The organism is Aequitasia blattaphilus, from assembly GCF_024721305.1.
GTDB classification, from domain to species: Bacteria; Bacillota; Clostridia; order Lachnospirales; family Lachnospiraceae; genus Aequitasia; species Aequitasia blattaphila.
Genome location: NZ_JAMXOD010000014.1, coordinates 1 through 57,671 on the forward strand (window position 1 = coordinate 1; position 57,671 = coordinate 57,671).

Annotated in this window: 56 protein-coding genes, 3 tRNA genes and 1 riboswitch (1 of these 60 running past the window's edge); of the genes, 49 read left to right on the forward strand and 10 right to left on the reverse strand. The window is 38.5% G+C overall.

Translation table 11 applies throughout. The annotated features are described in order from the left end of the window. Positions 1-78: 78 nt before the first annotated feature. The 8 genes from NHH15_RS10160 (at position 79) to NHH15_RS10190 (ending at position 8,946) form a co-directional block, all read left to right on the forward strand. A tRNA-Leu gene (locus tag NHH15_RS10160) sits at positions 79-164 on the forward strand. Positions 165-615: 451 nt separating this feature from the next. Continuing rightward, entirely contained in the window at positions 616-735 is a 120-nt protein-coding gene (locus NHH15_RS15875) for a M57 family metalloprotease (RefSeq protein ID WP_416386579.1), read from the forward strand. Positions 736-894: 159 nt separating this feature from the next. Next, positions 895-1,605 carry a YczE/YyaS/YitT family protein gene (locus NHH15_RS10165; protein WP_262066562.1) on the forward strand — a complete coding sequence of 237 codons (711 nt, stop codon included), beginning with the start codon at positions 895-897 and terminating at the stop codon, positions 1,603-1,605. Positions 1,606-1,691: 86 nt separating this feature from the next. Then, complete coding sequence (locus NHH15_RS10170; RefSeq protein WP_262066563.1) at positions 1,692-2,318, forward strand: sugar O-acetyltransferase; 627 nt, start codon at positions 1,692-1,694, stop codon at positions 2,316-2,318. Between the two features lie 89 nt (positions 2,319-2,407). Then, entirely contained in the window at positions 2,408-4,885 is a 2,478-nt protein-coding gene (locus NHH15_RS10175) for an ATP-binding protein (protein ID WP_262066564.1), read from the forward strand. Further along, positions 4,885-6,225 carry an esterase/lipase family protein gene (locus NHH15_RS10180; protein ID WP_262066565.1) on the forward strand — a complete coding sequence of 447 codons (1,341 nt, stop codon included), beginning with the start codon at positions 4,885-4,887 and terminating at the stop codon, positions 6,223-6,225. Before NHH15_RS10175 ends, NHH15_RS10180 begins: the two co-directional genes overlap by 1 nt. A 29-nt stretch (positions 6,226-6,254) precedes the next feature. Beyond that, positions 6,255-8,039 carry an ABC-F family ATP-binding cassette domain-containing protein gene (locus NHH15_RS10185; RefSeq protein ID WP_262066566.1) on the forward strand — a complete coding sequence of 595 codons (1,785 nt, stop codon included), beginning with the start codon at positions 6,255-6,257 and terminating at the stop codon, positions 8,037-8,039. A gap of 22 nt (positions 8,040-8,061) precedes the next feature. Further along, positions 8,062-8,946 (forward strand): DMT family transporter, encoded by an 885-nt coding sequence (locus NHH15_RS10190; protein WP_262066567.1) that lies wholly within the window; start codon positions 8,062-8,064, stop codon positions 8,944-8,946. A gap of 2 nt (positions 8,947-8,948) precedes the next feature. Here NHH15_RS10190 and NHH15_RS10195 read toward each other — a convergent pair whose 3' ends face one another. Then, complete coding sequence (locus NHH15_RS10195; protein ID WP_262066568.1) at positions 8,949-10,241, reverse strand: LCP family protein; 1,293 nt, start codon at positions 10,239-10,241, stop codon at positions 8,949-8,951. A 169-nt stretch (positions 10,242-10,410) separates the two neighbouring features. Here NHH15_RS10195 and NHH15_RS10200 point away from each other — a divergent pair, with 169 nt between their 5' ends. The 15 genes from NHH15_RS10200 (at position 10,411) to NHH15_RS10270 (ending at position 29,797) form a co-directional block, all read left to right on the forward strand. Beyond that, a complete protein-coding gene (locus NHH15_RS10200; RefSeq protein WP_262066569.1) occupies positions 10,411-13,299 on the forward strand; it encodes a glycoside hydrolase family 3 N-terminal domain-containing protein in 2,889 nt (962 codons plus the stop codon). Continuing rightward, positions 13,274-15,694 (forward strand): glycoside hydrolase family 3 C-terminal domain-containing protein, encoded by a 2,421-nt coding sequence (locus tag NHH15_RS10205; RefSeq protein ID WP_262066570.1) that lies wholly within the window; start codon positions 13,274-13,276, stop codon positions 15,692-15,694. The genes NHH15_RS10200 and NHH15_RS10205 overlap by 26 nt, the downstream gene beginning before the upstream one ends. A gap of 13 nt (positions 15,695-15,707) precedes the next feature. Then, the gene (locus NHH15_RS10210; RefSeq protein ID WP_262066571.1) at positions 15,708-16,292 is read left to right on the forward strand and encodes a hypothetical protein; all 585 of its coding nucleotides are present in this window, start codon (positions 15,708-15,710) and stop codon (positions 16,290-16,292) included. A gap of 88 nt (positions 16,293-16,380) precedes the next feature. Next, the gene (locus tag NHH15_RS10215; RefSeq protein ID WP_262066572.1) at positions 16,381-17,094 is read left to right on the forward strand and encodes a LytR/AlgR family response regulator transcription factor; all 714 of its coding nucleotides are present in this window, start codon (positions 16,381-16,383) and stop codon (positions 17,092-17,094) included. Next, positions 17,094-18,410, forward strand: a complete 1,317-nt coding sequence (locus tag NHH15_RS10220) for a sensor histidine kinase (RefSeq protein WP_262066573.1) — start codon at positions 17,094-17,096, stop codon at positions 18,408-18,410. Before NHH15_RS10215 ends, NHH15_RS10220 begins: the two co-directional genes overlap by 1 nt. Positions 18,411-18,560: 150 nt before the next feature. Further along, positions 18,561-19,247, forward strand: a complete 687-nt coding sequence (locus NHH15_RS10225) for a FadR/GntR family transcriptional regulator (RefSeq protein WP_262066574.1) — start codon at positions 18,561-18,563, stop codon at positions 19,245-19,247. Between the two features lie 166 nt (positions 19,248-19,413). Beyond that, the gene (locus tag NHH15_RS10230; RefSeq protein WP_262066575.1) at positions 19,414-20,661 is read left to right on the forward strand and encodes an enolase C-terminal domain-like protein; all 1,248 of its coding nucleotides are present in this window, start codon (positions 19,414-19,416) and stop codon (positions 20,659-20,661) included. Positions 20,662-20,674: 13 nt separating this feature from the next. Then, positions 20,675-21,676: a TRAP transporter substrate-binding protein gene (locus tag NHH15_RS10235; RefSeq protein ID WP_262066576.1), complete on the forward strand. Its 1,002-nt coding sequence runs from the start codon at positions 20,675-20,677 to the stop codon at positions 21,674-21,676. A 15-nt stretch (positions 21,677-21,691) separates the two neighbouring features. Then, positions 21,692-22,195, forward strand: a complete 504-nt coding sequence (locus tag NHH15_RS10240; protein WP_262066577.1) for a TRAP transporter small permease — start codon at positions 21,692-21,694, stop codon at positions 22,193-22,195. Further along, complete coding sequence (locus NHH15_RS10245) at positions 22,195-23,478, forward strand: TRAP transporter large permease (RefSeq protein ID WP_262066578.1); 1,284 nt, start codon at positions 22,195-22,197, stop codon at positions 23,476-23,478. Before NHH15_RS10240 ends, NHH15_RS10245 begins: the two co-directional genes overlap by 1 nt. Positions 23,479-23,505: 27 nt before the next feature. After that, the gene (locus NHH15_RS10250) at positions 23,506-24,546 is read left to right on the forward strand and encodes an alcohol dehydrogenase catalytic domain-containing protein (protein WP_262066579.1); all 1,041 of its coding nucleotides are present in this window, start codon (positions 23,506-23,508) and stop codon (positions 24,544-24,546) included. A gap of 21 nt (positions 24,547-24,567) precedes the next feature. Further along, the gene (locus NHH15_RS10255) at positions 24,568-25,329 is read left to right on the forward strand and encodes an SDR family oxidoreductase (RefSeq protein ID WP_262066580.1); all 762 of its coding nucleotides are present in this window, start codon (positions 24,568-24,570) and stop codon (positions 25,327-25,329) included. Positions 25,330-25,407: 78 nt separating this feature from the next. Then, positions 25,408-25,580, forward strand: a riboswitch (Lysine riboswitch). Positions 25,581-25,678: 98 nt separating this feature from the next. After that, entirely contained in the window at positions 25,679-26,563 is an 885-nt protein-coding gene (dapA, locus tag NHH15_RS10260) for a 4-hydroxy-tetrahydrodipicolinate synthase (RefSeq protein WP_262066581.1), read from the forward strand. 204 nt (positions 26,564-26,767) lie between these two features. Next, positions 26,768-28,294: a histidine kinase N-terminal 7TM domain-containing diguanylate cyclase gene (locus tag NHH15_RS10265; RefSeq protein WP_262066582.1), complete on the forward strand. Its 1,527-nt coding sequence runs from the start codon at positions 26,768-26,770 to the stop codon at positions 28,292-28,294. Positions 28,295-28,297: 3 nt separating this feature from the next. Then, a complete protein-coding gene (locus tag NHH15_RS10270) occupies positions 28,298-29,797 on the forward strand; it encodes a histidine kinase N-terminal 7TM domain-containing diguanylate cyclase (protein ID WP_262066583.1) in 1,500 nt (499 codons plus the stop codon). A 24-nt stretch (positions 29,798-29,821) separates the two neighbouring features. Here NHH15_RS10270 and NHH15_RS10275 read toward each other — a convergent pair. Both NHH15_RS10275 and NHH15_RS10280 read right to left on the reverse strand, forming a co-directional pair. Then, a tRNA-Arg gene (locus NHH15_RS10275) sits at positions 29,822-29,895 on the reverse strand. A gap of 65 nt (positions 29,896-29,960) precedes the next feature. Then, positions 29,961-30,779, reverse strand: a complete 819-nt coding sequence (locus NHH15_RS10280) for a sigma-70 family RNA polymerase sigma factor (RefSeq protein WP_262066584.1) — start codon at positions 30,777-30,779, stop codon at positions 29,961-29,963. A 139-nt stretch (positions 30,780-30,918) separates the two neighbouring features. Between NHH15_RS10280 and NHH15_RS10285 the strand changes: the two genes are divergently transcribed. The 5 genes from NHH15_RS10285 (at position 30,919) to NHH15_RS10305 (ending at position 35,758) form a co-directional block, all read left to right on the forward strand. Then, on the forward strand, positions 30,919-31,770 hold the full coding sequence (locus NHH15_RS10285; RefSeq protein WP_262066585.1) for a pyridoxamine kinase: 852 nt from the start codon (positions 30,919-30,921) through the stop codon (positions 31,768-31,770). 11 nt (positions 31,771-31,781) lie between these two features. Continuing rightward, complete coding sequence (gene glpK, locus NHH15_RS10290; protein WP_262066586.1) at positions 31,782-33,266, forward strand: glycerol kinase GlpK; 1,485 nt, start codon at positions 31,782-31,784, stop codon at positions 33,264-33,266. A gap of 31 nt (positions 33,267-33,297) precedes the next feature. After that, positions 33,298-34,560: a 6-phosphofructokinase gene (locus tag NHH15_RS10295; protein WP_262066587.1), complete on the forward strand. Its 1,263-nt coding sequence runs from the start codon at positions 33,298-33,300 to the stop codon at positions 34,558-34,560. 159 nt (positions 34,561-34,719) lie between these two features. Beyond that, entirely contained in the window at positions 34,720-35,310 is a 591-nt protein-coding gene (locus tag NHH15_RS10300) for a hypothetical protein (protein ID WP_262066588.1), read from the forward strand. A 355-nt stretch (positions 35,311-35,665) separates the two neighbouring features. Beyond that, positions 35,666-35,758: a putative holin-like toxin gene (locus NHH15_RS10305; RefSeq protein WP_262066589.1), complete on the forward strand. Its 93-nt coding sequence runs from the start codon at positions 35,666-35,668 to the stop codon at positions 35,756-35,758. Positions 35,759-36,052: 294 nt separating this feature from the next. On the opposite strand, the gene NHH15_RS10310 is transcribed toward NHH15_RS10305, so the two are convergent. Next, positions 36,053-37,264, reverse strand: coding sequence for a 6-phosphofructokinase (locus tag NHH15_RS10310; protein ID WP_262066643.1), 1,212 nt, complete (start codon positions 37,262-37,264; stop codon positions 36,053-36,055). 147 nt (positions 37,265-37,411) lie between these two features. Between NHH15_RS10310 and NHH15_RS10315 the strand changes: the two genes are divergently transcribed. Both NHH15_RS10315 and trxA read left to right on the forward strand, forming a co-directional pair. Next, on the forward strand, positions 37,412-38,428 hold the full coding sequence (locus NHH15_RS10315) for a glycosyltransferase family 2 protein (protein ID WP_262066590.1): 1,017 nt from the start codon (positions 37,412-37,414) through the stop codon (positions 38,426-38,428). Positions 38,429-38,507: 79 nt separating this feature from the next. Then, entirely contained in the window at positions 38,508-38,816 is a 309-nt protein-coding gene (gene trxA, locus NHH15_RS10320) for a thioredoxin (protein WP_262066591.1), read from the forward strand. Between the two features lie 10 nt (positions 38,817-38,826). Here the strand turns inward: trxA and NHH15_RS10325 are convergent, their stop codons facing one another. The 4 genes from NHH15_RS10325 to NHH15_RS10340 form a co-directional block, all read right to left on the reverse strand. Further along, complete coding sequence (locus NHH15_RS10325) at positions 38,827-39,513, reverse strand: Crp/Fnr family transcriptional regulator (protein ID WP_262066592.1); 687 nt, start codon at positions 39,511-39,513, stop codon at positions 38,827-38,829. Between the two features lie 29 nt (positions 39,514-39,542). After that, a complete protein-coding gene (locus NHH15_RS10330; RefSeq protein ID WP_262066593.1) occupies positions 39,543-40,202 on the reverse strand; it encodes a conjugal transfer protein TraX in 660 nt (219 codons plus the stop codon). A 58-nt stretch (positions 40,203-40,260) separates the two neighbouring features. Beyond that, positions 40,261-42,672: a thiol-activated cytolysin family protein gene (locus tag NHH15_RS10335; protein WP_262066594.1), complete on the reverse strand. Its 2,412-nt coding sequence runs from the start codon at positions 42,670-42,672 to the stop codon at positions 40,261-40,263. Between the two features lie 150 nt (positions 42,673-42,822). Then, positions 42,823-43,041: a helix-turn-helix transcriptional regulator gene (locus NHH15_RS10340; RefSeq protein WP_262066595.1), complete on the reverse strand. Its 219-nt coding sequence runs from the start codon at positions 43,039-43,041 to the stop codon at positions 42,823-42,825. Positions 43,042-43,231: 190 nt separating this feature from the next. Here NHH15_RS10340 and NHH15_RS10345 point away from each other — a divergent pair, with 190 nt between their 5' ends. The 3 genes from NHH15_RS10345 to NHH15_RS10355 are packed head-to-tail and all read left to right on the forward strand — an operon-like array spanning position 43,232 to position 44,485. After that, a complete protein-coding gene (locus NHH15_RS10345; RefSeq protein ID WP_262066596.1) occupies positions 43,232-43,648 on the forward strand; it encodes a hypothetical protein in 417 nt (138 codons plus the stop codon). Continuing rightward, positions 43,635-44,087, forward strand: a complete 453-nt coding sequence (locus NHH15_RS10350) for a LytTR family DNA-binding domain-containing protein (protein ID WP_262066597.1) — start codon at positions 43,635-43,637, stop codon at positions 44,085-44,087. The genes NHH15_RS10345 and NHH15_RS10350 overlap by 14 nt, the downstream gene beginning before the upstream one ends. A 2-nt stretch (positions 44,088-44,089) precedes the next feature. Next, positions 44,090-44,485 carry a hypothetical protein gene (locus NHH15_RS10355; RefSeq protein WP_262066598.1) on the forward strand — a complete coding sequence of 132 codons (396 nt, stop codon included), beginning with the start codon at positions 44,090-44,092 and terminating at the stop codon, positions 44,483-44,485. A 77-nt stretch (positions 44,486-44,562) separates the two neighbouring features. Here NHH15_RS10355 and NHH15_RS10360 read toward each other — a convergent pair. Beyond that, positions 44,563-44,637, reverse strand: a tRNA-Pro gene (locus NHH15_RS10360). 97 nt (positions 44,638-44,734) lie between these two features. Between NHH15_RS10360 and dapB the strand changes: the two genes are divergently transcribed. The 15 genes from dapB to NHH15_RS10435 all read left to right on the forward strand — a co-directional run bounded on the left by dapB (position 44,735) and on the right by NHH15_RS10435 (position 56,330). After that, complete coding sequence (gene dapB / locus NHH15_RS10365; protein WP_262066599.1) at positions 44,735-45,481, forward strand: 4-hydroxy-tetrahydrodipicolinate reductase; 747 nt, start codon at positions 44,735-44,737, stop codon at positions 45,479-45,481. Between the two features lie 66 nt (positions 45,482-45,547). After that, positions 45,548-46,330 carry a glutamate racemase gene (gene murI, locus NHH15_RS10370; RefSeq protein ID WP_262066600.1) on the forward strand — a complete coding sequence of 261 codons (783 nt, stop codon included), beginning with the start codon at positions 45,548-45,550 and terminating at the stop codon, positions 46,328-46,330. Next, positions 46,327-47,601, forward strand: coding sequence for a bifunctional folylpolyglutamate synthase/dihydrofolate synthase (locus NHH15_RS10375; RefSeq protein ID WP_262066601.1), 1,275 nt, complete (start codon positions 46,327-46,329; stop codon positions 47,599-47,601). The genes murI and NHH15_RS10375 overlap by 4 nt, the downstream gene beginning before the upstream one ends. A gap of 13 nt (positions 47,602-47,614) precedes the next feature. Further along, a complete protein-coding gene (gene folE, locus NHH15_RS10380; RefSeq protein ID WP_262066602.1) occupies positions 47,615-48,178 on the forward strand; it encodes a GTP cyclohydrolase I FolE in 564 nt (187 codons plus the stop codon). Next, a complete protein-coding gene (locus NHH15_RS10385; RefSeq protein ID WP_262066603.1) occupies positions 48,171-48,668 on the forward strand; it encodes an HD domain-containing protein in 498 nt (165 codons plus the stop codon). Before folE ends, NHH15_RS10385 begins: the two co-directional genes overlap by 8 nt. Next, positions 48,659-49,468 (forward strand): dihydropteroate synthase, encoded by an 810-nt coding sequence (gene folP / locus NHH15_RS10390; RefSeq protein WP_262066604.1) that lies wholly within the window; start codon positions 48,659-48,661, stop codon positions 49,466-49,468. The genes NHH15_RS10385 and folP overlap by 10 nt, the downstream gene beginning before the upstream one ends. Positions 49,469-49,496: 28 nt before the next feature. Then, a complete protein-coding gene (gene folK / locus NHH15_RS10395; RefSeq protein WP_262066605.1) occupies positions 49,497-50,336 on the forward strand; it encodes a 2-amino-4-hydroxy-6-hydroxymethyldihydropteridine diphosphokinase in 840 nt (279 codons plus the stop codon). A gap of 14 nt (positions 50,337-50,350) precedes the next feature. Continuing rightward, entirely contained in the window at positions 50,351-51,280 is a 930-nt protein-coding gene (gene arcC, locus NHH15_RS10400; RefSeq protein ID WP_262066606.1) for a carbamate kinase, read from the forward strand. An 18-nt stretch (positions 51,281-51,298) separates the two neighbouring features. Beyond that, the gene (locus NHH15_RS10405) at positions 51,299-51,487 is read left to right on the forward strand and encodes a ferredoxin (protein ID WP_262066607.1); all 189 of its coding nucleotides are present in this window, start codon (positions 51,299-51,301) and stop codon (positions 51,485-51,487) included. A gap of 96 nt (positions 51,488-51,583) precedes the next feature. Next, on the forward strand, positions 51,584-52,357 hold the full coding sequence (locus NHH15_RS10410) for an ABC transporter ATP-binding protein (protein WP_262066608.1): 774 nt from the start codon (positions 51,584-51,586) through the stop codon (positions 52,355-52,357). Positions 52,358-52,360: 3 nt separating this feature from the next. Further along, complete coding sequence (locus NHH15_RS10415) at positions 52,361-53,569, forward strand: ABC transporter permease (protein WP_262066609.1); 1,209 nt, start codon at positions 52,361-52,363, stop codon at positions 53,567-53,569. Positions 53,570-53,654: 85 nt separating this feature from the next. Beyond that, complete coding sequence (gene nrdR / locus NHH15_RS10420) at positions 53,655-54,107, forward strand: transcriptional regulator NrdR (RefSeq protein ID WP_262066610.1); 453 nt, start codon at positions 53,655-53,657, stop codon at positions 54,105-54,107. 98 nt (positions 54,108-54,205) lie between these two features. Continuing rightward, positions 54,206-54,808, forward strand: coding sequence for an ECF transporter S component (locus NHH15_RS10425; protein ID WP_262066611.1), 603 nt, complete (start codon positions 54,206-54,208; stop codon positions 54,806-54,808). Between the two features lie 21 nt (positions 54,809-54,829). Continuing rightward, positions 54,830-55,564 carry a tRNA pseudouridine(38-40) synthase TruA gene (truA, locus tag NHH15_RS10430; RefSeq protein ID WP_262066612.1) on the forward strand — a complete coding sequence of 245 codons (735 nt, stop codon included), beginning with the start codon at positions 54,830-54,832 and terminating at the stop codon, positions 55,562-55,564. A 13-nt stretch (positions 55,565-55,577) separates the two neighbouring features. Continuing rightward, positions 55,578-56,330 (forward strand): exodeoxyribonuclease III, encoded by a 753-nt coding sequence (locus tag NHH15_RS10435; RefSeq protein ID WP_262066613.1) that lies wholly within the window; start codon positions 55,578-55,580, stop codon positions 56,328-56,330. Here NHH15_RS10435 and NHH15_RS10440 read toward each other — a convergent pair. Beyond that, complete coding sequence (locus tag NHH15_RS10440) at positions 56,323-57,057, reverse strand: SDR family NAD(P)-dependent oxidoreductase (protein ID WP_262066614.1); 735 nt, start codon at positions 57,055-57,057, stop codon at positions 56,323-56,325. The genes NHH15_RS10435 and NHH15_RS10440 overlap by 8 nt on opposite strands. 124 nt (positions 57,058-57,181) lie before the next feature. Between NHH15_RS10440 and NHH15_RS10445 the strand changes: the two genes are divergently transcribed. Continuing rightward, positions 57,182-57,671, forward strand: the 5' portion of a protein-coding gene (locus NHH15_RS10445; protein ID WP_262066615.1) for an efflux RND transporter permease subunit. Its footprint extends 3,317 nt past the window's final position; 490 of the gene's 3,807 nt are visible here — the first part of the coding sequence; the start codon lies at positions 57,182-57,184; its stop codon lies beyond the right edge, outside the window.

Genomic DNA, 57,671 nt, shown 5'->3' on the forward strand with positions numbered 1-57,671 from the left:
AGAGCACCTGCCTTACAAGCAGGGGGTCATAGGTTCGAGCCCTATTGGTCCCATTTACAACTTTTAAAGTTGTAAAATGCCGCAGTGGCGGAACTGGCAGACGCCCAGGACTTAAAATCCTGTGGGATTAACTTCCCGTACCGGTTCGATTCCGGTCTGCGGCATTGGTTGAAAATGATGAGAAACCTTGATTTATAGGACGTCTCGTCATTTTTTTTGCAGAAAAATATTGAACACCTTTGAACACTCTTGATTACACTAAGTATTTTTTATACCAAGCCCCAAATTATTAAAGGCAAGTGTATCATTTTCGTCCCTTGATACATTTCTCAGATAGTACATTTTCCGTTATATGTTCGATAATACCATTGTGTTTCTTCTGCTCTTGTCATACCTTTTGCTTCTGTTAATGGAGTAGAAGCATATGTGTCCAGAGGAGTGATTAAAACTATGGAAAGTGAGAGGAAATAAAAACATAATACGATGCAGAGTATGGTATCATGTAAATAGTGATGGAAGATTAAATTATACAACTTCCCAGTATACATCGTATATTACCGGTAGCGTTAATAAATGGAATTCGTACAAACCAGGTGTTATTAGGAAAAATACTGTATTAAACTTGAGGATTGCTCACGTTCACAAATTCAAAGAGTTATAACGCACGAATTGAGACATGCTCTAGGTTTAAGGCATAATGAAAAATCATACGACATGTCATATAGTAGATATTGATAGGAGAGCTTATAAAAAATATTTTTGTTATTTATATGTTGTTTCTTTTTAGTGTTGATGTGCAGATAATTGATGACAGAAAAAGATTTGTTTCGGATGGTGGTACATACATACGTTATCTTTGAAGTTTTACAAAGAAGAATTTAAGGAGTATACGGAATGAAACAATACGGTATTCGAATCTTAAAGGTGTTAATCGGATTATTTCTTTATGCACTGGGAATTTATTTTACAGTTCAGGCTAATATTGGGCTGGCACCGTGGGATGCGTTTTCCCAGGGCTTGACGAATATTACTGGTATTCCATTCGGAACGATGATTATCTTGTCAGGAGTAGGAATCTTGATTCTTGTGTTGCTGCTCAAGGAAAAAATTGGGATGGGAACGATTCTGAATACGTTGTTGATTGGCCTGTTCGTTAACTTTTTGAATTGGCTGGATATGGTGCCGAAAAGCAACAACTTTATGGTAGGGATACTGATGCTGCTGTTGGGACAGGTATTCATTTGTTTGGGAAGCTATTTTTACATCAGCCCCGGGTTAGGGTGTGGGCCAAGAGATTCACTTATGACAGCACTGGGCAAGCGGATGCCGAAGGTTCCAATTGGTGCTGTACGTACGGGCTTAGAAGGAGTTGTACTGATCTGGGGATGGCTTCTGGGAGCGAAAGTTGGTCTGGGTACAGTCGTTTCTGTGTTTGGGATTGGATTTATTCTGCAGGGAGTATTCCGCCTATTGAAATTTGATGTGACAGCTACAGAACATGAAAGCTTGATTGTGACAGGAAATGCAATTTTGACCGCACTTCAAAGACGAGCACAAGATTCAAAAAAAACAGACGCTCAAGTAAATTCAGATGAAGAAATTTGAAACTATTTATGGACTACTCTGGACTATCAAGTATTATAAGAGTTGGAGGTTTTATCAGATAATAGCATGATGGAGGAAAGTGATATATGAACAATATTGAAAGAAGAGATTTGGGACTGGCTTATCTATCGGATGAGGCAGTAATGGAAGAACAGAAAGTATGCAGAAGAATTTTACAGAAGTTAAATACTGTGGATCGCTCTGACTTTGAGTTGATTGAAAAGACTGTAAAGGAGCTGCTTGGAAAGTCAGAAGGAGCATTTATTAATCCCCCCTTCTTCTGTGATTATGGAAAACATATAGAAGTTGGAAAGAATTTTTTTGCCAATTATAACTGTACAATTATAGATGTGGCAAAGGTGAAAATTGGTGATAATTGTCAGTTCGCTCCCAATGTATCAATCTACACAGCGGGACACCCAATACATCCGGACTCCAGAAATTCCTTCTATGAATACGGTGATAAAGTGACAATTGGTGATAATGTGTGGATTGGTGGAAATACTGTAATTCTTCCAGGAGTGACAATCGGAAGTAACATTGTAATTGGAGCCGGAAGTGTGGTATCGAAGGATGTTCCAGAATGGGTAGTTGCAGTTGGAAATCCGTGTCGTGTTATCAAGGAGATTACTGAGGCAGACAGAAAGTACTATTACAAAGATAGAGAATTTGATGAAGAAGTATGGGAGATTATTAAGCCATGTAGAGAGTAAAAGATGTATCAGCACTATTTTTCCCCTTACAAATAGACAAAATATGGTACAATGAAGTATACCATTTAAAGATTGGGGAGGAGTTATTTATGAGTGTACGAGAGAGAGGGAAGACGGAAGTGCCTCTGCAGGTCTCGGACGAGATAGAAGAATTTTTTCGTAAAGTAGATATTCAAGTTATGATATCAGATTTAGATACAGATGTTATTTTATATGCCAACGATAAAATGAACGAAGCTTACGGTGTGGATTATAATCCGAAAGGAATGCGTTGTTGGGAGGTTTATCAGACAGGTCAAGAAGGCAGATGCACCGATTGCCCACTGAATATGATACGCCAGGATGAAGGTGAGACGATTGAGTGGGAGCGAATGAACCCTGCAAAAGATCGTTGGTTTCGAAACACAAGTAGTTTGGTAAGTATAGGTGATGGGCGATTTGTGCATTTTGAGCAAGGAACAGATATTACCGATACAAAGAATGCAAACCGTGCTCAGCAAGAGTCAGAAGCTTATGCACAGTTGATGTTGGATTCAACACCATTAATATGCTCGATTTGGGATGAAAGCGGCAATATGATTGATTGCAATATGGCGGCATTAGACTATTTTGAGATTGAAGATAAGTCCACTTATATTAATTGTTTTCAGGAGCTGAATCCGGAATTTCAGCCAAATGGAATCCCTACTGAGGAATTGGCACAAACCTATATAAAAAATACCCTTCAAACGGGATATCAATGTTTTTTCTGGCAGTATCAAACACGAAACGGTGAGGAACTTCCAGTGGAAACCACGTTAATCCGCGTGCCTTGGCATGGGGAATATCGTATTCTTGCGTATTCTCAGGATTTGCGACAAATAAAAAAGGCAGAAGCTACCGTGGAAAAGTATAACAACTTACTTCGATTAGCGAATGATGTTGCAGCAGAGTTGTTAGCCGCTTCTGTTGAGAATTTTGACAGCTTAATTGTACAACAGCTTGAAGCACTGGGTGAAGCTTTGGGAGCAGATCGAGTCTGTATCTGGAAAAATGTAATGCGAGAGGAGACTCTGTATTATCATCATCTTTTCTGGTGGGGGAAGATGAGTGAGAATCATAAAAGAAACGTATCTCTAGGTAAGGAATTAGCATATGATTCCTTGCCAGCCATTAAGATCCCCCTATATTCGAATCAACCAGTGAATCATTTAGTGCGGGAAATGCCGCCGGTAGAACGAGAATTTTTCGCGAACAAAGGAATCAAGGCATCCCTTATGCTGCCGCTGGTAATCCAAGAGAAATTTTGGGGATTTATTAGCTTTGAAAATTGTTTAGACGAGACGCCTGCTACCGATGTTGAAATCTCTGTATTGAGATCGAGTGCGAATATGCTTGTTTCAGCCATTATTCAAAATGAAACGAACAAAATGCTGGCAATAGCAACGAAAGACGCTTTGGCAAACGTTCGTGCAAAAGATGAGTTTATGGCACGGATGAGTCATGAGCTTCGTACGCCGATGAATGCGGTTATCAACATGACAGAGGTTGCCAGGCAGGAAGATGATTTGGATAAGATAAAAGATGCACTGGCTATGGCATCTGATTCTGCAAAGCAACTATTGACTATGCTCAATGATATATTAGACATGTCTAATATCGATATGGATGAACTTACAGTTAAGAATCAACCTTATGGTATTTGGAAAATGGTAGATGATATTGTCTCTACATTTAGCTTGAGGGCTGAAAAAAAGCATCAAAATTTCCAGCATACATTGAAGTGTGAGCCAGGACGTATAGTCGTTGGTGACCGAGAGAAGACGGTCAAAATCCTTTCGAATCTCCTTTCCAATGCAATTAAATTCACTCCTGAGCAAGGAGAGATTAAGCTTCTTGTATCCGAGGATATTTTAGAGGAAAATTGTGGAGTTCTGATGATAGAAGTCGTTGATAATGGGGTTGGGATGGATGAAAACTTTGTCTCCCATGCATTTGATTTATTTGAGCAAGAGGATGGCGGCAGATCCCGGGCACATGCTGGAATTGGGCTTGGTCTTGCAATTACGAAGAATCTTATTGACTTAATGGGTGGTACAATTACCGTAGAAAGCAAGTTGGGAGAAGGGAGCCGTTTTTTCGTGAAGCTTCCCTTTACCTATGAAGCAAACCGTCCAAAGGATACACTAAAGTGGCCAGACAAGAAAGTGTTACTCGTTGAAGATATGCCAGTGAATCAGATGGTAGCTATGGCTCTAATGAAGAAAACTGACGTTACAATAGATTGTGCAGAAAACGGTCAAGAGGCATTGGAAATGTTCAAAAGTGCCCCTGAGCGGTATGATATGATTTTAATGGATTTACAAATGCCTGTTATGGACGGTGTAGAAACAGCCCGACGTATTCGTGCTTCCGGTTTGCCAAGAGCAAAAGAGATTCCTATTTATGCGGTAACGGCCAACGCCTACAAAGAAGATATTGAAGTTTGCAGGCAGGCAGAAATGAATGGACATATTTCCAAGCCAATTGATGGGGAGGCTTTGTATCAGGCCATGGAAGAAGCTTTTAAGAAAACAGGTAAAAGGTAATGAGAAAAATATTAACAACATCTTTTTTAGTAGTAGTATGCAATTTTATTCTTTGGAATCATTTATTACAGCCTAAAAAAAGCGTACTAATAGTATGCTTGATTTTTGGTGTCTTGGTTTATTTCGCTTTCAGCATTTTACCGGAGCGATTTAGTGAGAGAAATCTAAAGTATATGACCCTACGTATGAAGGCACTGTATGGAGGATGTGAGCTATTAACTGTTTTTGGTTATGGCTTTATGCTAGAAGTAGTATTATACGTTATTTTATTCTTTGTAGGAAAAATATCTTGGAAAGTGCTAGTCGGAAATTTTTTGGTCTTCTTAGTTCTATTTCTGTTTTTGGAAATACAAGGAGTGATACGCTTACTCCTCTTGTCAAAACAGATAAAGATTGGACGCAAGCTCATTCTCATGCTCTTTTGGTGGATTCCCCTCTTTAACATCTACTTTATTCGTAAAATAACCAGAGTCGCCAGGGTGGAATGTGAGGTAGAATCTCACATTGCACAAATGGATGCAGCACGGGTGGAAAATCATATTTGTCAAACGAAATATCCGATTTTAATGGTACATGGTGTATTCTTCCGGGACTGGCAGTTTTTTAATTATTGGGGAAGGATTCCGAAAGAGCTGGTTAAAAATGGAGCGCATGTGTATTACGGTAAGCAAGAAAGCGCCTTAGCGATAGAGGAAAGTGGGAAGGAACTCAGTATTCAAATCGATCAAATATTAGCAGAGACAGGTGCAGAAAAGCTGAATATTATTGCTCATTCCAAGGGAGGTCTCGACTCTCGTTATGCAATCAGTCAGTTGAAAATGTATCCCAAAGTGGCATCTCTAACAACGATAAACACACCTCACTTAGGCTGTAAATGGGCAGATATTTTGCTTAAAAAATTACCCCCAGGGATTGTGAATCAGGTAGCCAAAACCTACAATCGCATGTTTAAGAGATTAGGAGATTCCCATCCTGATTTTATGGGTGCAGTTTGTGATTTGACGGAAGCGAGGATGGTATCCTTTAATCAAGAGGTTGAGAATCAGCCAGAAGTACTTTACCAAAGTGTCATGTCTAAGATGAACAGTCCTAAAAGTGCAGGATTTCCCCTTAACCTGACCTATCGAATCATTAACAGACTTCAAAAAGAAGAGAATGACGGACTGGTTCCGATTACTTCTGGAAAATGGGGGGATTATCTGGGAGATGTGTCGGTGAGAGGACGACGAGGGATTTCACACGGGGATATGATTGATTTGTTCAGAGAGAACATTGACGGATTTGAGGTAAGAAACTTCTATGTTGATTTGATAAAAGATTTGAAAAATAAGGGATACTAGGGATAGATGAAAGGAAGTTATAGCAAGATATGAATATTTGTACGGTTGAACAAGTGAGCAAAAGCTTTGGTGACAAAAAGATACTAGATGACGTTTCATTGGGAGTCCAGGAAGGAGATAAAATAGGTCTGATTGGGCTTAACGGATCAGGGAAAACAACGATTCTGCGTTTGCTGGCGGGAGTAGAAAGCTGTGATGAAGGGCAGATTATTAAGCAGAATAATAAAACCCTGGCATATTTGTCACAGGATCCAGAGATGCCAAAGAATCTCAGTGTTTTAGATTACGTACTTGGAGATGAAAAGGAAGAAGACTGGGCAGTAGCAAGTGAAGCAAAGAGTATTTTAAACCGATTGGGAATTACGAATCATGATGAGATGATACAGACTCTTTCAGGCGGACAGAGGAAACGTGTGGCTTTGGCAAAGACCTTGCTGCATCCGACAGACATCCTGATTCTGGATGAGCCTACGAATCATATTGATAATGAGATGGCTGTGTGGTTGGAGGAATATTTGCAGGGATTTAAAGGGACGCTGATAATGGTGACCCACGATCGGTATTTTCTGGAACGGGTATCAAACCGTATCATCGAAATTGATCAGGCTAAGCTATACTCCTATCCAGGGAATTATGAAGAATTTTTGCTCCGTAAGTCTGAAAGAGAAGAGATAGCCAGGGCAACAGAGAGAAAAAGACAAAGCACTCTTCGTGTAGAAAATGCATGGGCAGCTCGGGGTGCCAGGGCAAGAAGCACCAAGCAAAAAGCAAGGCTGATGCGGTTAGAAGAGCTAAAGGAGAGTTCTGGACCAAAGGAAAAAAGTGAGCTTAGCTTAGACTCTATAGGCCAGCGGATGGGAAAGAAAACGATTGCCTGCAATCATATAGTGAAAAGCTATGGAGAAAAACATCTGATTAAGGAGTTTGACTACATTTTCCTGAAAAATAGTCGAATTGGAATTATTGGGAAAAACGGTTGTGGAAAATCCACCTTGGTTAAGATTATAGCTGGAATTGAAGCCCCCGACTCTGGGAAAATGGAAATTGGAGAGACAATTAAAATCGGTTACTTTTCCCAAAATCAAGAAGAGTTAAAGGGAAGTATACGAGTCATTGAGAGTATCCGTGAAATTGGAGAGTTTATTGAAACCAAAGATGGTACCATTAGTGCATCACAAATGCTGACCCGTTTCCTGTTTGATGACGATCAGCAATATGCACCAGTGGATAAGCTTTCTGGGGGGGAGAAGAAGCGGTTGGCACTCTTAATGGTTTTGATGGAGGCGCCAAATGTCTTAATTTTAGATGAGATAACCAATGACTTAGATATACCGACTTTAATTATACTGGAGGAATTCTTAGAAACATTTTCAGGAATTGTAATTACAGTATCCCATGATCGCTATTTTCTGGATAATGTGGTTGAACGCATCCTTGCCTTTGAAGAGGGCGGGGAAATCGTGGAGTATATGGGAGACTATAGTGACTATGTAGAAAGTCAAAAAAAGACAGCAATTCATCAACCTGCTCCAAAAGTCGAAATCCAAAGGATAAAAAACGGAAAGCAAAAAGCGCCTCAAAAGCTTAAATTCACTTTTGCGGAGCAGCGTGAATACGATAGAATCGATGAAGATGTGGCGGAGCTTGAAAAAAATATTTTAGAAGTGTCCAATCAAATAGAAGAGTTCGCTTATGATTATACCGAGCTTGCTAAGCTTAGTTCTCGTAAATCTGAGTTGGAAGAGCAGCTAGAAGAGAAGATGGAACGCTGGGTATACTTAAATGACCTGGCTGAACGGATTGAGAACCAATAGGACTTGAAAGGAAATAGGTTACATGAAAAAACTGGAAAAATACCCCATTATTATGATTATTATTGGGCTCATAGGCATTGCATCGTCCTCAATATTAGTGAAGTTCTCCAATGCACCAGCGGTAATTATTGCGGTCTATCGCCTGAGTTGGACGGTTGTATTAATGACTCCATTTGTTCTGGGCAGTAAGGAGCTTCGGAGGGAGTTGAAAAAACTGCAGCCCCGGCTTATTCTTCTGTGTACAGCAAGTGGTGCATTTTTGGCCATTCATTTCATTTGTTGGTTTGAGTCCTTGAAGCAGACTTCTGTAGCAAGCTCGACAGCCATTGTTAGTACAGAAGTTATATGGGTTGCCCTTGGTTACACATTATTCATGAAGGGAAAGATGAAAGGAAGTGCAATTCTTTGTATTGCTGTTACGATATTTGGAAGCTTGTTGATTGCTTTTTCAGATTTTTCGAAAGGTGGAAGCCATTTATACGGTGATTTTTTGGCACTGGCAGCAGCTATTTTAGTTGGAGCATATACTCTACTCGGTCGGGAAGCAAGGAAAACAATGACAACTGCAGCGTATACGTATTTGGTTTATTTAGCTTGTGCCATTGTTTTAATTGTGCTTGCCTTATTGGGAGGATTTCCCCTGATTGGTTATGGAGTAGATACTATTATGCTGACTCTTGGGCTGGCAGTCTTTGCTACACTGCTGGGGCACTCTATGTTTAATTATTGCCTGAAATTTTTTTCGCCGGCATTTGTGTCAGCTTCGAAATTGTGTCAGCCTATTATTGTAGCAATTCTGGCCTATCCTCTTTTTGGGGAAATACCGACATTTATGCAAATCGTGGGAGGCATTATAACTCTTGCAGGGGTTCTCTTTTACTCACTAATAGAGATGAAACAAGAATAATTCTACAAAACTTCTTTGGTGGAATTAATCAGCTGAGTAATCCCTGTTACGGAGTCAGGATCAGGGATTACAACAGATAAAGGTTGATCTGGTGCTGAAAAGCAGTATTCTGTAGAACCGTAACCAGTGGCAGAAACAGAGTCTGTATTCCATTGGAAGGCACCATCTAAGTAAGATCTTATAAATCCCTGTACTTGACTACGGCTCATATTTATTTCTGTATTTTGACCAATGGTATTTAAAATCTGGTTCGCCCCTAGAATTACCCGGGGAGAGAGTACTCTTTTGAAAATACCATTGATGACTAATTGCTGATTTTTGCCCCTCTGATTATCTCCATCCTCAAAAGCCTGTCTTTCTCGTGAAAAGGCAAGAGCTTCAATTCCATCTAAATGATTTTTTCCTTCTATAATATCCACTATGGCACCAGAATCCTCACCAGTGGTAAAGCTTAGCTCTGATTCCACAGTAATTCCTCCAAGGGCATCCACGATATCAATGAGAGAAGAAAAATTAAGGCGGGTATAAAACTCAACAGGTTCATCATAAAGCTGTGATAAGGCAGCCATGGAAGCTTCCACTCCATAGTTTCCAGCATGAGTCAGCTTATCGTATTGACCTCCTGAGATACCGGGTAAATCAACATAGTAATCTCTGGGAGTATTGACTAAAAGCATATGATGTGAATTAGGATTCATGACCATCAGCATGTTTACGTCACTACGACTGGAAGCAGATATTTCACCATAGGTATCGATTCCGCTAATGTACATGGTATAGCTTTCGCTTGCGACATTGATGTCGGGAGCAATATTATCTTTTGTAATATCCCCGATTACCATGAAAAACTTTATGGCGTAGAAAGCTCCAACTAAGTACAGGCAAGCTAAAAGAAGGCTAAAGGCTTTTAAGCCTCCCTTTCTTCGGTATTTCCGACAGCTGACATGGACATACACTGGGTAAAGAATAATGATCAGAATAAGAGGTATTAAGAACTTATAGGGGATAATATTTAAAATAAGTAAGGCAATAATAAACAGCCCACTGGCAATGGTTAGGATTTTTGAAATCAACATTTTACCTCTTGGTTTTGATTGGTGATTCGGTTTCGGACTCGATTTTCTGACAGGCGCCCTTTTAACAGGTGTTAGGTCGGCAGGCTGGAAATGTTCTCGGGGGAGTTCAGCCAGTGCATCATCAAGATCAAACTCTGTTTCAAGGGTTGAATCCTTGGTCTCATCAGGTAAATGATTGAGGGCATCCTCAAGGGAGTTTAAGTCATTTGTATTTTGCATTTTAAATTTTCCTTATAATAAAATTAGTTTTAGTAATTTATGTATTATAGCAGATTGCACTCCAGTTGTGTCAAAAAAATGACCGGTTATGCAAAAGAGAATCACATTCTATTTTGATGTGATATTTTAGAATAAATAAAATAATGATTCAACAGGGAGGAAGAGAAAAATGTTAGCAATTAACATGGAAGACGTTTTAAAAGTTGTAAAAACTTGTATACCTTACCTCATCGGTTTTGGTATCGTATTAGTACTGGCACTCATTGTAATAATTGTGTGTAGAAAAGTGGCAGTAGTAAAGAGAAAAGCAATTAGATCAAGTGCAGGAATTGCTATTCTGTTAGCATTTGTAACGACAGTGAATTTAATATGCTTTGGTCCAATGTCAAGTTTGATTTCTTTGTCAACGGGTAATGGAACGATTACACAGGAAGCATCCGACGAGGCGACAGCATTAGGTGAAGAAATTGGAAATGAGGGAATTGTTTTACTGAAGAATGAAAACAAGAATTTACCTCTTGCAGATTCTGCCGCACTTAATGTATTTGGATGGGCATCCACAAATCCTTGCTATGGTGGTACCGGATCAGGATCCTTATCAGATGCTTATGAAACAACATCTCTGCTGGATGGATTAAAAGAAGCAGGCATTGAAACCAATCAAGAATTAAGTGATTTTTATGTGGATTACAGAGCGGACCGCCCGGAAGTAGGTATGTGGGCACAGGATTGGACATTGCCAGAACCACCGCAAGACCAATATTCTGATGAACTGATTGAAAATGCAAAAGGCTTTTCAGAAGATGCAATGGTTGTAATCACACGTGTAGGTGGAGAGGGCGCAGACTTACCGACAGATTTAAGTCAAGTGACTTTTGAAAGTAACTCATCGGACTACGAAGATTTTCCAGAAGGCAGTCACTTTCTTGAACTGACACAAAGTGAAAAGGATATGATTGAACTTGTTTGTGCAAATTTTGATAATGTAACTCTTGTTTACAATGGTGCAAACGCAATGGAGCTAGGCTTTGTAGATGAATATGAACAAATTAAAAGTGCAATCTGGTGTCCAGGTGCAGGACAATCCGGATTTAGAGCTCTTGGAAATATTTTAAGTGGGGAAGTAAATCCTTCTGGAAAGACAAGTGATATCTTTGTAAAGGATTTATTTAATACACCAACAAGCAATAACTTTGGTCATTTCGCCTATGACAATATGGAAGAATTCAAGGTAACAAACAAGGATTTTGTAACGCAGGAGGAATACGACGTATATCCAAACTTCATTAATTATGTGGAAGGTATTTACGTGGGATACCGTTTCTACGAGACAGCATCAGATGAAGGATTTATTAATTATGATGACCATGTACAGTATCCTTTTGGATACGGGCTGTCCTATACAACTTTTGAGCAGGAAATGAGTGAAATCACTGTAAGTGGAGATGAATTAAGCTTTGATGTAACGGTAAAAAATACTGGAGATGTTTCCGGAAAAGATGTTGTGGAAGTGTACAGTAATCCTCCTTATACAAATGGGGGAATTGAAAAATCTACAGCGAACCTGGTTGCATTTGAAAAGACAAATGAGTTAGAACCAGGAGATTCAGAAACCATCAGCATTACCATTAATAAAGAGGATTTAGCTTCTTATGATAGTGAAGATGCAAAAGCATACGTATTGGAAGAGGGAGATTATAAGATATCTGTAAGAGGAGATTCCCATAGGATCTTAGATGAGAAGACAGTTTCAGAAAAAGAGACAATTGTTTATGATGAGGACAATAAGCGATCTACCGATGAAGTAGTAGCAACAAATGCATTTGATCACGTGGCAGGAGATGTTACTTACTTATCAAGAGCAGATAAGTTTGCAAATTATGAGGAAGCAACGGCAGCGCCAGAAAGCTTTTCAATAACAGAGGAGGCAAAAGCAACCTTTATCAATAATGCAAACTACAATCCGGAAGATTACAACAATGAAGAAGACGCAATGCCCACAACAGGAGCAGGAAATGATATCACATTGGCTGAATTACGTGGTGCAGATTATGAGGATGAGAGATGGGAAACTCTTCTGGACAACCTTACGATTAAAGAAATGGATACCATGATTGCAATTGCAGGATATCAAACCTCGGCAGCAGATAGCGTTGGAAAGGTTGGAACAATTGATTGTGATGGTCCAGCATCTATTAACAACAACTTTACCGGAACCGGTTCGATTGGATTTCCATCTGCAGTTATGATTGCAAGCACGTGGAATAAAGAAATTGCAGAACGATTTGGAGAAAGTATTGGAACAATGGCAGATGATATGGGAGTTTCAGGCTGGTATGCTCCAGCGATGAATACACATCGCAGCGCTTTTGCAGGACGTAATTTTGAGTACTACTCTGAAGATGGCGTATTAGCCGGTGAGATAGCAGCAAAAGCTGTTCAAGGTGCAAAGAGTAAAGGGGTTTATGCTTATCTGAAGCATTATGCTCTTAATGATCAGGAAACAGACCGTAACAATATGCTTGTAACATGGGCAAATGAGCAGTCTATTCGCGAAATTTATCTAAAACCTTTTGAAGAAGCAGTTAAAAAAGGTGAAGCACAAGCGATCATGTCAGCATTTAATTATATTGGTACAGAATGGGCAGGAGGCTCTGATGCACTCTTAAACCAGACGCTTCGTAATGAATGGGGATTCAAAGGTTTTGTTTTAACAGACTACTTTGGTGTCTATGGATACATGAATGCAGATCAGGGAATCCGTAATGGAAATGATGCAATGTTGGTTGCTTACGACACAGAAACGAACCATGTAAAGGATACGAAGAGTGCAACCTCTGTAAATGCAATGAGACAGTCTTGTAAAAATATTATGTATACGGTTGTAAATAGTAGAGCATATGAAGATGGGAATCTAAGCACTGGATTAATGAGCTGGCAGATAGCCGCTATTGTAATTGATGTGATTCTTGGTGCCCTCATGATTTTGTTGGCAGTTTTAACCGTGAAAAAATATAAGGGAAGAGCAAATAATGAAGCAAAAAGAGATAATCAATAAGCTTACAAATGAAGAAAAGGCGGCGATGCTGAGCGGGAAAACAGTTTGGCAGACCAGAGAAATTGATCGACTTGATATACCTTCGATTTTTTGTGCAGACGGCCCTCACGGTATTCGGAAGCAGGCAGGAGAAGGAGACCATTTAGGATTAAATGCGTCTCTTCCTGCAACCTGCTTTCCAACAGCAGCGACAATTGCCAATAGCTGGAATGATAAGCTAGGTGAAGAAATCGGAAAAGCCCTCGGAGAAGAAGCGGCCTCTCAAGGTGTAAATGTTTTGTTAGGACCAGGACTGAACATAAAGAGAAGTCCTTTATGCGGACGTAATTTTGAGTATTTTTCTGAAGACCCTTATTTATCGGGAAAAATGGCGGCAGCGTATATCAAAGGAATTCAGGGGCAGGGAGTATGTGCCTGCCCGAAGCATTTCGCTGTAAATTCTCAAGAAGAGAGACGTATGGCGATGAATGCGGTTATTGACGAGCGTACATTGAGGGAAATCTATCTCACCGGATTTGAGATAGCGGTGGAAGAAGGAAAAGCCGGTGCATTGATGACCAGCTATAATCAGGTGAATGGCCAGTATGCCAATGAAAACAAACATTTATTACAGGACATTCTACGTGATGAATGGGGATTTGAAGGCATGGTAATCACTGATTGGGGTGGAAGCAACGACCACGTAGAAGGCGTAAAGGTTCGCTCCAATCTTGAGATGCCAGCACCTGGATTGGATAGCGCGAGACAACTGCTGAAAGCTCTTGAAGAGGGAAGGTTAAGTCAGAAAGAGCTGGATCAGTGTACTGAAGACCTCTTAAATGGAATTCTCAAATGGTCCAATACAAATACAGGACAGGGGTTTGACCAAGAGGCACACCATAAATTAGCACAAAAGGCAGCGGCAGAGAGTATCGTACTTCTCAAAAACCAGGAAGATATATTGCCCCTTAGAAGTAAAGCCAGAGTCGCCTTGATAGGAGATTTTGCAATAGAGCCAAGATATCAGGGAGCCGGCTCTTCTATGGTTAATCCGACACGACTTGAGACAATGGAAGAAGTGATAAAGGATTCAGAGTTGACAATTTTAGGATGTGTGAAAGGCTATGAACGTTCAGGCAAAGCCGATGCAGCAATGAGAAAAGCAGCCATTGATTTAGCAGAAAAGGCAGATGTGGTTCTATTTTGCTTTGGTTTGGATGAGTTAAGTGAGTCAGAAGGAATTGATCGCAGCCACATGCGTATCCCGCAAAATCAAATCGAGTTATTGGAAGATTTGGGAAAGGTGAACCCCAATATTGTAGGAGTCTTAAGTGCAGGTTCTGCAATCGAGATGCCTTGGCAGCATTGTCTCAAAGGTATTCTTCATACTTACCTGGGAGGACAAGCTGGGGCAAGGGCCGTACTTGATATTGTAACGGGGAAAGAAAATCCTTCCGGGAGGCTTGCGGAGAGTTATCCGATTCACTATGAAGACACGCCTGGTTTTTGCTATTTCCCGGCTCATCAAAGGGATTCTCAGTACAGAGAAAGCCTCTTTGTAGGTTACCGCTATTATGACAGTGCAAAAGTGCGGGTATTGTATCCATTCGGATATGGATTATCCTATTCATCCTTTGAATATACCGATTTAAAGATAACAGAGCAAGGTGTCAGTTGTGTGGTAAAGAACACCAGCCAGATAGATGGTGCAGAAGTAGTGCAGCTCTATATTGGAAAGGATAGTGAAAAGGTATTTCGACCAGAAAAGGAACTGAAGGGGTATCAAAAGGTATTTATTAAAGCAGGGGAGAGCCAGGAAGTTCAAATTCTGTTTGATGATAAAAGTTTCCGATACTGGAATGTGAAGACAAATCGTTGGGAAATTGAAGCTGGAGAGTATCACATTTATATTGGCGCCAGTTCCATGGATATCAAGCTGACAGGAGAACTGGTACAGACGGGTACCGGTGCAGAAGCTCCTTATATAAAAGAGGAAATGGAGCATTATTTTTCGGCGATTGTAAATGAAGTATCGGATGAAGAATATAAAGCATTGTTAGGAAAAGATATTCCAAATGGAAAATGGGAAGGAAAAATTGGATCCAATGATGCCATATGTCAGCTTTATTACGCAAAGAGTGGGATTGCAAGATTCATTTACAAACGATTGACCGCTATGAAGAATAAAAGTATGGAAAAAGGAAAGCCAGACTTAAATATTTTATTTATTTACAATATGCCGCTGCGTGCAATCGCAAAGATGACTGGTGGAGCGGTTAGCTCAGATATGGTGAATGGTATGGTTACGGTAGTAAATGGTCACTTTTTTAAAGGAATAAAGAGGATTATTGGAGGCTTTTTTACGAATCGAAGAGGGAATAAGCGTTATGAAGACACACTAAGTACAAAGAAATAAAGGAGTTGCAAAGATGGAAAAAGTAAAAGGACTATGGAGTGATTATAAGGAAAAACATCCTACGATAGCGCAGTTTCTTGTTTTCTTTATTGTTTCAAACGGAGTAACAGTTTTACAACTTATTTTAATGCCGCTATTCAAATATATATTTGGTATGACATCCTTGGTTCATACAGCTTTTCAGGTTTTTCCGGTAGGAAGTAATTTGAATGGTTCACAATACTTCGTTTTTGATTATGCTGCAGGTGCATTAGGAAGTGGAGGAGGCGGAGGTTTGGCCTATTTTCTGGCCGTACAAATCACGCTTCTAATCGCACAGATTATTAATTTCTTTCTACAAAGAAATGTTACCTTTAAGTCTAATAGCAGTATTTTAAAAGCGGCGATGTGGTATTTTATCGCATATATTATCATATCCGTTGGTGCAGCAGCATTACAGGGGATTTACAAAGCCCCTATCTATAATCTGCTAATGAATACCTGGGGATGGGGGAAAACAGGTGAAACAGTTGCAGACGTTGTAACAATGATTATAAATAGTGCAATTTCCTTCTGGGTATTTTTCCCGATATTTAAAGTAATATTTAAAGAAAAATAAAAGAGGGGACAGGAGGCTGGTGGAAACAGTCTCCTGTTTCTGTGTTATAATATCTTTGTAGATTTTAATTTTATCACAAGGGGTAAATATGATTAGAGTAGCAATTGTTGAGGATGAAAAAGAATATAGAGACTTAATTTGCAGTTATCTGAAAAGGTATGAGGAAGAGCAGAATCAATTTTTTAAGATTACGGTATTTAAGGATGGATTAGACATTGCCGAAGAGTATAAGCCGGAATATGAAATTATCTTTTTAGATATTCAAATGAAACATTTAAATGGAATGGAGGCCGCTGAGCGAATTAGAGAATTTGATGAAGAAGTACAGATTGTCTTTATTACTTCTACGGTCCAATACGCAGTTCAAGGCTATCAAGTCAATGCCCTTGGATATATTGTGAAGCCTTTGGCTTATCCCGCCTTTTCCCGTACAATGGATAAAGTTGTTAAGATTTGTGAAAAGCATAGGGAAGAAGCTTATCTAACCGTTAAAGTTGAAGGTGGTACAAGGAGGATCAGTATTCGGGACATTCTTTATGTGGAGAGTCAACGGCATTTTCTTTCGATTGCTACGGCACAAGAAGAGCTGGTTGTTCGGGGATCCCTTAAAGTAATAGAAGAAGAGCTCAAGGAGAAGGGGTTTGTACGTTGCCACAATGCCTTTTTAGTAAATTTGTTTCATGTTTTGGAAGTGCAGCAGAATACGGTTTTGCTGACGGGAGAAAGAGAAGTATCATTGAGCCGTGGGAAAAGGAAGGCATTTCTTCTGGCCTTAGCAGATTATATTGGAGGAGACAATTAATGGATGTACAGGAACTGATGAATACCCCCAGATTATATACCGCAATAGCGGAATGGGCAGCCTGTGTAGTATATATATTAATGCTTCGTAGGAGGTACCAAGGAGTAAAGGGAGCTTTGGCTTTACTTTTACCTCTTCCGATTTTTATTTGCTATCATCAAATTGCAGGCAAATTACCTTTGTATACGTGGATTCCTTGTATGATAGGAGCAATTGCTCTAATGCTAGGGTTTCTTTTTTTGAATTGCAATTTATGGTTAAATGATATTGCTTATTGTGGAATAAGAGCCTTTGTGCTGGCAGAATTTACGGCATCAATCTATTGGCAGCTTTATGTATGGTGGCTTCTGTACACAAAGAGTACAATGAAAACATGGCAAATTGTATTTATGTTTCTTGCCTATTTAGTTATATTTTCAGTTTACTATCTTATGGAAAAAAATCATATAACCAATGAAGGTATACTGGGGGCAAATGGAAGAGAATTGTTTGCGTCAGGGGTAACAGCTCTTGGTGTCTTTGTGATGAGTAATCTTAGCTTTATTATGCCGGACACACCATTTTCCAGTGCCACAAGCTCTATTCTGTATATCCGTACCCTGGTTGACTTTGGAGGATTGGTTATGCTTTATAGTCAACAGGAAAGAAGAGAAGAATCCCGGCTAAAGAATGAAAATGATTCAATGAATACAGTTCTTCAACGGCAGTATGATCAATATCGGATTGCCCTTGAAAATACAGAAATCCTGCGACGAGAGTTCCATGATCTAAAGCATTATATTGCTGCAATTTCCGCAGAGACAGATGCGGAAAAAAGGAATCTATATCTGGAAGAAATGCGAGAAGCAATTGCAACGCAGGAGGCATTTATTAATACAGGAAACAGGGTGCTTGATGTGGTGCTGACAACAAAAAGTATGTACTGTGCACAAAAAGGAATCGTTTTTCAATGTATGACCGATGGGAAGCTTTTGGATTTTATGCATGTAAAGGATATTTGTTCAATCTTTGGAAATGCGATTGATAATGCGATTGAATCGGTTTCTCAGATAGAGGATAAGGAAAAACACATTGTATCTTTAAAAGTGAGTCGTCAAAGGCAATTCCTTTTGATTCAATGTGAAAATTCTACGGAAAAACCAATTCAATTGGGAAATGAGCTGCCGGAAACAACGAAGAAAGAGGGTGCCATGCATGGGTATGGGTTAAAAAGTATCAAGGCATCAGCAGAGAAATATGGAGGAGCTATGACTTTAAATGCGGATAAGGACTGGTTTACTTTACGCATTTTGATTCCTCTTCGACAAATTAAATGAAGCGAAAAAGCAGTTGATGAGAAAACCCATGAGGCAAAAGCAAAGGAAGATAATTTGAGCAAATTGACACTCCCCTTGAAATATTTGACAAAACCTTAGAATAATCTATAATATCATTATAGCTTGTCAGACGAGATTGGAGAAGAAATAATGATTATTACACATTCAGATATAACAGGACAAATTGTCCAATATTTTAAAAAGAACATAGAGGCTGGTGAATGGAAAGTTGGAGAGAAGATACCATCCGAAAATCAATTAACCCAAAAGCTTGGAGTAAGCAGAGCCAGCGTGCGAACTGCTATTCAGCAAATGGTTGGAATTGGTGTCTTAGAGAGTGTGCATGGAAAAGGCACATTTCTGATTGATGACCAGGTAGATGGTGAGAGTGGAGAAAATAGAATCACTGCAGAAGACTGTAAAGATATTGAGAAGGTCTTAGAGTTTCGACGAATTGTGGAAAGTGAAGCTTGTTATATGGCAACAAAGAATCAAACCCCAGAATTAATCGAAGCACTGAGATCTCATCTTGACTATATGATTAAGAATAAAGGAGAAAAAGAGCAGTTTGTATTAGCGGATATTTCCTTCCATCAGACAATATGCCAAGCTTCAAATAATCTCTTACTTTATAAAAGTATGAATAAAATTTTTGAAGAGAACCGTAAAAATCATCAGCAGATGAATGATATATTTGGATATAGAGATGGAATTTACTATCATACAATTATCTTAAATGCAATTCAGGAAGGTGATGCAGACAAAGCACGAGAATGTATGTTTGAGCATATGCAAAATGGTATTCAACGTTTGCAAGCAGATTTACCAAAAAATTAAAGTGAAATATATCACTATTCACGAAAAAAGGATGAATGCTTGACTTTGACATGGGTCAAGCATATAATCAAAAATAACTTGTCGGACAAGAATGAGAATAAGATATGTAGATTTGTTTTTTTTAAGAAAACTTGTCAGACGAGTAACAAGTATAGGAGGAAAATGAATGGCAGTAAAAATTAAAGATATTCGTGTAATCTGTACTGCACCAGAGGGAATTAATTTAATCACCGTTAAAGTGGACACAAATCAGCCAGGATTATATGGACTGGGATGTGCAACCTTTGCCTATCGTCATCTTACGGTAAAAAATTTAGTAGAAGAATATCTTCGGCCACTACTAATGGGCAGGAATGTTGAGGATATTGAAGAATTGTGGCAGTTGATGCATCAGAATGGATATTGGAGAAATGGACCCGTTGAAAACAATGCAATATCTGGGATTGATATGGCTTTATGGGATATCAAAGGAAAGATGGCAGGGATGCCAGTGTACCAATTGTTTGGTGGAAAGGTAAGAAAAGGAATCCCCGTATATCGCCATGTAGATGGTCAAGATATTGAGGAGATTTGTGAAAACATACATAAATTTCAAGAAATGGGAATTACGCATTTAAGATGCCAAAACGGTGGATATGGTGGAGAGCATTATGGTATTACTCCTGATACAGCGCCATCAGGTGCTTATAAAGGGATATATTTAGACAGTAGAAAGTATATAAGAAATACAGTAAAATTATTTGAACAGATTCGTAATCGTATTGGTTATGATATGGAATTGATTCATGATGTACATGAAAGAATTGCACCAATAGAGGCGATAAAATTAGCAAAAGAATTGGAAGCGTTTGATTTGTTTTTTTTAGAGGATTCAGTTTCTTTAGAAAATATAGATTGGTTAAGAAAATTAAGACAGCATTCCAGTATTCCGATTGCACAAGGTGAGTTGTTTAATAATCGAGCAGAATGGAAAACGCTAATTGCAGAGCAGTTGATAGATTTTATTCGTGTTCATATTAGTCAAATTGGCGGAATTACACCGGCGCGAAAGCTTCAAATATTTGCAGAGCAATTCGGCGTGCGTACAGCGTGGCATGGGCCAGGTGATATGTCTCCAATTGCCCACGCGGCCAATATTCATATTGATTTAGCAGCACCTAATTTTGGAGTACAGGAGTGGTCAGGAATTGAGCCTCCCAATCATGTGATTCAAGATTTGGAAGGACCAAGGGGAGCTTTGCTTGAGGTATTTCCAGGTCTTCCGGAATTTGAAGAAGGTTATGTCTATCCGAATGACAGACCAGGACTAGGAGTCGACTTAAACGAGGAGGAAGCAGCAAAATATCCTTGTAAAAATACAGTGACTACGTGGACACAAACGAGACTACGAGACGGCTCGTTACAAACACCATAGAGGAGAAAATGAAATGAGGAAAAGAGGATTAGCAGTGCTTGTATCCATTGCATTATTAGTGTCATTAGCTGCAGTCGGATGCGGGAAAAAGAGTAGTATATATGATGAGAATAATAATGTACAGCTTCGTATGGCTCAAGCCTCAGCAGCGGATGGAGCAATTGGTATTTCGATGGAAGAATTTGCTGAAAATGTAAAAGATAAATCGGAGGGAAGAATAGAAATCACCGTATTTCATAATGGGCAGTTAGGATCAGAAAGAGACAATATAGAGGCCTGTGAATTAGGAAATTTGGATATAGCAGTAGTGAATCAAAGTGTACTCGCAAATTTTATTCCAGAAATTGCGGCCTTTGATTTGCCTTATGTAATTGAGGGTACGGAGCATGCCGATAAAGTGTTTTTAGGGGATATCGGTCAGGATTTTTTAGATAGTCTGTCGAAGGTAGAATTGAAGGGTTTGGGAATTTGGGAATCTGGATTTCGTAATCTTACAAATTCAAAAAAGGAGATAAATACACCAGAGGATACAAAAGGTCTAAGAATTCGTGTTATGGAAAATGAGATTCATCAGAAGCTATGGAAATCATTAGGTGCAGACCCAGTTCCAATGGCATGGAGTGAAGCGTATACAGCAATGCAGCAGGGTGCAATTGATGGACAGGAAAATCCGGCAACAGTTATTGACAAAAACAATGTTGTTGAAGTAAATAAAGAAATGGCAATTACTGAACACGTATATTCTACAGTTTTCATTTTGATGGCTCCCAAAACATGGGAAGCATTAAATGAGGGGGATCAGAAAATTATTACAGAGTGTATGGAAGAAGCAAATAGAGCAGAAAGAGAATTAAGCAGGACAATGGATAAGGAAGCAATTACTACACTGGAGAGCAAGGGAATGACTGTGACGTATCCAGACAAAACAGACTTTATTAAAGAAACGCAAAATGTTCGTGACAGTTACGGTGTAGATTATAAAGAAACCTTGGATAGAATAGCAGAGGCAAAATAGAAAAGGAGAGCGGGAATGGAGAAAGTTAAACAGATTTTTTCAAAGCTACAGAATGTAGTAAATGCAATTATTGCGATTATATTGATTGCAATTATGATCATTATTTTTGTACAAACATTTACGCGGTATGTAATTTTTTATAGCATACCTTGGTCAGAAGAAGCATCAAGATACTTATTTGTTGCCATGATTTTACTTGGAATTAACATAGGGATTTCACAAGACATGCTGGTGTGTATTGACATTATAGATAACTTTTTGTCAGATAAAGCAAAAAAAGCTTTTGAAATTGGGAGACAAGTAATCGCATTGATTATTTCGGCTATTTTCTTTTATAGTACCTTTGGGATGTTAAGAATTGGAGGGTATCAGTTAAGCCCTGCGCTGCGCATTCCTATGAGCATAATGTACGGGATAATATGTTTGGGATTTGGACTCGCGATGGTTTCAGGAATTATTAAATTGGTGGATGTAATAAAAACTAAACCGGAACAAATTGAGAAAGGGGGAAAGGCATAATGTCGACTTCAGCGATTTTATTAATTGTTATATTATTAGTACTAATGTTATTGGGTGTTCCAATCACTTGGGCTCTTGGAGGGGCTTGTATTTGTGCAATACTCTTTGATCCGGTTCTTTCCTTTGCAATGATTACACAAAAAATATTTACTGGTTGTGACAATTTCTCAATGTTGGCATTACCTGCATTTTTCTTGGCAGGTGACATAATGTCAAAAGGTGGACTCTCAAAACGTTTAGTCTCTTTTGCAGATTCATTTGTTGGATGGATTTCCGGTGGAATATCCCTTGTTTCAATTGTAGCATGCACCTTTTTCGCAGCAATTTCCGGTTCTTCAGTTGCAACAACAGCAGCAATTGGTGGACTTATGTATCCGGAAATGGTAAAAAGAGGGTATCCCAAAGATTATTCAGCAGCAGTTCAAGCAATTGGCGGAACATTGGGAATTGTTATTCCTCCATCTACAGTATTTGTAATCTATGGAAATATTACCGGTGTATCTGTTGCAAAATTATTGATGGCAGGAGTACTTCCAGGACTGATTTGTGGTGTATTGTTATGCTTGTATGCATATTTCAAAGCGAAAAAATGCAATTTCCCAAAAGAGGAGGGATTTTCATTTAAAAGATTTTTAGTTTCTTTCAAAAATGCAATTTGGGCATTGATTATGCCAATTGTAATTTTAGGCGGAATATACGCGGGTATATTCACACCAACCGAATCGGCAGTGGTAGCGGTATTCTATGGATTTATCGTATGTATTGCAATATATCGTGAAATAACAGGAAAAGATATTTGGAACATTTTAAAGGGAACGGCAGTTAGTACAGCGAATCTTATGTTTCTCGTTGTAACAGCTCAGATGTTCGGGTATCTGATTACCTATTATAAAATACCGGTATATGTAACGAATGCGTTTATGGCGGTGGCAAGTAATAAATATATGTTTATGGGGCTAATTATTATTCTTTTATTGGTTTGTGGTATGTTCCTTGAAGTTGGAGCGACAAATTTAATTTTAGGACCTATTTTAGCACCTATTGCCGTTGCATTTGGAATTGATCCGGTTCACTTTGGTATGGTATTTGTTTTCTTACTTGCATTAGGTCAGGCAACGCCACCATTTGGAACAACGATGTTTGTTGCATGTGGAATTTCAGAAGAACCAGTGAGTAAGGTTGCAAAGCAATTAATACCTTTTGTATGCGTTGAAGTTGTATGTGCGATTATCTTTGCATTTGTACCTGCACTCTCCACATTTTTGCCGAATTTGGTTTCTTAAATTTACTAGTACAGAAAGGATAATGATATGAGTAATATGATGAAAGAAGTAGTGGTAATAAAGCCCCATGAATTTGCAGTTAGAGAAGTGGAAATTCCAGAGCCTAAAGGCAATGAAGTACTTATTCAAATGAAGTCGGCAGGTGTTTGTGGCAGCGACCATCACATATACCATGGAGCGAATCCTTGTTCCACCTATCCTCGTATTCCTGGACACGAAAACGCAGGAATTGTTGCAAAGGTAGGGGAAGATGTTGAAAATGTAAAGGTTGGGGATCACGTTATTGTGGATTTAATCCATACGTGTGGAGAATGTTATCAATGTGGTATTGGAAGAAAGAATGTATGTGAAAAAGTAAAAGTGCGTGGCTCTGGCATGGATGGTGGGTTCAGAGAATATTTTACAGCGCCAGAAGATGAAGTTTATAAAATTAGTGAAAGTGTTTCGTGGAAAGATGCAGCTCTTGTGGAACCTTATGCAATTGGAGCACATTGTACGACGAGAGGGAGAGTTGTGCCTGAGGACGTAGTTTTGATTTTAGGAACAGGTACAATTGGTGCAATTATATTGCAAACCTGTAAAGCGAAAGGGTGTAAGACAGTAATTTGTTGTGACATCAATGAGGGAACATTAAAAAGAGCAAGGGATTTTGGTGCAGATTATGTAATTAATACAAAAGAAGAAAATCTTGTTGATGCAGTGCAGAGAATTACAAAGGGGCATGGAGTGACAATCGCCTTTGATGCTGCTTGTTATCCAGGCTCTTTGGCAGCAGTGATGCAACCAGGAATTGTATGTAATGCAGGGCGTATTGTACCTCTTGGATTTTGTACTGCACCAGAAGAGATTACACAAGCGATGATTAATCAAAGAGAGCTTGATATTATCGGAACCAGAATGTCTTGCTATCAGTTTGAACCAACAATTAAACAGATGGAGAAAAAAGCCTTTGATACAGAGGGGATTGGGGCTACATACATCAGATTTAGTGAGATAGAAAAAGTGTTTTATTATATGGATAACCCAGATTCAAATATTAAAAAAATGGTGATATTATTTGATGAATAATGAGGAAAGGAGCGAAAAAGTATGGAATTATTTAACATAGAAGGAAAAAAAGCAATTGTCACAGGTGGAACCAGAGGATTAGGATTGGGAATGGCCGAAGGACTTATGGAAGCTGGTTGTGAAGTGGCAATCGTAGGAACATCCGATAAAGTATTTGAGATTGCAAAAGAATACATAGAAAAAGGCTATCTGTGCCACGGAGTTAAGGCTGACTTTTCTATTCGGGAAGAGGTTTACCAAGGATTCAAGGAATGTGTGAAAAAGCTAGGGAATGATTTAGATATTATTGTTAATGCACATGGTATACAGCGCCGGCATAGTGCGGAAGAATTTCCATTAGATGAGTGGGATGAAGTGCTAAATGTAAATTTGAATTCGGTATTCATTCTATGCCAAGAGGCGGCAAAAATCATGTTGAAGAAAGGCTATGGCAAAATCATTAATATAGCCTCTATGGTCTCATGGTTTGGCGGTCAAACCGTTCCCGCATATACAGCAGCCAAAGGTGGTGTAACACAGCTTACCAAAGAAATGAGTAACGATTGGATTGCCCGAGGCATAAATGTAAATGCAATTGCTCCAGGATATATGGCAACGGAAATGAATTCAGCTCTTTTGGAAGAAAGCAATCCAAGATATCAGCAGATTACCGACCGTATCCCAGCAAACCGTTGGGGAACAGGTGAGGATATGAAGGGAACCTGTATTTTTCTTGCCTCTCGAGCCAGTGATTATTTGGGAGGAGCCATTATTCCAGTAGATGGTGGTTATCTTGTGAAGTAGAAAAGGCAATTATGGCTAGTAAAAGTGCTTGACAGTATCTAAGTACAGTGCTAACATTGAGGAAATAATAATAATAGAAATGTAGATAGAGGTCGCACTTTTCATAAGTAGACAATTGGATGTCAGGGACAGAAGAAGATTGTTAAAAGGGGAGGGTGCCGAAGGAGAAGAAGGATACCTGTACTGATTTTTCTGGGCATAGCATTAAGAATGTTATGACTGTCATCATAAGATGGAGTGCTATCATTTAATATGTATAACTATAGTATTTTATGAGGCAGGACATTTTTTGTTCCTGCCTTTGTGATTTTAATAATATTTACATTATCTATTGAAGAAGGAGGCTATTATGGCAATATTTAAAGGCGCAGGAGTCGCAATCGTAACACCAATGAAAGGAAATGGAGAAGTAAATTTTGAGAAGCTGGGCGAGATATTAGAGGATCAGATTAATGGACAGACCGATTCCATTATTATCTGTGGTACAACAGGTGAGTCTTCTACACTGAGTCATGAAGAGCATATTGAAACCATACGGTACTGTGTTGAAAAGGTAGCAAAGAGAATACCGGTTATTGCAGGTACTGGTTCAAACTCGACGGAGGAAGCAGTTTATCTCTCTAAGAAAGCTGAGGAAGTAGGAGCAGACGGCCTATTGATCGTAACACCTTATTATAATAAAGCGACACAAAAAGGATTGATTGCTCATTTTAAGACAATAGCAGAAGCGGTTAAAATTCCGATTATTTTATACAATGTGCCAGGAAGAACTGGAATGAATATGCTGCCATCAACAGTAGCTACCTTATTCAATGAAGTAGAGAATATTGTTGGAATGAAGGAAGCATCAGGGAATGTATCTCAGGCAGCAGAGATGATGCAGCTGACAGATGGAAAGCTGGATCTCTATTCTGGAAATGATGATATTGTGGTTCCGCTACTGTCAATTGGAGGTTCTGGAGTTATTTCTGTAGTATCCAATGTGGCACCGAAATATATGCATGATATGGTAATGGAATTTTTGGATGGAAATATAACGAAAGCGGCAAAGATGCAAGTGGACTTGATACCATTATGTAAAGGACTTTTCTGTGAAGTGAATCCAATACCGGTAAAAGCAGCAATGAATATGCAAGGATTAGAAGTAGGTAGTCCAAAACTTCCATTAACGGAAATGGAAGACGAAAACAAAGAGAAGTTAAGAGCTGCTATGGCGGCAATGAATTTACTTTAAATGAATAGGCGAGGCTGCATCCCGTGTAACGCGTCATACACGTGGGTGCAGCCTCTAGTTTGTTTTTCTTTAATTTATAAACCAAAGTCAGTATAACAAAAAGCTATGAACATATTGTGAAAATCTTATAAACAATTTTTTAGTTTTTAGACGAGCTGCCTAAATCTATGATATAATCATGGAAAATCAAGACGAGGTAGTTTTATGGCAGAGAGAACCTTTATCATAATGGTTTATAGTTCTATTCTAATTATGATGCTTATGTTAGCAGTTCCTGTTATTTTCAAAAGTAAAAAAACATACGTGGACCGAACTTATTTAACAGCCTGTATGTTAAGTATTGGATGGTTTTTAACAGAAAATTTTGTCTTCACAGTAGAGGATATTGTTTGGGCTAAGTTTTTGTATCTGTTTAAATATTGCTTTATTGCATTTCTTGTTTCAGCAGCCTTCTATTTGGTGATGGGATATTTTCGAATTCAAAATAGAATTCCAGTCTTTATAAAGATAGTACTTCTGGTTATTCCGGGAAGTATTTCTTTTTTGGCAATTTCAGATAGATTTTTTCACATGTTTTTTAAGAAGCTGATGATTTCCATTGATGGGGAAATGTTTGAGGTCGTGTATACCCCTGGAATAGGCAGCATAATAATGAACCTGTATATTGATCTTATATTACTGGTGATTTTAATTGTTACGATAAAAAATACGAGACGGCTGGAACGGTCATATAAAGGAATTGGACGGATTCTCTATGGTGCGTTGCTGATTTATGTGTTGGGGATACTTGTTCGCATAAATGTGTTGGGAAAAAATGGTATTGATATGGATGTCAATATCATTACAATTTTTTTGTGCAATGTTTTATTCAATATATTCATATACAGCAGCGGTAGAGCAGATTATTTGGGCATATGGAGACGAGAGACTTTTGATTTTTTCCAAAGTCCTATTTTGATTTCCAATAAAGATGAAATTATTGTTGAAGCGAATCAGGCAGCAATCAACCTATTTGATAAAATAAATATCCCTATAACAAATAGGGAATCAAGGGATATACGAAGGGATATATATAAATGCCAGAATGCAGAGATTCGCACATTAAAGAATGAAGATAATAAAGTTGTTAGTAGAGATTTGTACTTGATAAAGGGTAAGTTTCCAATTGTTTATGAAATCAAAGAGCATGAGTTTGATAAAGGAGGGAGAAAAGGCTCCTACATTGTCTTTTCTGAGGTAACCAGAAACCGTTTGTTTATTGAGCGTTTGAAAGATTTAGCAGGAATAGACCCATTAACGAAGCTGATGAATCGGCATGGATATGAAAAGACTTTGAAGAAAATAGATTGTAAAGAGAATTTACCTCTTTCTGTTATCTTTGGAGACGTGAATGGTTTGAAAAAGGTCAATGATTTCTGGGGACACACAATTGGAGATCGTCTGTTAATCGAAGTGGCAGAAATCATCAAATGTAGTGTGTCTAATGATGCCGTTGTTTCCAGAATAGGAGGAGACGAGTTTGTGGTATTACTTGCAAATTGTACGAAAGAAAATGCCAAGGAGCAAGTGGAAAAAATCATGAAAAAAATAAGCAGCAAAGAAAAAGCAGAGTATAAGATATCAGTTGCTTTTGGAGTGGCTACGAAAGAACATCCCGACGAGAATATTAACATTCTTCTCAAAAAGGCTGACGACCGAATGTATAGTAATAAGAGGCTGAGAGGACATTAAAAGATGACAAATATAACAGGAATTATTTTTTATATGATTATGGTTTTTTTGATTTTTATGATTTTGCTCTTAAATGCATTAAAAAGGTCAAGAAGCAAGTTGGATGGTCATTTTATTTTTGTGGGGATAATGCTTACCCTTTGGGCATCAACCAGAGTGTTGTTCTTTGTTTCAATTGATTTTGGTGTTTCGAAATTTTTGTATGATTTAGACCTTCCCTTTGTGGCACTGACTGCCTTGGGATGGTTTTCATACATTATGCGGTTTTATGGACTTGATAGTTACCTTTCAAAGACAATGATTGCAGCATTGGCAATCATACCTGTTTTCACATTTGTGTTAGTACTTACTACCTCGGATCATACTTTGATTCGGAGCAGTTTTGAGCTTTTGGAAACTTATCCCCGGCATTTGGTGGTTGCCAATAGAGGACTGTGGTTTTGGTTTCATTCGGTTTACTGTTATTTATTAATGCTTGCAGGTCTGATTGTGACAATTGTGCAGCATAGAAAGGTAAAAAAAGAGTATAAGCAGCCGTCCTTTGTTCTTCTTTGGAGTGTTATTATCGTCATGAGTGTAAATGTCGTGGTATTACGGTTTTCAATGCCGGTAGATATTACCCTGGTGAGTTGTTACATCTCTTTATTGGCGATGTACTTTTCTATGAAAAATTATGAGGAATTAAGTTTTTTTATTGAATCAAGAAAAGAAGCCTTTCAATACATTGATAATGCAGTTTTGATTGTGGATGATGAGAATAATGTTATCACCAGCAATCGAATGCTAAGGGAATGGATGGAAGAAAGAAAAATCGATTATATGGGAAAAAAACTTTCGGATATCTTACAGCAGCTTCAAGGAAAGTATCAGTATATGGAAAAATTACAAGATGAAGAAAGTGGTGTAGACTATTATGATCAAAACCATGGGGTGATGAACATACGGCGAAGAGAAATATTTGATTCTAGTGGCAAGGAAATTGCAAGCTTTATTATTGTTACCGACGAGACGGAAAACAGAAAGTTGATTGAAGAACTGGACAAGTTCTCCGGTATGGATGCGTTAACCGGACTTTTAAATCGAAGACAGCTGACAATGGAATGTAATCTGTTACGAGAGAAGACGTGTTATCCAGTCTGTATATTAGTTGGCGATGTGAATGGGCTTAAGAAGACGAATGATACCTATGGTCATGAGCAAGGGGATGTTTTATTACGGTTAATGGCAGAGGTTCTAAAGAGAAACTGCCCGCCGAATGCTTTGGTTTCAAGAACCGGCGGAGATGAATTTGTTATAGTCCTACAAAATGCCGGGAGAAAAGAAGGAAAAGAGGTTATAAAAGAGATTGCTAAAAATCTAAAACATTTGGAAAATAAATATCCATATAATTTATCGATCGCCATGGGGATTTCAGTTATAGAAAATGAAGAGGAGGACTGGGAGAACCACTTTCAACAAGCAGACAAAGAAATGTATAAAAACAAAAAAAGAAGCAGGGCATAATAAAATGCAATGCTTCTTTTTATACGTGGGTGAGAAGATTCGAACTCCCGACCTTTTGGTCCGTAGCCAAACGCTCTATCCAGCTGAGCTACACCCACACAATGCTACGATTTCTCACAGCAAAGACTATTATATCCTAGATGCTTGCCGGTGTCAACTGGTTTTATTCACTTTCTTGATGTAATGCATAAGCCTTTAACTGGTGAAGGGCGCGAGCCTCAATTTGACGTATACGTTCTCGGGTTAATCCGATATCTTTTCCAACCTCTTCAAGGGTATAGATTCTGTTTTCAGGATTAAAGCCAAAACGCATTCGTATGACTTTTTGCTCTCTTTCAGGAAGTTTGTTGATGATTTCGTTTACTTCCTGCTGCATGGCTTCCCGCATAAGTCCGCTGTCAGGGCTATCACTTTGCTTGTCCTCAATAAAGCTTCCAAGGTTGCCATCATCATCGTCTCCCAAAGGTGTTTCTAAGGAGAGGGGATCTTGTGCATATTTGAGCATATCAATCACTTCTTGTTCTGAAACATTTGTCATGTGTTCCGAGATTTCTTTCGGAGTGGGATCGCGACCAAGCTCAACCGTTAATTCATTTGAAGTTTTCAGAACACGATTAATAGCCTCAGCCATATGAACTGGAACACGGATTGTCCGAGCCTTATCCAGAATTGCTCTTGTCATAGCTTGCTTTATCCACCAGTTTGCATAAGTTGAAAAACGAAATCCTTTCTTATAATCAAATTTCTCAGCAGCTCTCATCAGACCAATGTTTCCTTCTTGTATTAAATCCATAAAGGAAAGCCCACGGTTTCTATATTTTTTTGCAATCGATACAACAAGTTTGAGATTCGATTCTTCCAATATTCTTTTCGCTTCTCCATCACCTTGCTCAATCCGCTTTGCTAATTCAACTTCTTCTTCCGCAGTAAGAAGAGGGATAGTGCCAATTTCACGAAGATAAGCTTGTTCTTCTCTTTCCATTGCTTGTATCCTCCTTTACCCATTTCTATACTCTAATTTTAAGGGGTTTTGCCTTCTTTTACAAATTAAATATTTCAAAACTTTCTTAAATAGTGTAATATCAAATATAGGTTGTTATATGAAGGAAAGAAGGATGAAGATGACAAAAAAAATCGCCGTAATTAATGATTTGTCTGGTTTTGGACGATGTTCTTTAGTAGCAAGTATTTCTGTAATGTCTGCCATGGGAGTCTCGGTATGTCCTTTGCCCACAGCTGTTCTAAGCGCTCAGACAGGTTATCCCAGTTACTATTGTGATGACTATACACAGAAAATGGACGCATTCACCGGTGAATGGGAAAAGATGGGAGCATCCTTTGACGGAATTTATACAGGCTTTATTGCGAATACGAAACAGATTGATAAAATATTTAATTTTTTAGATAAATTTTATAAAGATGAGACTTTTTTACTTGTGGATCCTATTATGGGAGATGATGGAAAAACTTATGACATCTTTTCCGAAGAGTTAAGAAGGGAATTTATAAAGCTTACAAAGCATGCAGACTATGTTACGCCAAATCTGACGGAATTATGTCTTTTGGCAAACACAAGTTTCGACAGGCTGCAAAGTATTAAAGACCCAAATGATAGAAAAAGGGAAATCGTCGAAATCGCAAGGAGTCTTTGCGGAGATAAGGATAAGCACATTATTGTAACAGGCATACATGGAAGAGACGAGTTTGGTCAGTCTTATATGGGAAATCTCCATGTAAGCAGAGAAGGGGATTTCTTTAAGGCTTTTCCTCATATAGGAGGAAGTTTTTCAGGAACAGGAGACTTGTTCGCATCCTGTCTGGCAGGAGGTGTGGCAAGAGGAGAAGAAATAAAGGATATCATTACAGAAGCTGGAAATTTTATTGCCAAGGCAATAGAGGACTCTGTAAGAGAGGGAACACCGAGAAATGATGGTGTGAATTTCGAAAAATATTTATCCTTGTTAATCAAATAGGAGGGAGCTATATGGGAGAATTTGTTATGGCACTGGATGCAGGGACAACCAGTAACCGATGCATTATTTTCAATAAAAAGGGAGAAGTGGTTAGTATTGCGCAAAAGGAATTTCATCAATCCTTTCCACAGCCAGGCTGGGTCGAGCACGATGCAAATGAAATATGGTCTACTCAAGTGGGTGTTGCGGCAGAGGCAATGAGTCGGATTGAGGCAACGGCAGAGGATATTAACTGTATCGGGATTACGAATCAAAGAGAAACAGTAGTAATCTGGGATAAACAAACTGGGGAACCTATTTATCCAGCAGTTGTATGGCAGTGCAGACGCACCTCGGCTTACTGTGATCAGTTGAAGGAACAAGGGTATACAGAGTTTTTTAGAGAGAAGACAGGTTTAATGCTGGACGCTTATTTCTCTGCCACAAAAATCAAGTGGATATTAGAACATGTAGATGGTGCAAAGGAAAAAGCTAGAAAGGGTGAAATACTATTTGGTACTATAGAGACGTGGCTGATATGGAAGCTGACAAAAGGAGAAGCCCATGTAACCGATTATTCCAATGCGTCAAGAACCATGCTTTTTAATATTCACAATTTGAAATGGGATGATGAAATCTTAAGCCTTTTGGATATACCTCTTGAGATTCTACCGGAGGTAAAGCCATCCAGCTATCATTTTGGAGATGCACAGTATTTTGGAAAAAGAATTCCCATTACCGGGGCAGCAGGTGATCAGCAAGCAGCTCTTTTTGGACAGACGTGCTGGAAGGCGGGAGAAGCAAAAAACACATACGGTACAGGCTGTTTTTTATTAATGAACACGGGAGAAAAACCAGTATCATCAGCCAACGGATTAGTCACAACGATTGCCTGGGGAATTGACAACAAAGTATACTATGCTTTGGAAGGGTCTATTTTTGTAGGTGGTGCAGCGGTACAATGGTTAAGGGATGAAATGGGCTTGATAGAAAAATCCAGTGATTCTGAAGAAATGGCTTCAAAAGTTAGTGATACGAATGATTGCTATGTGGTGCCAGCATTTACTGGGCTGGGAGCACCTCATTGGGATCAATATGCGAGAGGAACCATTGTAGGTCTTACAAGAGGAGTGAATCGATTCCATGTAGTGCGGGCAACCCTGGAGTCAATAGGATACCAGGTCAATGATGTGCTGTGGGCAATGGAAGAGGATTCTGGAATCCAGCTGAAAAGCCTGCGGGTAGACGGCGGTGCCAGTGCCAATAATTTTTTGATGCAGTTTCAATCGGATATTATAAATGCGCCGGTAGAACGGCCTTTTTGCCTGGAAACAACAGCGCTTGGAGCGGCTTATCTGGCAGGACTGTATACAGGATATTGGAAGGATAAGACAGATGTCCTTACTCATATGAAAATCGAAGCTTCTTTTGAACCAGGGATGGAGACAAATGAGCGCATTCATAAAATAAAAAGATGGAAGAAAGCAATAAAATGCTCGAGAGATTGGGCGAAATAAAATAAATACTAAGGAAAAGGAGAACAGAAACATGAAGAAAAACGTAATTGTCGGGCAATCAGGGGGACCAACAGCAGCGATTAACTCCAGTTTGGCAGGAGTATATCGTACAGCAAAGGACAGGGGTGCAAAGAAAGTATATGGAATGATCTACGGAGTGCAGGGGCTTTTGGAAGGAAGATATATTGATTTGGCAGATCATATTAAAACAGAGCTGGATGTAGAGTTATTGAAGCGTACACCAGCGGCTTTTTTGGGATCCTGCAGATATAAATTGCCGGAGATTTTTGAAGACAAGAGTGTATATGAGAAAATATTTCAAATTATGGATGAGTTAGAGATAGAAGCATTTATTTATATTGGTGGAAATGATTCCATGGATACCATTAAGAAATTATCAGACTATGCTATTGTAACTGGTCATCCTACCAGATTTATCGGATGCCCGAAAACTATTGACAATGATCTTGCATTAACAGATCATACACCAGGATTTGGTAGTGCAGCAAAGTATATCGGAACCTCTATGAAGGAAATTATTCGAGATAGTTTTTGTCTGGAATATAGTAAAGGGTTGGTTACAATTGTTGAAATCATGGGAAGAAATGCAGGATGGTTAACCGGTGCAGTGGCATTGTCTAAAGGAGAAGATTGTGAAGGACCGGACTTGATTTACCTTCCGGAAATTCCTTTTGACTTAAACATCTTTACGGAGAAGGTGAAAAAATTATTGGAAGAGAAAAATTCTGTGGTTGTGGCTGTTTCAGAAGGAATTCGCCTAGAGAATGGAGAATACGTTTGCTCAATGGGGAACCAGATTGATTTTGTAGATGCATTTGGACACAAGCAGTTGTCAGGAACAGCATCCTTCCTTTCCAGCTATATAGCCGGAGAGTTTGGCTGTAAAACAAGAGCAATAGAGCTGAGTACTTTACAACGAGCTGCATCTCATGCTGCATCCCGTGTGGACATTTTAGAGGCTTATCAAGTAGGCGGAGCGGCAGTTAAGGCAGCAGATGAAGGGGACACGGGGAAAATGGTCGTGCTAAACCGTCTGTCAGACGATCCATATCAATGTGGAACAGAAGTAAAAGATGTGCATAAAATTGCAAATGATGAAAAATTGGTTCCAAGAAAATGGGTTAATAAGGAGGGGAATTACGTAACAGAGGAATTCGTATCCTACGTAAAACCTTTGATTCAAGGAGATGTTTCCCCAGTTATGGTAGATGGTATTCCAAGACATCTTTATCAGCCTGAGGAGCTCAGAAATCGGAAAAAAATAAAGAAATAGTAGAAAATAGCGAGGCAGTATGTTACTGCTTCGCTATTCTTATATAAAAATCTTGCAATATACCCTTATATTTAGTACTATGTGAGTAATCTCATAATATCTTCATTCAAATTCTTGAAAAGACATCCATTAAAAAAATGAATAGAGGTGATCATCTAAATGAAAGGTTACGAAGTGTTACGTTTTATTTCTCATAACCAATCCATTCATCAAATCAGTGACTATGTTGAAGGATCAACGTTGGAGCTATGGCTGCAATACAATGATATCCTTGGTAAAGAGCAACTTTATAAATGGGTAAATGGACTGATCCGGCAAATTGTATTGTTTCATAAGTATAGTAAAAAGAGTGCTTATACCTATGTATCGCCATACTGTATTCTTATTTCCAAGAACGGCGAAGCACATCTTGTAAATTTGGAAGCAAAAGAAAACCAGGAAATTCAGGCACGGCTTACACAGACCAGAGTCATTCGAAATTTTTTTCCTATATCAGAAAAGGTCAATACCCCATTGCAAAGAGATTTTTATAGTCTGGGCAGAACCATACAATATATTTTATCGATGGTAGAAGTTGAGGAACTCTCAAGGAAAGAAGAAAAGGAAATCAGTCGTCTCGTTAGAAAATGTCTAAAATATCAGAACGTCTATCCCGGTTTACAGCACACATCTCCGGAAGAACCCAATATTTTGAGGGAAATTTTAGCAATCGCTGCGGTATTCATGCTCTTAGTATGTCTGCTCCTATAGAGCAAAAGATATTTTGTCCCATAAAAGGGAGGATGCCGGATACCACTGGGTATCCGGCACGTATATGAAAAAGTTTTTTAAAAAAATAAACTGCTACTTCGTTGCTATGAGTACATTCTAATGTATATCTGTGTCATAACAATGTTAAACCAATGAACAAATTGTAAACAAATAGAGAAATTATTGTGTTTTATAGAAACCCTATGAGCGCTTATTTACGGCGTTTGAGAGATTTTTAACTTTATCAAAATCTGATAGTCAGTTTTCTTTTGTCCGGAACCATGATATAATTCTCAATAGAACAACCGTATAGGGTGGATGGCCTTCCAATCTTGATAGATGGGAGGTGATGCCTATGGACAAGAAACCATTTGATTTTAAGGATCTGATGCAGTTTGGCATGTTCATAATCGCATTACTGACCTTTATTTATTTGATAAGTCATTAATGCATAGAAAAACCACCCTCTAAAAAGTCTTGGCGGACTAGGGTGGTGATTCAAAACCATTTCTAAGGTCAACCGCTTTAACGGTTGTTCTTTTTGTACTCATATTGTAGCACATACAATGTGAACTTTCAACTAGGAGAACTCTATTTTGAGTTACTGGTAGCAGTTGGGAGACTTATTCAAGGATAGATATTTCTCTTATATCCGATACGAAGACCGGTTCCAATGGATATTGTTTCGGAGGCTTAAACGGTAAATGCTGGCATTTTTCATAAATCAGTAGGGTATTTACCTCTATTCACGATATGCGAACAAAGGTAAACCATTCTCTTGAGGAATGGTTACATTTCCTTGAATAAGAGGTCGGACATAGCGGATAAAATCATCCGTTAAATCAGAACCTTCATTGGAAATCCATTCTTTTGGCACCGTTTTTTCTTGGTTGCAGATTAAATTCACATCCTCTAACTGGTAACTCATATCATAGGGATGATCATCTCTTCGAAGAAATGAGATCATTTTTCCAGTTTCTCCCTTTAAAGCTGATTGTACGGCAAATACACCGGCATTTGAGGACTCCCGTAAATCGGTCTCAGATAAATTGGATGAAGAACAGCGCTGAGCTACATTTAACTCAATGGAGCGAACTTTCACACCGAGACGGTCCTTAATAAGATTTTCCAAGTGTTTTCCAGCACCGGTCAATGTTTTATGTCCAAATACGTCTAAGCCGACTTCTCCGCTGGATTCACAGATGAACGTACCTTCACCATCGTTGATGCCTTCGGAAATGCATACAACAAGGTTGGGAGTGGTTTCCAGTGATTTTTTAACCTTCTCCACAAATGCATCCTGATTAAAAGGTGATTCAGGCAAATAGATCAGGACAGGATTATCCCCCTTAAAGGTACGGGCTAATACGCTGGCAGCAGTAAGCCATCCTGCATGTCTTCCCATAATCTCTACAATAGTTACGGAGGTTTTGTTGTCATAGACAGATGCATCCACAATGATTTCTCTTACAACAGTAGCGACATATTTGGCAGCACTGCCAAAACCAGGTGTATGATCCGTTAACACAAGATCATTGTCAATGGTCTTAGGAATCCCGATAAAGCGGATACGACTGCCGATAGTTTCTGCGTATCGGGAGAGTTTACTCACAGTATCCATTGAATCATTTCCGCCAATGTAGAAGAAGAAGCCAATATTTTTCTTGTTCAGCATATCAAATAGTTTTGGATATACTTCGTCCGATAAATCTTCTGGAAGTTTGTAGCGGCAGGAACCGAGATAAGCGCCTGGAGTCGTGCGCAGCAGCTCCAATTCGTTTGTTCCTTTTAGCTCAGTTAAGTTAATGTATTTGCCGCTTAAAAAGCCTTCAATTCCGTTAACCATTCCAAAAATTGTTCCAATTTCCTTTGTTTGGTCAAGTCCTTCCGTAATAGCACCATAAAGGCTTGCGTTAATAACAGCAGTAGGTCCCCCGGATTGTCCGATAATCATGTTTTTCAATCGTATTTCCTCCAATACTAGTTTTTATTGCTCTAAATATAGCATAGATAAGCACTTTTTAAAATACTTGGTTGGAAATCGACTGAAAATCAAGTATACTAAATACGGAAAACGAAAAGCAAAAAGGAGACAACAGAGATGAAGTATATTACATTTGCCATACCTTGTTATAATTCGGAAAGTTATATGGAAGGTGCAATTAAAAGTTTATTGCCAGGTGGCAGTGATATAGAAATAATTATTGTAAATGATGGCTCTATGGATAATACATCAAAAATAGGACATGAATATGCTGAAAGATACCCTGATATTATCCGGGTGGTTGATCAAGATAATGGTGGACATGGCGAAGCAGTTAATACAGGACTTACAAAGGCAAAAGGGAAATATTTTAAAGTTGTGGACAGTGATGATTGGGTAGATGAGAAAGCGCTGTTACTGATCTTAAATCAAATCAAAAAATTTGAAATGGAGAATCAGGAAATTGATATGTTCATTGCGAACTATGTTTATGAAAAAGTAGGTGCAGACAAGAAAAAGGTGGTACGGTATGATAATGTTCTTCCCTTAGATGAGATTTTCGGATGGAATGATATTAAAAATTTCCACATCGACCAATACATATTGATGCATTCGGTAATCTACCGTACTCAAATGTTAAGGTTGATTCAAATGAGATTGCCCAAGCATACCTTCTATGTAGACAATATTTACGTATATTACCCCCTTCCATTTGTGAATACGATGTACTATATGAATGTGGATTTTTACAGGTACTACATAGGAAGGGAAGACCAAAGTGTGAATGAAAAAGTGATGATTTCAAGAATTGACCAGCAAATTTTTGTTACAAAGAGCATGGTTAAGATGTATGAGCTCAAGAACATTCCCTCAAAGAAGCTGCGTAAATATATGGTAAACTATTTGGCAATTATGATGACGGTTTCTTCAATTTTGGCAATTCGATCAAAATCAGAAGAGAATTTAAGAAAGAAAAAAGACCTTTGGCTCTATTTAAGAAAAAAAGACTTTAAAACCTTTATGAAAATTCGTTATGGAATCTTAGGGCAGACAATGAATATACCGGGAAAATCGGGAAGAAAGATTTCATCACTGGCATATAGTATTGTAAGACGTTTTATCGGATTCAATTAGTCTTTGTGACTAAATCACAGATGAAATAAAATAATAGGGTATAATGTAAGTAAGTTCAAAAAAGAAAGGGGAATACATTATGTCAGTATTGCATATTACGAAAAATAATTTTGAAGAAGAGGTTTTAAAATCCAAGGTGCCAGTTTTGGTTGATTTTTGGGCAACGTGGTGCGGACCGTGTCAGGCGCTTGGACCAATCATTGATGAGCTGGGAAGTGAAGTTACGGATGCAAAAATTTGCAAGGTCAATGTAGACGAAGAGCCGGAACTTGCAAGACAATTTAAGGTAATGTCAATTCCGACTCTGATTGTTTTTAAAGATGGAGAAATTCATAAAAGAGAAATGGGCCTAAAAGAGAAATCAGTTTTATTAGAAATGCTTAAATAAAACCAGGGTATTAATGGCTGGCATCTAAAAGAGATGTCAGCTTTTTTTTGTCCAAAATACGAACACTTCCTCTTGAGAGCTCTACGTAACCCTCAGCCGAAAAATATTTGAGCATGCGGCTTACAACTTCCCGGGCACTTCCCATTAGTTTCGCAATTTCTTCATGAGTCATATAGATGGTATCCGTTCCATCATAAGCAGATTCGTCCAATAAAAAGATTGCAAGTCGTTTATCAAAGCTTAAGAATAAAATTTGTTGAAGAGCCCAGATTGCATCGGACAGTGCGGCGGTAGACATTCGATAAGCCAGGGCTTCTACAGACACATTGGTGGTCATGATTTTTTCGAAAATGGAGCTAGGTACTTGAATAAGCTGACAATCACTTTGAGCATCAATAAATACATCGGTTGAGATATCATGGAGCACACAGGTTGCCCCCATAATTGTCATTTCACCTTCGTTGATGCGAAATAACGTAACCTCTCTTCCGTCATCAGATAAAATGTAGACTCTTAATGTACCAGATTGAACTAATATGATTCCCACACATTCATACTGATTACTATGGACTAATTCTCCTTTTTGATAGGTGTAGGAAGTTGCATTTGCCAAAAGATAGTCTCTTTCTGACTCCGTTAACCGTTCCCACAACTCAGAAGAAAACGTAAAGTTTTGTAAATCTTCTTTTGAAACCATAAGGCATCTCTCCTTTTGATCTGTTTTGTTTAGTGTATCGGATGTCCAAGAATTAAGCAAGTCATAAGAAGAAGGAACAAATGTCCAGGGTAGTAGAGATAAAATAGGACTGATTTTATCTTTACATCTCCTTTAACAGGCAGGTATAGGAAGGGCAGGGCAAGCAAGGCAAATATTTGAGACTGAATCTGAAGGTGAGCATCATAGGAGCCGACAATCATACCCAGGGCAATAAAAATGAAGGACAGGAGTGAATCATTCCTGAAAATATAGAAAAGACAAATTAGCAGAAGTCCATAAAACCCATAATCCATGCCGATGAAGAACTCAAGAGTGAAAATAGCTGGTATGCTCCACCAGTAGCTTTGAAAATTGTCTATGCATTGGAGGAGCAGCAAGCCACAAAATAAGGTAAACACAGTATTCAGATTTTTATCCAGCAAAAGCATATAAAGAGGTTGGGAAATAAGAGCTAATAGAAACAGCCGCCCAAGGTATCTCTTTATATTCCGGGTGTAGAGTGCACCAAGGACTAAGCAGTAGGCAAAGAGCGGGAATGCAATCCTCCCAAGAATGTGCATCCAATTTGCAGTTGGAAAAAAGAGCTGTCCCACATGGTCTAAAGTCATCATTATGATACCAACTAATTTTAAAAATCCAGTGTTAAGGTTAGGAAGTGTTTTTTTCATAGAGATAGTATACCATAAGAAAAGGGAGTTGTCCTTGAACAACTCCCTTCCTGATAGATTACAAGCTTTTGTCTATCCAGGTTCTTCCGTCAATATCAATTTTTATATTTGAGTAGCGACAACTTCCATATGTCTGAACTGAAATATCACGTCCTACAGGAATGAATCCACGCCATGGCCAATCGCTTCCCATTGTTATGTCGAAGCCATAATATATTTTGCCGGCATTTGCAGGAATCGTAACACGATTATCCTTCCAGTGTCCATTCACATGTTTTTCATCCCATAGAGTGTGTTCTTTACCGTATATAAAATTACCGTTTTCATCACAGCCAGTAATAGGAGTGTATTTTAAATCGCTAACTTGATAGTAATCACCATCATTGCAAGCTGCAAATTTGATTTCATTAAAGGATTCTGTTGTGGTTTCTACGTATTCTGTCGTTCCAGCCACCTCACCTTTTACATTGTCTTTGATAAAGAGTGGTTGATAATAGAGAGGAACACCAGGAGTCTGAGCTGTAAATTTAGACTCTTTTTTAATCAATTCATCAACATCTTTTAAACTACTATGGGTTGCAAAATGTCCATTGCCAGCACTGCCGCCAAATACATAGCTGCTGAAGCTTGTGTTTTTCATGATTTCCTTGTATGAAGTATTTGAGCTAATGTCAACACCGTTTATAGAAGCTTCGAAGGCAGCCTTTACATCCTTTGAAGAGCTGGAGGTTTCCATTTTTACAACAATGTTACGTCCGTAAGCAATGGTTCCAATTACTACAGGAGGATTTTTATCATCCACTTTCTCTTTTACTTCTTGGGCAGTTGTTTTACCACCGAAGTAATCGGAAGGATTCGCCTGATTTTCTAAAACGATTTGAGCGGTAAAATATATTTGCTCGAAGTTTACCAGCATTACTTGCTTTTCACCTTTCATTGTAGCACTGAAGTCCAGTTTAAAGTCTTTGAGTAAATCTGTTTTAATACTGAGAGCAGCATCCAGCTGGCTTTTGCTATATGCCATTGAATATTGCTTGTGCATGTTAGCAGGAGCTTCCAAATTTTTCTTGAAGAAGGTAGCTAAAATCTCATTCATAGCACCGTTGATGGAAGAGGCATTTGGGTTCTTAACCAGTCTTGAATTTTCATCAGCATTTAATCCTGGAAGATTAACCAGCACTCTGATTGGAGCACGTTCAGAAACAACAACTGGAGTACCTTTTCCGTCTGCCATCTCGCTATTTGCCTTAAACATTGCGCCAGGATAAAGATCGCTGTTATTAATGGCAAGAGCACCAATCTTAGCAGTTCCCTGGTCTAAAGATTTCTTTTCGCGCTTCATAACAACCCATTCAGTGCCCTTTGTTTCACAATCTTTTTTACGGTAAGTATCAACCCGATCTCCTTTTCTAATAAGAGCTTCTTTTGGTTCATATTTTAAGCCTTTGATGTATTCATTGATTTTCTTGGCTTCTTCTGCTTTTGGATCTGGTTTTGGATCTGGTTTTCTTTTGCCGTAATAATCAATATCAGAGAATTCATAAGAGTCATTGGATGCGGAGGCACCACCCAGACCACCTTCTACATAGTTTGCTTCTGCAACAGCATCTAATTCTGCCTGCTCTTCCGGAGTCATCTCATCTGTATTTGCTTCCTCAGTGTTGTCTTCGCTTTCTGTCTGTAAATAGCTCATAGAAGCATATTCGTTCAATTGAGAAGTATTCTGCTCAATAGACTGTAGGCCAGCACGAGCCTCTTCATTTTCTCCATCCTCTTGAAGTACATTTAAGTATGCTAACTTTTCTAAAACAGAGGTGCGTATAAATTCTCCAATATATGCAGTTCTCAAGTCGTTTTTCAGTTGTTCCTGATCACCGAGAATCGTATCGGCTTTTGTAAAGAAATCACTACTAATTAGTTTGTCTGCATATGCAACATGCTCTGTTGCAAGATATTCATTGAGAAGATCTTTGCGTGCATCTGCATCCTCAGCATCGGACAGACGATTCCAAAAATCAGCGGAAACTTCTCTGGATTCATTAAAGAGAGAAATGGTGTCAGCACTGTCCCCTAGCTGATCCTGGTTCGCACTTAAGGTTTCGTTTACCGTATTTCCCAAATCATCAACCTGTGCTAAAACATCGGCTAAAGATTGACTGTCTTCAATACCACCAAGCATATCTAATAAGGATTTTTGATCAAAATCTGGTGTCGAAGCTGAGTCATCTGTAGAAAGTCGAGCCAACCCGTCGCTTAAAAAGTTTGTAACTGTTTTTGGTTTTGTATTATCGGATGTTACTTCACTTGTGTTTTCATCAAAATCTGTGTTGCGAATATCACTCTGTAAGATTTCGGCTCTCACATCACCATCTTCCGCATGTGATCTTAGTGAAGTCGGTAAAATCATACCAATGGTTAATGTTCCAACCAGTAACGAGGCTAAAAATCTTTTGGTTTTATTGTTTTTCATAATTGTATCCTCCTTGTTTGTTTTTAATGTAACCACATCATACAATTTGGATGACAACAAATGAACAACAGAAGAAAAAAGAATTAAAAAAAGATCAAAAGCCCTAAGTTTAGAGCCTTTGACCAGTCTTTTTTTGATTTATAAATACAATTATTCTTTGTCTGTTAAAATAAACAAATCATGAATATCGGCCTTTAACACATCTGCAATGGTCTTTGCCAACATCAAAGAAGGATTATAGCGATTCTTTTCAATCTGCATAATTGTTTGTCTAGACACTCCTGCACGATCTGCAAGTTCTTGTTGTGTCATACGATGTATGGCTCTCCAAACATGCACTTGTGTGTCCATTTCATATTTTTTGACCATAGGTAGTTCCCCTTTCTATATGTATTCCCCATGCACTGGTACATTATATTATAGATAAGTGATTTTTGCAACGCTCTTAGATTGGATATTTTGCATCTTGGTTCGTTTAAATGCACCTTAGGCATAATATGTAGTCAAATAGAAATTGGAATGGTATAATTTTACAGAAGATAAGAAAGGGGAACAATAGATGCGGGCATTAAGAGTATTACGGAATATTAGCTTGATTTTTTCAGTGGGTTTTACTTTGACAGTTTCATTTACTTTGTTCATGGGCGTGGAATACACTGCTGCCATGGTTCTAAAGGTACTTTTGCTTTTAGGGATTTATGCTGTTATGGCACTGGTGTTCTTCTGGAAAAAATTAATTGAGGCCGTAGGTTATCTCCCAATTGAGATATTCTATGTGGTTATGTTGAATGCAGTTTATATTGGAACGGCACCAATAACAGGTTGGTTTTTTAGTGTGAGAGGATATATTTTAAACACTATATTCAGTGTCATTGCATATGGAATTGTGAAGTTAATTATCTTTAGCATAGATTATACTGAGGCAAAAAGGATTAATGAAATCCTAAAAAAGCGTAAGGAAGGTGAAAATCATTAAGGTTAATATAGAATTTGTTGATAATCTGGAAGAAGAAAGCATACATTTGAAAATTCAGCAGCTTGATGATTCGCTTATGCAGCTGATTAACATGTTGAAGCTAAAAGATAGTTTTTTGTTTGCACAGAGAGGGGAAAAGAACTATCGTATCTATCTTAAAAACATATACTATTTCGAAGCAGTGGAAAAAAAGGTTTTTGTGTATACCAAAGAACATATTTATGAGGTGAAAGATAAACTGTATCAAATAGAAGAGAAGTATGAGAGCCTGGACTTTCTAAGAGTGTCAAAGTCAGTGATTGTTAATATTAATAAGATTGAAGCTATTTATCCCGCATTAAGCGGAAGGTTTGAAGTGGAGCTTTATAACGGTGAGCGATTATGGATTTCAAGATCCTACGTAATGGACATTAAAGCAAAGCTGGGATTGGAGCGGTGATTATGGGTGGAGTGAAACAAATTAGAAATTGTTTAATGGCATCTTCAATCCTCTTTACCTTTCTAAATTTATTTGGTCTTTTCACACAAAAAGAGCTTAGCTCTGACAGGCTTACAAATTATTTGTATTTTAGTGTGATTTACGGGGTGGTGATAAACTTGATTCCTGAAATTGATTGGATGAAAAGATGCGTCCTATATTGGGTCATTTTAATTGGTGGATACGGAATAAATTTGTATCTATTTGAGGGAACGGCAGATTATAAGGATATCATTCTGTTTGGAGGGAGCACTTTCGTGTTTTTTGTTGTGACACAAGTCCTACTTTTCTTGATAGATCGGGATAACACGAAAAAAATGAACCGCCGCTTAGAAATGCGCAGGCGAAAGGAAGAGTAAGTGATTGGCCATCTCTGGAGACGGAGATGGTTTTTTCGTTGCATAAAAAAAACACCGATTCTCAGGTGCTTTCAACATCGGGGTAACAGGATTCGAACCTGCGACCTCACGGCCCCCAGCCGTGCGCTCTAACCAAACTGAGCCATACCCCGCTAGAAGATATTATATGTAATTTGAAGGATAAGTGCAAGTGTTTTTTTAAAACATCTATGGTAATATATATTTAATGATGAAGAGAGGAGTTACAATATGAAAACGATTATAATTGGCCCTCGTGGAAAGATGGGGAAATATATAGTGAAATGGGCACATCATATGGAAGAACTAGAGATTGTAGCCGGTGTTGCTCCAAAAGGAAGAGACTATATAGGGAAAGATGTTGGTGAGGTTGCACTTTTAGGGGAGATGACAGGAGCTCTTGTTGTTGATGATCTTGAGGATGTGATTGAAAAAGGAGAAGTCATTATTGATTTTTCAGACAGAGATGCATCTATGGAAGTGCTGGAGCAGGCAGTGAAATATAAGAAAGCATACGTATGTGGAACGACAGGCTTTTCCGAAGAGGAAAAAGATCGAATTGCAGAGGCGTCGAAAGAGATTCCCCTTTTGTATGCAGCAAATACCTCCAAAATGGTGAATATCATGAACCGGCTTTTAGAAAGTGTAGTGAAAGTATTAAAAGATGAGGTGGATATTGAAATTATAGAGATGCATGATCGATTAAAGAAGGATGCTCCCAGTGGAACATCGAAGGAAATGAGGGAGATTATTCAAGAAGCGGCCCAGGAAGAGGTGCCGGTTGAGATTCATTCTGTAAGAGCGGGAAATATATCCAGCAGCCATAGGGTATTGTTTGGCGGCATAGGAGAACGCCTGGAAATAACGCATCATGCCTATGACTTTGAATGTTTCGGAAAAGGAGCCTGCGATTGTGGTGTATTTCTAAAAGGAAAAAAGGCAGGATTCTATACAATTAAGGATGTGATTGCAATGTAAACCATTGCAATCTATTCTATAAAATGATACCCTTATGACAGTTTATTGTATGAGGAGATAAAAAGAATGAAAATCGGAGTATTTGATTCCGGCATCGGTGGACTTTCGGTACTAAATGAAGCGATGAAAAAGATGCCGGGAGAAGAATTTATATATTACGGAGATTGGGAAAACGTTCCTTATGGATCGAAATCCAAAGAAGAAGTGAACCAATATGTGGATGAGGCTGTACAGTTTTTTCTTCAGAAAGGCGTTTCTGCAATTGTGATTGCCTGTAACACGGCAACCAGTATTTCGATTCAATATTTAAGAGAAAAATACAGAATACCAATCGTTGGGATGGAGCCAGCAGTAAAACCAGCGGTAAACCAACATCCACAAGAAAAAGTTTTGACAATAGCGACACCGAATACGGTAAAAGGTGGTAAACTTAAAAGCTTGATTGAAGTAGTGGATAAAAATCATCTGGTAGATGTTATTCCAATGCCTAAATTAGTTGAGTTTGCAGAGAATGAAAATTATGATTCTTTTGAGGTAAAGGAGTACATCAAGGATAAGTTTAAAGAGAGAGACTTAGGAGAATATAAAGCATTAGTTTTGGGGTGCACCCATTTTAACTATTTCAAAGAAAGCTTTCGTGATGTGATTCCAGAGGACATGTGCTTTGTAGATGGGAATGAGGGAACGGTTAATCAGCTCATTCGGGAAAGCGGATATCAAGGAAAACCTCAAAACATGGAGAGTAAGGTAATATACTTTAATTCAGGAGTGGAAATCACTAAAGGAGCTGAGCTTGATAAAATAAAGCGTTCCTTAAAACGTGTGGAAAAGATGAGAGAGATAGTATGATGGAATTTATGGATAGACTTGCAAAGAAAGGAAGTATCTTAGGGCTGGAAGGAATTCGGAGGCTCCTGGAAGAGTTGGGAAACCCGCAAGAGAGGCTTCAGATTGTTCATGGAGCAGGAACCAACGGAAAAGGATCCGTATTTGCCTTTATGGATCAAATTTTGCGAGATGCCGGGTATAAAGTAGGACGTTATATTTCGCCAGTTGTATTTGGTGAGTGTGAAAGCTTCCAGATTAATGGTGAGTGGATTACGGAAAAGGAAAGAGAAAAATACCTGAGGCAGATTGAGGATGCAGTCCATCGTATCCGAAACAGAAATGAGGAAGAGCCTACTGTATTTGAAGTGGAAACCGCGGTTTCCTTTCTTTATTTCATGGAAAATGCATGTGATTTGGTCTTATTGGAGACAGGACTAGGTGGTGCATCGGATGCAACTAATATTGTGGAGAATACTCTATTAGCTGTTTTTACATCCATTAGCTTTGATCATATGTCTATATTAGGGAATACATTAGAAGAAATAGGAAAAGTAAAGGCTGGTATTATCAAAGAAAAATCTTTGATTGTAAGTGCCCCTCAAAGGGATGAAGTTAAATCCATATTAATCGAAGAAGGACGAAAAAAGGGAAAGCATGTCACCTTTGTAAATGAAAAGGCAGTCGATATTTTAAGACAAGATGTGGATGAGCAAGTATTTTCTTATGGGGAATATCAGAACCTGAAGATTGCAATGGGTGGAGTTTATCAAGTTGAGAACGCTCTGTTGGCAATTGAGGGAATTAAAGCACTTCAAGAGCTGGGATATAAGGTGTCAGAAGAGGCCATAAGAAGTGGACTAAGGAAGGCACAGTGGATTGGCAGATTTAGCATCTTACAAAAAGAGCCGATATTTATAGTAGATGGTGCACATAATCCAGACGGAGCGAAAAAGCTGGCGAAGTCTCTGAACTTATATTTTACAAATAAACGAATTATTTATATAATGGGTGTATTAGAAGATAAAGAATACAAAAAAATCTTAAAACATACACTTCCTCTTGCTTCAGAACTTATACTGCTAACGCCAGCGAATTCACGAGGATTAGACAAGGACATTTTAAAAAGAGCAGCAGAGGAGATACGACATGATTTACCAATTTATATGGCGGAATCAGGAATTGATGCAGTAAATATTAGTTTGAACCATGGGAATAGCCAAGATGTTATTGTAGCGTTTGGATCTCTGTCCTATCTAGGTGAGATAGTTGAGTTTTTTAGAATGAAAAAGTAGAAAGAGTATAATGATGATTGATAAGAAAAAAATAGAAGAAGCAGTATGCCTTATGTTAGAGGGTATAGGAGAGGACTTAGACCGGGAAGGCCTAAAGGATACACCGAAAAGAATTGCAAATATGTATGAAGAGATTTTTTCTGGTATGGGACAATCAGCGCAAAAGCATTTAAGCAAAACCTTTCCCAGTGAAGGGTCGGATATGGTAGTGGAAAAGGATATTGTATTTTATTCCATGTGTGAGCATCATTTTATGCCCTTTTATGGCAAAGCACATATTGCGTATATTCCAGATGGGCAAGTAGTTGGATTAAGTAAGCTTGCAAGAACCGTTGAAGTATATGCAAAGCGTCCTCAAATCCAGGAGCAGATGACAGCACAGATTGCAGATTCTTTAATGGAACATTTAAAGCCCAAGGGTGTTATGGTAATGATAGAAGCGGAGCATATGTGTATGACGATGCGAGGCGTTAAGAAACCGGGAAGCCGTACCGTGAGTGTGGCGAAACGGGGAGAATTTAGTGAAAATGATAAACTGGAGACTACTTTTTTTCATATGGTAGGGAATCATGGATAGAGTCAATCAAATTTTAAACCATCCTTTATATCGGGAAGCATTAAAGGAAATTCAGACCCTTGAAAAAGACCGCATTTTTTGTAAGCATAATATATCACATTTTTTAGATGTGGCAAGACTTGGAGAAATCCAAAATTTAAAAGAAGAATTAGACCTTGATGTGGAGCTGATTTATGCAACAGCATTACTCCATGACATTGGCAGACATAAGGAATATTTGCATCAAATTCCTCATGAGGAAGCAAGTGCAGGAATTGCAGAGGAGATATTAAATGATCTTTCTTATACCGACAATGAAAAAGAGCAAATAAAGGAGGGAATTCTTAATCATGGCAATGAAAGAATGAAAGGGGATAAGAGCTTAGCGGGATTAATATACCGAAGTGATAAACTAAGCAGAGCTTGCTTTGCTTGTGAGGCAGAGCAGCAATGCAACTGGAGTGAAACCAAAAAAAATAAGCAGCTTAGGGAGTGGACAAAATGCAAATAGGAAAACATGATTTTAAGACAGATGACACATATATTATGGGAATATTAAACGTGACTCCGAATTCTTTTTCGGATGGCGGGAAATACAATCAGCAGGACTCAGCCCTCTTTCATGTAGAAGAAATGATAAAAGATGGCATGGACATTGTTGATATCGGTGGTGAATCTACAAAACCGGGCTATGTAAAGATTTCGGATGATGAAGAAATCAGCCGTATTGCACCGGTAATCGAAGCAGTAAAAAAGCGGTTCGACATTCCTATTTCAGTTGACACTTATAAAAGCAAGGTGGCTCATGCCGCGGCTTTAGCCGGGGCTGACCTGATTAATGACATATGGGGATTAAAGTACGATGCACAGATGGCAAAGGTCATTGCAGACTGTGATCTGCCTTGTTGTCTCATGCATAATCGAAATATAGAGGAGCAGAGCTATACTGATTTTCTCCAAGATGTTAAGAAGGACTTAGAAGAAAGTATTGAGCTTGCATCTTTAGCAGGAATTAAAAAAGAAAAAATTATTTTAGACCCCGGTGTTGGATTTGCAAAGACCAGGGAGGAAAATTTGAAAATAATGAAAAATCTAAATCTTTTGAAAGACATGGGATATCCTGTTCTTTTAGGAGTGTCCAAAAAATCAGTGATAGGGCTTACTTTAGATGTGCCGTTAAATGAACGATTGGAAGGTACAATCGCCACAACAGTATTTGGTGTAATAAATCACGCAACCTTTATACGAGTACATGATGTAAAGGAAAACAAGAGAGCAGTACTTATGACCCAGGCTATTTTAAGAGCCTAAGCGAAAAGGTACAAGGAGGAGGAGAGCTATGGACGAACTGAGAATTGAGAATCTTGAGGTGTTTGCACATCATGGAGTTTATGAAAGAGAAACAAAGAACGGACAGAACTTTTTGATCAGTATCAAAATGATGGCAGATATGGAAATGGCAGCTAAGACAGACGATTTGAATTATGCAATTGATTACGGAAAAGTGTGCCATTTTATGCATGCATATTTTTCAACAAGGACATATAAGCTAATTGAAACTGCGGCATACAGTCTGGCTGAAGAAACGATTTTGAATTTTCCTGCAATTCAAGAGATTGAAGTGGAAATAAAAAAACCAGAAGCTCCCATAGGCTTGCCATTTGGTAACGTATCAATAAAAGCAAAACGGAAATGGCATGATGTATTTATTGCTATAGGATCGAATATCGGAGATAAGAATAAAAATATAGAAGAGGGAATTAAAAAAATCAATGAGTTAAAAGGCTGTGAGGTATTGGAAGTTTCTTCGGTTTTCAAGAGCAAGCCATACGGCATGGTAGAGCAGGATGATTTTTTGAATGGAGCATTTACAATGCGAACCATTCTTTCCCCAACGGAGCTTTTAAAAGAGCTCAAGAAGATAGAGGAAAAGGCAGGAAAAGGACATACGGTGCGCTGGGGTCCAAGAACCTTGGATTTAGATATTATCTTTTACGATGATTTGGTATTGGATTCAAAAGAATTACAGATTCCTCATCCAGATTTGCAAAATCGAGATTTTGTTCTTGTTCCGTTATCGGAATTAGCAGATTACCATAGACATCCTGTGACGAAATTAACGGTAAGACAGATGATTGAAAGACTAAAAGAAAACACCACAGGTTACATTCTGGATTAGAAAGGAAAAAGCGAATGAAGAAGAGAGCAGTTGTCGCTCTAGGACATAGAGCACTTGGAACAAATTTACCGGAGCAGATGGAGGCAGTAAAGCATTCCTCAAAAACCATTGCAGATTTGATTGAACAAGGGTATCAGGTTGCTATTACCCATAGTAATGCTCCGCAAGTAGGCATGATTCATGCGGCAATGAATGAATTTGGAAAGAAGTACGATGAATACACAGCAGCACCAATGTCTGTTTGTTCTGCTATGAGCCAGGGATACATTGGTTACGATTTGCAGAATGCAATTCGGGAGGAGCTTTTAAACAGAGGTATTTATCGAACGGTAAGTACGGTACTTACGCAAGTGGTTATAGACCCTTATGACGAAGCTTTTTATACTCCGACAAAAGTCTTGGGAAGATATATGAGTAAAGAAGAAGCGGATGAAGAAATCAGAAAAGGAAATTACGTAAGAGAAGAAGAGGGAAAAGGATACCGGAGAGTGGTATCGGCTCCGAATCCAGTGAAGATTGTTGAAATAGAGGCAGTAAAAGCGTTATTAGATGCAGATCAGGTTGTCATTGCTTGCGGAGGAGGAGGAATTCCTGTACTCTCTCAAGGAAACCACCTAAAAGGTGCCAGTGCTGTCATTGAAAAGGATCTTGTGGCTGGGAAGATGGCAGAAGATATTGATGCCGATCAATTGATTATTCTGACAAGTGTAGAAAAGGTTTGCCTGAATAACGGCAAGGAAAATGAAGAAGCCTTGGGAACGATTACTGTTGCTGAAGCAAAACAATACATGAGTGAGGGTCATTTTGGGATTTATAATATGCTTCCGAAGTTTTCTGCCTCCGTATCTTTTATCGAAGGCAAAGAGGGAAGAGAGGCTCTCATTACATCTTTTGACAAACTGGGGGATGGGTTAAAAGGCAAGACAGGAACCCGCATTAAATAAATTGGGAGGTGGATTGAGGTGAATGCTGTTGTGAATGATGGCTGCATTTCTTGTGGCGTATGTGCTACAGTCTGTTCAGAGGTTTTTCAAATGAATGAAAATGACGTAGCAGAAGTTGTTTTGCCAGAAGTGCCAGAAGAATACGAAGAAGCAGTCAAGGCAGCCAGAGATGGTTGTCCGGCAGGTGTAATCGAAGTTACCGAGTAAAGAAAGAGTGTTGAGAGACACTCTTTTTTTCTTGACAGAGAAAGCTAAGGAATGTAGTATTGTATTATCGAAACAATACAAGGAGGGATGGGCACAATGATTCGAGTTGAAAATTTGACAAAAAAATTTAAGCTGAATAAAAAGCAAATGCTGGAAATGAAAACAAAAGATCCGATTAAAGTTGCAGTAAATCATTTATCATTTCAAGCAAAACCAGGAGAAATCTACGGCTTATTGGGACCGAATGGAGCAGGGAAAACAACCACGCTGCGCTGTCTCGCAACACTGATTAAGCCTACAGAGGGAGAAATATATGTTAACGATTATGAAGTGCAGAAAAATCCAGAAGAAGTAAGAAGCTCTATTGGCTTTTTGACGAATGAAATCAAGATGGATGAGCAGTTTGATGTAGACTACATGTTTCGTTTTTTTGGAAGACTTCACAAGCTTTCAGAAGAGCAAATTGAAGTGAGAAAAAGAGAACTTTTTCCTTATTTTGGAATTGATGAGTTTTCCAGAAAGAAGATTAAAGAGCTATCAACAGGGATGAAGCAAAAAGCAGCGATTGCAGTGAGCCTCGTTCATGATCCGGATATTATTATATTTGATGAGCCGACAAACGGGTTGGACATTATTACCGCGAGAAATGTAACAGACTATTTAAAAGGTCTTAAAGAAAAGGGAAAGCTTATTATTATATCAACTCATATTATGTCGGAGGCAGAAAAGCTTTGTGACCGCATTGGAATCGTGATTGATGGACAAAAGGTTGCAGAGGGTACACTGGAGGAACTGCTTAGGGCAACAGGCTCAAAAGATTTGGAAGACGCATTCTTTGAGCTTTATAAAGATGCGAGAAAGGGGGAGTAAGACATGAGAGAGATTCTAAGAAAAGAATTGACAAGAGTATTTGGTGATAAAAAAATGATTTTCTCTACCTTCATTTTACCGGTTCTAATTATGTTTGTCATTATGAGCATTGTAAGCTCTCTTGCAAAAAATATGGCCAATGATATTGACAGCCATACTTCAAAAGTTTTTTTGGTTCATGGACCAAACTCCTATAAATCATATCTTGAATCAAAGGACTATTTTATTGAAACAACAGATATAGAGAGCGGCGAAGAGATGGAAGCTGCCAAAAAGAAGATTTTAAGTGGTGATGTAGACTTAATAATAGAATTTCCAGAAGATTTTGATCAGCAAATTGAGAACTATCAAAAAGGAGATGAAATCCCTCAGATTAAGACTTATTATAATCCCTCAGAAGATTACTCCAGTGCTGCATTTGAGAAACTGTCAAATGAAGGGTTAGCAGAGTATCGGACCATGCTATTGGGAAATCGTATTGATGATGTTGCAAGTCTTACCGTTTTTACCGTGAACTCAGATAATGAAGAAATGGTTATTCAGGATGAACAAAAGGCAAGTGGAAAGGCAGTTGGAATGATGTTGCCTTACTTTGTAACCATTTTGCTCTTTGCAGGTGCCATGAGTCTGGGCATTGACATGGTAGCGGGGGAAAAAGAAAGAGGTACTATGGCAAGTCTCTTAGTCGCGCCAATTAAGCGAAAATCCATTGCATTGGGAAAAATCTTTTCCTTGATGATTATTTCGGGAGTCTCTTCCTTGGTGTATGTTTTTGCTATGATTGTATTATCGCCTATGATGTTTGGCGGCATGAGAGGAGGAAGCAGTACAGAAATGCAGTTTATGCTTCTGCCCAGTCAGATTATAATGCTCTTGTTATTGTTAATCGCAATTGCCTTCCTTTATTCCAGCATCATCGTATTAATCTCCGTTTTTGCCCGTTCAATAAAAGAAGCAAGTAGTTATATCATGCCAGCATATATGATTGTTTTAATTGTGGGATTAATGAGTATGTTTACAACAGGAACACCAGGAAACAAGTCGTATTTTATCCCGGTTTATAATAATACTTTGGCAATACAAGGGATTTTAACGCAGGAAATTTCTCCTCTGCAATATGGTGTGACTCTGGGTGGAACATTAATTCTTGGAGGCGTTTGTATAGGACTAATTGTAAAAGCTTTCCAAAGCGAAAAGATTATGAGTACTTAGGAAAGAAAATAGTTTGACTTTCAAAATAGGAATCGATATACTACATACAACAGTTGGTATAGAGGAGAAAGGAAGGCAAAGGAAAATGAAATGTCCCTATTGTAATCATCCGGATACCCGGGTTATTGATTCCAGGCCTGCAGAAGATGGAAGTTCTATTCGTAGGAGAAGGTCTTGTGATGAATGTCTAAAGAGATTTACAACGTATGAAAAGGTAGAGACAATTCCTCTTATTATCATTAAAAAAGATAATACGAGAGAGCAGTACAATCGGGGAAAGATTGAAGCTGGGGTCTTAAGCGCTTGTTACAAACGTCCTGTTTCGGCGGATGCGATTGCGAAAACTGTGAATTCTATTGAAAGTAAAATTTTCAATCTTGAAGAGAAAGAAATTCCAAGTAATCGCATAGGTGAGATTGTTATGGAGGAGCTAAGAGGACTTGACGAAGTGGCATATGTTCGATTCGCCTCTGTGTATAGAGAGTTTAAAGATGTCAACACTTTTATGAAAGAACTAAAGAAGATATTAGACAAATAGCAAGGTTACGCCTTGCTATTCTTTTTGTTTTGTAATACAATTACGACGGAACTGTAATGTATCTTCGCTTGTGAAGAACAGAAACTAGGAGGAAAAAAATGAATAACACAAACAGTAAGACAAAAAGTATGGTACAATTGGCAGTTTTAGTCGCAATTTTAATTGTACTGACTGTAACGAACTTGGGATTTATTACGACAGGAGTAGTATCTATTACGCTGTTGCATATCCCGGTGATTGTAGGGTCATTAACCATGGGACCTTTTTACGGAGGAATCCTTGGATTTGCCTTCGGGTGCATATCAATGTTGAATGCAACCTTTAGAGGAGTAACGCCAGTAGATATGATGTTTACTCCGGCAGGCGGACATGGGATGCCAATTCAGGCAATTATTATGTGTATTGTGCCAAGAGTATTACTTGGTATACTACCTTTTTTGATCTACAAGGTTTTTTCGAAAATGATAAAGAAAGATTTTGTAAGTATGGCAATCAGTGCCGGAATTGGCACAATCTTACATACCATTATGGTTTTGGGATGCCTTTACTTTTTCTTTTTTACAGATATGGATTTTTCAGCAGTAGTAAAAAATGTGTTTTTAACAGTAGTAGGAATTAATGGAATTCTGGAAACAGTTGCAGCTATTTTGATATGTGGAGGGGTATGTGCTCCCCTTAAAAAACTGATTAACAGAAATTAGTATTCGATATGAGGTGAGTAAATGCGAACATATAAATTGACGATTTCATATGATGGTAGTCGATATCAAGGCTGGCAGCGTCAGGCAAATACCGATAATACAATACAGTTTATCCTGGAATACAGTATCGGGAAGCTGGTTGGATATCGAGTGAAGGTAGACGGTTCCGGTAGAACTGATGCAGGTGTTCACGCCAGAGGACAAGTGGCTTCTGTACAATTGTCAAAACTTTATGATGTGGATGAGCTAAAGGATTCCATTAACCGCTACTTACCGGAAGATATAAGAATTGTGGATGTTGAACTTGTAAAGAATGGCTTTCATGCAAGAAAAAGTGCCAAGGGAAAAAAATATGAATATTACATTGATTGTCGGGAAAAGCCCGATGTATTTTCCCGAAGATACTGTTATCACTATCCAGAAAAATTGGATGTGGAGGCAATGAAGGCGGCAACAAAATACTTGATTGGACTGAAGAATTTTGTGAGCTTTACAGATGATAAGGACTGCAAAGACCCTATTCGTAAGATTACAAACATTAAGATTATTAGTAATGGTGAAAAAGTGCGTATTACTTTCTATGGGACAGGTTTTTTATACCACATGGTGCGAATCTTGGTTGGAACTTTATTAGAAGTTGGTTCCGGAAAGCGGGATTTAAAAAAATTACCTGTCGTAATTGCAGCAGAAGATAGAAGCTTGGCTGGTTTTTTAGCACCGGCAAGAGGTTTGTTTTTAAGAAAGGTTTACTATTAAGGGAGGTATATCAATGAAGCTTATATCATGGAATGTAAACGGAATAAGAGCAGCAGTACAAAAAGGATTTCCAGATTTCTTTGAGGAAGTTGATGCAGATATATTTTGTATACAGGAGACAAAGATGCAGGAAGGGCAGTTAGATCTTGAGACACCAGGTTACCATCAGTTTTGGAACTATGCTGAGAAGAAAGGGTATTCTGGTACAGCGATTTTTACGAAAAAAGAGCCCTTAACTGTTGCTTATGGAATTGGAATTGAAGAACATGATAAAGAAGGCAGGGTCATCACCTTAGAATTTGAAGATTTTTATTTCATAACGGTATATACACCAAACTCTCAAACGGAGTTAAAAAGACTTTCTTACCGCATGACATGGGAAGAAGATTTTCTTGCTTATTTAAAGAAACTAGAAGAAAAGAAGCCTGTTATATTCTGTGGAGATTTAAATGTTGCTCACACCGAGATTGACTTGAAGAATCCGAAAACAAATCAGAAGAATGCAGGATTTACCCTGGAAGAAAGAGAAAAGTTTACAACGCTGTTAAATAGTGGCTTCATTGATACTTATCGCTATTTTTATCCTGACAAGGAAGGTGTTTATTCTTGGTGGTCTTATCGTTTTAAGGCACGTGAAAAAAATGCGGGATGGAGAATCGACTATTTTGTAGTGAGTGATGCTCTAAAGGAGAGACTTGCTGACGCGAGTATTCTAACCCAGGTTATGGGCTCGGATCATTGCCCGGTAGAACTGATTCTTAAATAAAACCACCATCCATTCGAATAATCTGTCCTGTTAAATAAGCAGGGGATTCCAAGATATGAAGGGCCATTTCGGCAGCCTCCTCAGGGCTTCCAAAGCGCCCGCTTGGAATCTCCTCTTTTAGTTGGGCTACTTCAGCAGTGTCAAAACAAGAATTCATAGCGGTGTCCATCACTCCTAAAGATAAAGCATTCACCTGGATGTTTGAAGGTGCAAGCTCCTTTCCAAGAGCCTTCGTAAAGCCCTCAATCCCAGCTTTTGAAGCAGAGTAAGCAACCTCACAAGAGGCACCGCAATTTCCCCAAATAGAAGAAATGTTTAAAATTTTACCAGACTTTTGAGATACCATGAAAGGGATGGTTTTTTTGCAGCAGTAAAAAACCGAAGATAGATTGGTATGCAGCACCTGATTCCATTCGTCAACAGATAAGTCGGACAAAAGACCAATATGGGAAGTTCCGGCATTATTAATCAACACATCCAAAGAGCAGCAGGTTTCATAAATGGTAGAAAATATTTTTTCTACATCGGAAGGATTACCGACATCGCCTATTACCATAGTTGCTTTCCCAGGGGTTAATGTGTTAATTTCTCTCCATACATTTTTCAGTTCTGTAACAGAACTCTTACAATTTATAAAAACATGATAATCTTTTTGAGCCAATGCAATGGCGATAGAGCGGCCAATGCCTCTGGATGAGCCTGTAACAAAGGCATTTTTTTGTTTCATGTGTTTTGCCTCCTCATAATGATAAATTCTCTTAATATTATACACGATGAAGATTGCGAAGCAAGTGCCTAAATGATATGATTAGTATACGTGTGATAAAACAATCATAAAAAAAGGGGATATTATGCTATCAAAATTCAGCGTTAAAAAACCATATACTGTTGTAGTGGCCGTTATTTTAGTGATTTTATTAGGAGTTGTTTCATTGTTGAATATGACAGTGGATTTATTGCCTAAAATGAGTTTGCCTTATGTGCTTGTTTTTACAAGCTATGAAGGTGCAAGTCCGGAGGCAGTTGAGACAATCGTGACAAAACCAATTGAACAAAGTATGGCTACGATTAGTAATATAAAGAGCATTGACTCTACTTCGTCGGAAGGCTCCTCTGTCGTGTTTATGGAATTTGAGCAAACGGCGAATATGGATGCCGCTTCTGTGGAAATGCGGGAGAGCCTGGATCAAATTTACGGATACTGGCCGGAGGGAATCGGCAATCCTATGATTCTAAAGTTAAATCCCAATATGCTTCCCATTATTATCATGGCAGTGAGTGTAGAGGGTGAAGATGAAGTTGGTGCATCCAAATATATAGAAGAAAAGGTTTTGCCCAATA

What these genes read in the sequence shown, in the direction of transcription:
- NHH15_RS10165 (WP_262066562.1), top strand. Translation starts at nt 895, where the DNA reads ATGAAACAATACGGTATTCGAATCTTAAAGGTGTTAATCGGATTATTT.
- NHH15_RS10170 (WP_262066563.1), top strand. Translation starts at nt 1,692, where the DNA reads ATGAACAATATTGAAAGAAGAGATTTGGGACTGGCTTATCTATCGGAT.
- NHH15_RS10175 (WP_262066564.1), top strand. Translation starts at nt 2,408, where the DNA reads ATGAGTGTACGAGAGAGAGGGAAGACGGAAGTGCCTCTGCAGGTCTCG.
- NHH15_RS10180 (WP_262066565.1), top strand. Translation starts at nt 4,885, where the DNA reads ATGAGAAAAATATTAACAACATCTTTTTTAGTAGTAGTATGCAATTTT.
- NHH15_RS10185 (WP_262066566.1), top strand. Translation starts at nt 6,255, where the DNA reads ATGAATATTTGTACGGTTGAACAAGTGAGCAAAAGCTTTGGTGACAAA.
- NHH15_RS10190 (WP_262066567.1), top strand. Translation starts at nt 8,062, where the DNA reads ATGAAAAAACTGGAAAAATACCCCATTATTATGATTATTATTGGGCTC.
- NHH15_RS10195 (WP_262066568.1), bottom strand. Translation starts at nt 10,241, where the DNA reads ATGCAAAATACAAATGACTTAAACTCCCTTGAGGATGCCCTCAATCAT.
- NHH15_RS10200 (WP_262066569.1), top strand. Translation starts at nt 10,411, where the DNA reads ATGTTAGCAATTAACATGGAAGACGTTTTAAAAGTTGTAAAAACTTGT.
- NHH15_RS10205 (WP_262066570.1), top strand. Translation starts at nt 13,274, where the DNA reads ATGAAGCAAAAAGAGATAATCAATAAGCTTACAAATGAAGAAAAGGCG.
- NHH15_RS10210 (WP_262066571.1), top strand. Translation starts at nt 15,708, where the DNA reads ATGGAAAAAGTAAAAGGACTATGGAGTGATTATAAGGAAAAACATCCT.
- NHH15_RS10215 (WP_262066572.1), top strand. Translation starts at nt 16,381, where the DNA reads ATGATTAGAGTAGCAATTGTTGAGGATGAAAAAGAATATAGAGACTTA.
- NHH15_RS10220 (WP_262066573.1), top strand. Translation starts at nt 17,094, where the DNA reads ATGGATGTACAGGAACTGATGAATACCCCCAGATTATATACCGCAATA.
- NHH15_RS10225 (WP_262066574.1), top strand. Translation starts at nt 18,561, where the DNA reads ATGATTATTACACATTCAGATATAACAGGACAAATTGTCCAATATTTT.
- NHH15_RS10230 (WP_262066575.1), top strand. Translation starts at nt 19,414, where the DNA reads ATGGCAGTAAAAATTAAAGATATTCGTGTAATCTGTACTGCACCAGAG.
- NHH15_RS10235 (WP_262066576.1), top strand. Translation starts at nt 20,675, where the DNA reads ATGAGGAAAAGAGGATTAGCAGTGCTTGTATCCATTGCATTATTAGTG.
- NHH15_RS10240 (WP_262066577.1), top strand. Translation starts at nt 21,692, where the DNA reads ATGGAGAAAGTTAAACAGATTTTTTCAAAGCTACAGAATGTAGTAAAT.
- NHH15_RS10245 (WP_262066578.1), top strand. Translation starts at nt 22,195, where the DNA reads ATGTCGACTTCAGCGATTTTATTAATTGTTATATTATTAGTACTAATG.
- NHH15_RS10250 (WP_262066579.1), top strand. Translation starts at nt 23,506, where the DNA reads ATGAGTAATATGATGAAAGAAGTAGTGGTAATAAAGCCCCATGAATTT.
- NHH15_RS10255 (WP_262066580.1), top strand. Translation starts at nt 24,568, where the DNA reads ATGGAATTATTTAACATAGAAGGAAAAAAAGCAATTGTCACAGGTGGA.
- dapA (WP_262066581.1), top strand. Translation starts at nt 25,679, where the DNA reads ATGGCAATATTTAAAGGCGCAGGAGTCGCAATCGTAACACCAATGAAA.
- NHH15_RS10265 (WP_262066582.1), top strand. Translation starts at nt 26,768, where the DNA reads ATGGCAGAGAGAACCTTTATCATAATGGTTTATAGTTCTATTCTAATT.
- NHH15_RS10270 (WP_262066583.1), top strand. Translation starts at nt 28,298, where the DNA reads ATGACAAATATAACAGGAATTATTTTTTATATGATTATGGTTTTTTTG.
- NHH15_RS10280 (WP_262066584.1), bottom strand. Translation starts at nt 30,779, where the DNA reads ATGGAAAGAGAAGAACAAGCTTATCTTCGTGAAATTGGCACTATCCCT.
- NHH15_RS10285 (WP_262066585.1), top strand. Translation starts at nt 30,919, where the DNA reads ATGACAAAAAAAATCGCCGTAATTAATGATTTGTCTGGTTTTGGACGA.
- glpK (WP_262066586.1), top strand. Translation starts at nt 31,782, where the DNA reads ATGGGAGAATTTGTTATGGCACTGGATGCAGGGACAACCAGTAACCGA.
- NHH15_RS10295 (WP_262066587.1), top strand. Translation starts at nt 33,298, where the DNA reads ATGAAGAAAAACGTAATTGTCGGGCAATCAGGGGGACCAACAGCAGCG.
- NHH15_RS10300 (WP_262066588.1), top strand. Translation starts at nt 34,720, where the DNA reads ATGAAAGGTTACGAAGTGTTACGTTTTATTTCTCATAACCAATCCATT.
- NHH15_RS10305 (WP_262066589.1), top strand. Translation starts at nt 35,666, where the DNA reads ATGGACAAGAAACCATTTGATTTTAAGGATCTGATGCAGTTTGGCATG.
- NHH15_RS10310 (WP_262066643.1), bottom strand. Translation starts at nt 37,264, where the DNA reads ATGATTATCGGACAATCCGGGGGACCTACTGCTGTTATTAACGCAAGC.
- NHH15_RS10315 (WP_262066590.1), top strand. Translation starts at nt 37,412, where the DNA reads ATGAAGTATATTACATTTGCCATACCTTGTTATAATTCGGAAAGTTAT.
- trxA (WP_262066591.1), top strand. Translation starts at nt 38,508, where the DNA reads ATGTCAGTATTGCATATTACGAAAAATAATTTTGAAGAAGAGGTTTTA.
- NHH15_RS10325 (WP_262066592.1), bottom strand. Translation starts at nt 39,513, where the DNA reads ATGGTTTCAAAAGAAGATTTACAAAACTTTACGTTTTCTTCTGAGTTG.
- NHH15_RS10330 (WP_262066593.1), bottom strand. Translation starts at nt 40,202, where the DNA reads ATGAAAAAAACACTTCCTAACCTTAACACTGGATTTTTAAAATTAGTT.
- NHH15_RS10335 (WP_262066594.1), bottom strand. Translation starts at nt 42,672, where the DNA reads ATGAAAAACAATAAAACCAAAAGATTTTTAGCCTCGTTACTGGTTGGA.
- NHH15_RS10340 (WP_262066595.1), bottom strand. Translation starts at nt 43,041, where the DNA reads ATGGTCAAAAAATATGAAATGGACACACAAGTGCATGTTTGGAGAGCC.
- NHH15_RS10345 (WP_262066596.1), top strand. Translation starts at nt 43,232, where the DNA reads ATGCGGGCATTAAGAGTATTACGGAATATTAGCTTGATTTTTTCAGTG.
- NHH15_RS10355 (WP_262066598.1), top strand. Translation starts at nt 44,090, where the DNA reads ATGGGTGGAGTGAAACAAATTAGAAATTGTTTAATGGCATCTTCAATC.
- dapB (WP_262066599.1), top strand. Translation starts at nt 44,735, where the DNA reads ATGAAAACGATTATAATTGGCCCTCGTGGAAAGATGGGGAAATATATA.
- murI (WP_262066600.1), top strand. Translation starts at nt 45,548, where the DNA reads ATGAAAATCGGAGTATTTGATTCCGGCATCGGTGGACTTTCGGTACTA.
- NHH15_RS10375 (WP_262066601.1), top strand. Translation starts at nt 46,327, where the DNA reads ATGATGGAATTTATGGATAGACTTGCAAAGAAAGGAAGTATCTTAGGG.
- folE (WP_262066602.1), top strand. Translation starts at nt 47,615, where the DNA reads ATGATTGATAAGAAAAAAATAGAAGAAGCAGTATGCCTTATGTTAGAG.
- NHH15_RS10385 (WP_262066603.1), top strand. Translation starts at nt 48,171, where the DNA reads ATGGATAGAGTCAATCAAATTTTAAACCATCCTTTATATCGGGAAGCA.
- folP (WP_262066604.1), top strand. Translation starts at nt 48,659, where the DNA reads ATGCAAATAGGAAAACATGATTTTAAGACAGATGACACATATATTATG.
- folK (WP_262066605.1), top strand. Translation starts at nt 49,497, where the DNA reads ATGGACGAACTGAGAATTGAGAATCTTGAGGTGTTTGCACATCATGGA.
- arcC (WP_262066606.1), top strand. Translation starts at nt 50,351, where the DNA reads ATGAAGAAGAGAGCAGTTGTCGCTCTAGGACATAGAGCACTTGGAACA.
- NHH15_RS10410 (WP_262066608.1), top strand. Translation starts at nt 51,584, where the DNA reads ATGATTCGAGTTGAAAATTTGACAAAAAAATTTAAGCTGAATAAAAAG.
- NHH15_RS10415 (WP_262066609.1), top strand. Translation starts at nt 52,361, where the DNA reads ATGAGAGAGATTCTAAGAAAAGAATTGACAAGAGTATTTGGTGATAAA.
- nrdR (WP_262066610.1), top strand. Translation starts at nt 53,655, where the DNA reads ATGAAATGTCCCTATTGTAATCATCCGGATACCCGGGTTATTGATTCC.
- NHH15_RS10425 (WP_262066611.1), top strand. Translation starts at nt 54,206, where the DNA reads ATGAATAACACAAACAGTAAGACAAAAAGTATGGTACAATTGGCAGTT.
- truA (WP_262066612.1), top strand. Translation starts at nt 54,830, where the DNA reads ATGCGAACATATAAATTGACGATTTCATATGATGGTAGTCGATATCAA.
- NHH15_RS10435 (WP_262066613.1), top strand. Translation starts at nt 55,578, where the DNA reads ATGAAGCTTATATCATGGAATGTAAACGGAATAAGAGCAGCAGTACAA.
- NHH15_RS10440 (WP_262066614.1), bottom strand. Translation starts at nt 57,057, where the DNA reads ATGAAACAAAAAAATGCCTTTGTTACAGGCTCATCCAGAGGCATTGGC.